Source organism: Methylosinus sp. Ce-a6 (assembly GCF_009811655.1).
In the GTDB taxonomy this organism is placed as follows: domain Bacteria; phylum Pseudomonadota; class Alphaproteobacteria; order Rhizobiales; family Beijerinckiaceae; genus Methylosinus.
This window is the reverse complement of the sequence record NZ_BGJX01000027.1, coordinates 1-47,618: the sequence shown is the minus strand read 5'-3', so window position 1 is coordinate 47,618 and position 47,618 is coordinate 1. Positions and strand designations below refer to the sequence as shown.

44 protein-coding genes and 1 pseudogene are annotated in these 47,618 nt (G+C 67.3%); 18 read left to right on the top strand and 27 right to left on the bottom strand.

Translation table 11 applies throughout. The features are described from left to right. Window positions 1-392, top strand: a 392-nt coding sequence (locus Mspo_RS15180; protein WP_210252812.1) for a hypothetical protein, incomplete at its 5' end; no start/stop codon positions are given. A 268-nt stretch (window positions 393-660) separates the two neighbouring features. Here the strand turns inward: Mspo_RS15180 and mobA are convergent. From mobA to Mspo_RS15165, 3 genes are all read right to left on the bottom strand, one after another. Next, complete coding sequence (gene mobA, locus Mspo_RS15175) at window positions 661-1,284, bottom strand: molybdenum cofactor guanylyltransferase MobA (RefSeq protein ID WP_159731172.1); 624 nt, start codon at window positions 1,282-1,284, stop codon at window positions 661-663. Window positions 1,285-1,307: 23 nt separating this feature from the next. Beyond that, complete coding sequence (locus tag Mspo_RS15170; RefSeq protein WP_159731171.1) at window positions 1,308-2,174, bottom strand: hypothetical protein; 867 nt, start codon at window positions 2,172-2,174, stop codon at window positions 1,308-1,310. Between the two features lie 131 nt (window positions 2,175-2,305). Continuing rightward, a complete protein-coding gene (locus Mspo_RS15165; protein ID WP_159731170.1) occupies window positions 2,306-7,750 on the bottom strand; it encodes a glycosyl transferase family 36 in 5,445 nt (1,814 codons plus the stop codon). Window positions 7,751-8,227: 477 nt separating this feature from the next. Between Mspo_RS15165 and Mspo_RS15160 the strand changes: the two genes are divergently transcribed. Further along, window positions 8,228-8,974: a hypothetical protein gene (locus Mspo_RS15160; protein ID WP_306344968.1), complete on the top strand. Its 747-nt coding sequence runs from the start codon at window positions 8,228-8,230 to the stop codon at window positions 8,972-8,974. Between the two features lie 25 nt (window positions 8,975-8,999). Here the strand turns inward: Mspo_RS15160 and Mspo_RS15155 are convergent, their stop codons facing one another. Then, on the bottom strand, window positions 9,000-9,485 hold the full coding sequence (locus Mspo_RS15155) for an Rrf2 family transcriptional regulator (protein ID WP_159731169.1): 486 nt from the start codon (window positions 9,483-9,485) through the stop codon (window positions 9,000-9,002). Between the two features lie 76 nt (window positions 9,486-9,561). Between Mspo_RS15155 and Mspo_RS15150 the strand changes: the two genes are divergently transcribed. After that, window positions 9,562-9,927 carry a group 1 truncated hemoglobin gene (locus Mspo_RS15150; RefSeq protein ID WP_159731168.1) on the top strand — a complete coding sequence of 122 codons (366 nt, stop codon included), beginning with the start codon at window positions 9,562-9,564 and terminating at the stop codon, window positions 9,925-9,927. A gap of 12 nt (window positions 9,928-9,939) precedes the next feature. Continuing rightward, window positions 9,940-10,896 (top strand): FAD-binding oxidoreductase, encoded by a 957-nt coding sequence (locus Mspo_RS15145; protein WP_159731167.1) that lies wholly within the window; start codon window positions 9,940-9,942, stop codon window positions 10,894-10,896. Between the two features lie 5 nt (window positions 10,897-10,901). Here the strand turns inward: Mspo_RS15145 and Mspo_RS15140 are convergent, their stop codons facing one another. Continuing rightward, entirely contained in the window at window positions 10,902-11,783 is an 882-nt protein-coding gene (locus tag Mspo_RS15140; protein WP_159731166.1) for a metallophosphoesterase, read from the bottom strand. 8 nt (window positions 11,784-11,791) lie between these two features. Then, the gene (mbfA, locus tag Mspo_RS15135; protein WP_159731164.1) at window positions 11,792-12,763 is read right to left on the bottom strand and encodes an iron exporter MbfA; all 972 of its coding nucleotides are present in this window, start codon (window positions 12,761-12,763) and stop codon (window positions 11,792-11,794) included. A gap of 151 nt (window positions 12,764-12,914) precedes the next feature. Between mbfA and Mspo_RS15130 the strand changes: the two genes are divergently transcribed. Next, window positions 12,915-13,388, top strand: coding sequence for an NUDIX domain-containing protein (locus tag Mspo_RS15130; RefSeq protein WP_159731162.1), 474 nt, complete (start codon window positions 12,915-12,917; stop codon window positions 13,386-13,388). Here Mspo_RS15130 and Mspo_RS15125 read toward each other — a convergent pair. Beyond that, entirely contained in the window at window positions 13,379-13,912 is a 534-nt protein-coding gene (locus tag Mspo_RS15125) for a GNAT family N-acetyltransferase (RefSeq protein ID WP_244613470.1), read from the bottom strand. The two genes, Mspo_RS15130 and Mspo_RS15125, sit on opposite strands and share 10 nt — an antisense overlap. Beyond that, window positions 13,909-14,472, bottom strand: coding sequence for a GNAT family N-acetyltransferase (locus tag Mspo_RS15120; RefSeq protein ID WP_159731160.1), 564 nt, complete (start codon window positions 14,470-14,472; stop codon window positions 13,909-13,911). Before Mspo_RS15120 ends, Mspo_RS15125 begins: the two co-directional genes overlap by 4 nt. Window positions 14,473-14,630: 158 nt before the next feature. Between Mspo_RS15120 and Mspo_RS15115 the strand changes: the two genes are divergently transcribed. From Mspo_RS15115 to Mspo_RS15105, 3 genes are all read left to right on the top strand, one after another. Further along, a complete protein-coding gene (locus Mspo_RS15115; RefSeq protein WP_159731158.1) occupies window positions 14,631-15,128 on the top strand; it encodes a GNAT family N-acetyltransferase in 498 nt (165 codons plus the stop codon). Further along, window positions 15,125-16,330 (top strand): cell division protein ZapE, encoded by a 1,206-nt coding sequence (zapE, locus tag Mspo_RS15110; protein WP_244613469.1) that lies wholly within the window; start codon window positions 15,125-15,127, stop codon window positions 16,328-16,330. Before Mspo_RS15115 ends, zapE begins: the two co-directional genes overlap by 4 nt. 218 nt (window positions 16,331-16,548) lie before the next feature. After that, entirely contained in the window at window positions 16,549-18,039 is a 1,491-nt protein-coding gene (locus Mspo_RS15105) for an outer membrane beta-barrel protein (protein WP_159731156.1), read from the top strand. A gap of 373 nt (window positions 18,040-18,412) precedes the next feature. Here the strand turns inward: Mspo_RS15105 and Mspo_RS15100 are convergent, their stop codons facing one another. From Mspo_RS15100 to Mspo_RS15085, 4 genes are read right to left on the bottom strand one after another with little or no spacing between them, the layout of a single operon-like run. Continuing rightward, window positions 18,413-20,494 carry a hypothetical protein gene (locus Mspo_RS15100; RefSeq protein ID WP_159731154.1) on the bottom strand — a complete coding sequence of 694 codons (2,082 nt, stop codon included), beginning with the start codon at window positions 20,492-20,494 and terminating at the stop codon, window positions 18,413-18,415. Beyond that, a complete protein-coding gene (locus Mspo_RS15095) occupies window positions 20,491-23,271 on the bottom strand; it encodes a DUF4159 domain-containing protein (RefSeq protein WP_159731152.1) in 2,781 nt (926 codons plus the stop codon). The genes Mspo_RS15100 and Mspo_RS15095 overlap by 4 nt, the downstream gene beginning before the upstream one ends. After that, window positions 23,271-24,197 (bottom strand): DUF58 domain-containing protein, encoded by a 927-nt coding sequence (locus tag Mspo_RS15090; protein ID WP_159731151.1) that lies wholly within the window; start codon window positions 24,195-24,197, stop codon window positions 23,271-23,273. The genes Mspo_RS15095 and Mspo_RS15090 overlap by 1 nt, the downstream gene beginning before the upstream one ends. 1 nt (window position 24,198) lies before the next feature. Then, entirely contained in the window at window positions 24,199-25,191 is a 993-nt protein-coding gene (locus Mspo_RS15085; protein ID WP_159731149.1) for a MoxR family ATPase, read from the bottom strand. 192 nt (window positions 25,192-25,383) lie between these two features. Between Mspo_RS15085 and Mspo_RS15080 the strand changes: the two genes are divergently transcribed. The 3 genes from Mspo_RS15080 to Mspo_RS15070 all read left to right on the top strand — a co-directional run bounded on the left by Mspo_RS15080 (window position 25,384) and on the right by Mspo_RS15070 (window position 27,288). Further along, window positions 25,384-25,644, top strand: a complete 261-nt coding sequence (locus Mspo_RS15080; protein ID WP_159731147.1) for a DUF6111 family protein — start codon at window positions 25,384-25,386, stop codon at window positions 25,642-25,644. A 1-nt stretch (window position 25,645) separates the two neighbouring features. Beyond that, a complete protein-coding gene (locus Mspo_RS15075; RefSeq protein ID WP_159731145.1) occupies window positions 25,646-26,890 on the top strand; it encodes a CCA tRNA nucleotidyltransferase in 1,245 nt (414 codons plus the stop codon). Window positions 26,891-27,033: 143 nt separating this feature from the next. Next, window positions 27,034-27,288 (top strand): hypothetical protein, encoded by a 255-nt coding sequence (locus Mspo_RS15070; protein ID WP_159731143.1) that lies wholly within the window; start codon window positions 27,034-27,036, stop codon window positions 27,286-27,288. 55 nt (window positions 27,289-27,343) lie between these two features. On the opposite strand, the gene Mspo_RS15065 is transcribed toward Mspo_RS15070, so the two are convergent. Continuing rightward, the gene (locus Mspo_RS15065; RefSeq protein WP_159731141.1) at window positions 27,344-28,003 is read right to left on the bottom strand and encodes a M15 family metallopeptidase; all 660 of its coding nucleotides are present in this window, start codon (window positions 28,001-28,003) and stop codon (window positions 27,344-27,346) included. Window positions 28,004-28,083: 80 nt separating this feature from the next. Here Mspo_RS15065 and Mspo_RS15060 point away from each other — a divergent pair, with 80 nt between their 5' ends. After that, window positions 28,084-28,581, top strand: coding sequence for a GNAT family N-acetyltransferase (locus tag Mspo_RS15060; RefSeq protein WP_159731140.1), 498 nt, complete (start codon window positions 28,084-28,086; stop codon window positions 28,579-28,581). Window positions 28,582-28,585: 4 nt separating this feature from the next. On the opposite strand, the gene Mspo_RS15055 is transcribed toward Mspo_RS15060, so the two are convergent. From Mspo_RS15055 to cckA, 10 genes are all read right to left on the bottom strand, one after another. Then, window positions 28,586-29,776 carry a DNA methyltransferase gene (locus Mspo_RS15055; RefSeq protein ID WP_159731138.1) on the bottom strand — a complete coding sequence of 397 codons (1,191 nt, stop codon included), beginning with the start codon at window positions 29,774-29,776 and terminating at the stop codon, window positions 28,586-28,588. 3 nt (window positions 29,777-29,779) lie between these two features. Next, window positions 29,780-30,076 (bottom strand): HigA family addiction module antitoxin, encoded by a 297-nt coding sequence (locus Mspo_RS15050; protein WP_159731136.1) that lies wholly within the window; start codon window positions 30,074-30,076, stop codon window positions 29,780-29,782. Between the two features lie 97 nt (window positions 30,077-30,173). Then, window positions 30,174-30,458: a type II toxin-antitoxin system RelE/ParE family toxin gene (locus Mspo_RS15045; protein WP_159731134.1), complete on the bottom strand. Its 285-nt coding sequence runs from the start codon at window positions 30,456-30,458 to the stop codon at window positions 30,174-30,176. A gap of 47 nt (window positions 30,459-30,505) precedes the next feature. After that, window positions 30,506-31,633, bottom strand: a complete 1,128-nt coding sequence (gene tgt / locus Mspo_RS15040; RefSeq protein ID WP_159731132.1) for a tRNA guanosine(34) transglycosylase Tgt — start codon at window positions 31,631-31,633, stop codon at window positions 30,506-30,508. 19 nt (window positions 31,634-31,652) lie between these two features. Further along, the gene (locus Mspo_RS15035) at window positions 31,653-31,997 is read right to left on the bottom strand and encodes a hypothetical protein (RefSeq protein ID WP_159731130.1); all 345 of its coding nucleotides are present in this window, start codon (window positions 31,995-31,997) and stop codon (window positions 31,653-31,655) included. Then, window positions 31,994-33,046: a tRNA preQ1(34) S-adenosylmethionine ribosyltransferase-isomerase QueA gene (gene queA, locus Mspo_RS15030; protein WP_159731128.1), complete on the bottom strand. Its 1,053-nt coding sequence runs from the start codon at window positions 33,044-33,046 to the stop codon at window positions 31,994-31,996. Before queA ends, Mspo_RS15035 begins: the two co-directional genes overlap by 4 nt. 226 nt (window positions 33,047-33,272) lie before the next feature. Continuing rightward, window positions 33,273-33,725, bottom strand: coding sequence for a peptidylprolyl isomerase (locus tag Mspo_RS15025; protein ID WP_159731126.1), 453 nt, complete (start codon window positions 33,723-33,725; stop codon window positions 33,273-33,275). A 103-nt stretch (window positions 33,726-33,828) separates the two neighbouring features. Next, window positions 33,829-34,383, bottom strand: coding sequence for a peptidylprolyl isomerase (locus Mspo_RS15020; protein WP_159731124.1), 555 nt, complete (start codon window positions 34,381-34,383; stop codon window positions 33,829-33,831). A gap of 27 nt (window positions 34,384-34,410) precedes the next feature. Next, complete coding sequence (gene coaD / locus Mspo_RS15015) at window positions 34,411-34,911, bottom strand: pantetheine-phosphate adenylyltransferase (RefSeq protein ID WP_159731122.1); 501 nt, start codon at window positions 34,909-34,911, stop codon at window positions 34,411-34,413. Between the two features lie 186 nt (window positions 34,912-35,097). Continuing rightward, window positions 35,098-37,611, bottom strand: coding sequence for a cell cycle histidine kinase CckA (gene cckA / locus Mspo_RS15010; RefSeq protein ID WP_159731120.1), 2,514 nt, complete (start codon window positions 37,609-37,611; stop codon window positions 35,098-35,100). 229 nt (window positions 37,612-37,840) lie between these two features. Here cckA and Mspo_RS15005 point away from each other — a divergent pair, with 229 nt between their 5' ends. After that, window positions 37,841-38,719, top strand: coding sequence for a flagellar biosynthetic protein FliO (locus tag Mspo_RS15005; protein ID WP_159731118.1), 879 nt, complete (start codon window positions 37,841-37,843; stop codon window positions 38,717-38,719). A 95-nt stretch (window positions 38,720-38,814) separates the two neighbouring features. On the opposite strand, the gene dksA is transcribed toward Mspo_RS15005, so the two are convergent. Next, the gene (dksA, locus tag Mspo_RS15000) at window positions 38,815-39,231 is read right to left on the bottom strand and encodes an RNA polymerase-binding protein DksA (RefSeq protein WP_159731116.1); all 417 of its coding nucleotides are present in this window, start codon (window positions 39,229-39,231) and stop codon (window positions 38,815-38,817) included. A gap of 79 nt (window positions 39,232-39,310) precedes the next feature. Then, window positions 39,311-40,531 (bottom strand): NADP-dependent isocitrate dehydrogenase, encoded by a 1,221-nt coding sequence (locus tag Mspo_RS14995; RefSeq protein WP_159731114.1) that lies wholly within the window; start codon window positions 40,529-40,531, stop codon window positions 39,311-39,313. 201 nt (window positions 40,532-40,732) lie between these two features. Here Mspo_RS14995 and Mspo_RS14990 point away from each other — a divergent pair, with 201 nt between their 5' ends. The 4 genes from Mspo_RS14990 (at window position 40,733) to Mspo_RS14975 (ending at window position 46,201) form a co-directional block, all read left to right on the top strand. After that, on the top strand, window positions 40,733-40,978 hold the full coding sequence (locus Mspo_RS14990; protein ID WP_159731112.1) for a type II toxin-antitoxin system ParD family antitoxin: 246 nt from the start codon (window positions 40,733-40,735) through the stop codon (window positions 40,976-40,978). Between the two features lie 36 nt (window positions 40,979-41,014). Next, window positions 41,015-41,842, top strand: coding sequence for an RNA methyltransferase (locus Mspo_RS14985; RefSeq protein WP_159731110.1), 828 nt, complete (start codon window positions 41,015-41,017; stop codon window positions 41,840-41,842). 74 nt (window positions 41,843-41,916) lie between these two features. Continuing rightward, a complete protein-coding gene (locus Mspo_RS14980; RefSeq protein WP_159731108.1) occupies window positions 41,917-45,237 on the top strand; it encodes an error-prone DNA polymerase in 3,321 nt (1,106 codons plus the stop codon). A gap of 49 nt (window positions 45,238-45,286) precedes the next feature. Beyond that, window positions 45,287-46,201 carry an MBL fold metallo-hydrolase gene (locus Mspo_RS14975; RefSeq protein ID WP_159731106.1) on the top strand — a complete coding sequence of 305 codons (915 nt, stop codon included), beginning with the start codon at window positions 45,287-45,289 and terminating at the stop codon, window positions 46,199-46,201. Window positions 46,202-46,250: 49 nt separating this feature from the next. Here the strand turns inward: Mspo_RS14975 and Mspo_RS14970 are convergent, their stop codons facing one another. After that, window positions 46,251-47,087, bottom strand: a complete 837-nt coding sequence (locus tag Mspo_RS14970; RefSeq protein WP_306344967.1) for a DUF1499 domain-containing protein — start codon at window positions 47,085-47,087, stop codon at window positions 46,251-46,253. Window positions 47,088-47,195: 108 nt separating this feature from the next. Here Mspo_RS14970 and Mspo_RS14965 point away from each other — a divergent pair, with 108 nt between their 5' ends. Then, window positions 47,196-47,402, top strand: a complete 207-nt coding sequence (locus tag Mspo_RS14965) for a hypothetical protein (RefSeq protein WP_159731104.1) — start codon at window positions 47,196-47,198, stop codon at window positions 47,400-47,402. 140 nt (window positions 47,403-47,542) lie between these two features. On the opposite strand, the pseudogene Mspo_RS14960 reads toward Mspo_RS14965, so the two are convergent. Then, window positions 47,543-47,618, bottom strand: a pseudogene (locus Mspo_RS14960) (elongation factor Tu); the annotation flags it as partial.

Genomic DNA, 47,618 nt, shown 5'->3' with positions numbered 1-47,618 from the left:
TAAGGAGGCGTAAGGAGCAAGAAAGGCGAAACGGCAAAATGGTCGGGAACCTCGGACGGAACATTCCGATGCCTCAGTGCGCGCCGCAGCGCGTCATCCTGATGGGAATCCGTTCGGCGAAACCCCTTTGGGCCAGCGGTCATGCGCCGCGCGAACAGGCCGGATACATGACCGCTCCCAGCCGAGCCCAAACGCCGATCTTTTTTCTTGCGCAACGGGGGCCGTCCATACATGAGGCGCTTTTTGCGGAACGCAAAAAGCCTCGAAGGATGATCCAGCGCGCCCAGCTTCGACCCTTCGAGACGCCCGCACCCAAGTCGGGCTTGCCCGACTTGGGCATTATTACGCCGATCTCGGGTAAACCCGAGATCGGTGCGGGCTCCTCAGGGTGAGGGGCTGTTGCTTCATCTGCGCATTGATCAACCGGAAATCGTACGAGAGGTTTTTTCCATCGTCGCGAAGAACGCAGCGCGCCGCGATCTAGAGCGTTTCCAGCCGAAGTGGACGCCGGTTCGGCGTCGGAAACGCGTGAAAACAAAAGCTTAGAGTCTTTCTGTGTTTCAATGAAACACGGAAAGACTCTAAGGGCCGCCCCACGGCTCTGGATCGCGTCGCTTCGCTCGCGATGACTGGCGGCGGCGCTATGCGATCGCGATTTGTCTACTGCTGAATTTCGAGGCTCGCCGCTATGCGCTCCGCCTCTTCAATGTCCTCCGGCCGATTGACGTTGAAGAATGGGTCGTAGGGCGCTTCGCTCCATTCGACGCGCGTATTGGCGTGGCGCTCGATGAAGCCCGAGACCTTGCGCAGATCCTCCTTCACCAGCGCATGGCGCAGCGGCTCGCGCAGCGCGACCGGCCACAGCGCCACTGCGTGATGAACGCGCCCGCCCGAGGCGGCGACGGCGATCTCCGCCTTCGCCTCGGCGCGCGCGAGGGAGAGGCGCTGCGCGAGATCCTGCGGCGCGAAAGGCGTGTCCGCCGGAATGCTCAGAACCAGCCGAACGTCCGGGAAATTGGCGGCCACATGGTCGAGGCCGGCGAGCACGCCGGCGAGCGGCCCGGCGAATCCTTCCACCTCGTCCGGCACGATCGGCAGATGGAAATGGGCGAATTGCTCGGGATCGGCATTGGCGTTGAGCGCCAGCCGCACGCATTGCGGCGCGAGCCGGCGCACGACATGCTCGAGAATGGGCGCGCCGCCGACCTCTATCAGCGGCTTGGCGACGCCGCCCATGCGCCGCGCCTGCCCGCCGGCCAGGATAAGTCCGAAACAGCGCGTCATTTTCCCTCGCCCAACGGCCCGTCTCAGAACCTATACCATAGGGCGCCGAGGAGGCCGCGCTCGGCGGATTCGTTGACGCCGCGCACAGCGGCGCGAACGCCGAGCTGCAGGGCGACCTCTCGCGTCACGTCGCAGACCGCGCTCAGCTGGAGCTTCTGCGACGCCATGAAAGGCGCATCGCCGCTCCAGGGCGAAAGAGCGAGGAAGCTCTGGGCGAGGAACAGCACGCCCTCCATCGGCCGCAGGCCGAAGGTCGTCTCGCCGCGGATCTCGTCGCCGCTCCGCCCCGCCGAGCGGAAGCCGAGCTGCGCCTCGCCGAAGCCGGAAATGCCGAACAGCTCCACCGGCCAGCCGAGCTGGAGACGCGCGTCCTCCTGGAGCCGCCGCTTCATGTCGAGATAGATCTGCGCGCCGGGCGTCGCGCCGCGCAGGCTCGCCTGAACCGAGAGGATCGTCGCGCCCCATTCGAGAAGACGCAGGCGCCCGCCGAGCCAGCCGGCGCCGAGCCCTTCGTAGCGCGGGCCGGCGCCGACGCCCGCGGGCAGATAGAGCGGCGCGCCGGCGAGCGCCTCGGCGGTCAGATAGCGCAGCTGCTCGAGCGGGCGCTGCTCGTCGGCGCCGCGAAAACGCATGTAATTCGACTCGGCGACGAAGGTCAGCCCGTCGGCGAGGCCATATTCGAAATAGGCCTGCGTCTCGAATTTCGTGTAGGAAGGCGCCGAGCCGAGCCGGCCGCGCGCGTCATAGGCCTTGTGCGCATCGGCGATGCTCGTCGAGAGAATGACCATCCCCTCGCCCGGCTTTTGCAGAAACGCGCCGGCGCGGCACGCCGTCGTATGATGAATCGACAGCGCCGCGACGATGCAGCAGAAACGCGCACAAGAACGCATGAAAAAAAAGCCGTATCGGCGTCCGATCGAAAAACGCCGTTCGAGGCCGGGACGCTAATGTGGAAAAAATTTCCCGGCAAGCGAAATTGCCGCCGCGCGTCGCTCTATGGTGAAGGCTTCGTCGCGTCGCGTCAGGCGGAGAAGGTCTCCTCGCGCCAACGCACGCTCTCGAGCTGCAAATCGCCTTTGGGCTCGAAAGCGTCGGCGCGCAGGCGCAGCTCGCCGTCGATCATCTCTATGCCGAGCAGCCCGTAAGCGGCCGAGAGCATGCGCGCGGCGGCGCCCGTGTACCAGCTCCAGCCGCCGCGGCCTTCATATCCCTCGCCCTCATAGACGTCGGCCGGCTGCTGATGCGGCGCCAGTCCATAGACGTCCGCCGCCGCCGGCGTCGCGAGGCGCGACAGCGGCGAGATGGAGAACCAAGCCCGCCATGCGCGCTCGAACAGCGCATCGGCTTCGGCGCGCTCGCCGCGGCCTGCGGCCTCCAGCGCGAGGCGCGTCAGCGCGTCGACGAGCCAGGAGACGCCATGCGAATATTGTCCGCCGTTCTCGCGCACGCCCGGCGGATATTCGGCGCTGCGCCCGGGATAAGGGCTCGAATTCTCGTCGAAGAAGGGCGTGACCAGCAGAATGCGATCCGGCCGGCCGAGCTGCGCGAGCGCCGCGTCGAGCGCCGCCTTGCCGCGCGCGAAATCGACGGCGCCCGAGAGGACCGGCCAGGAGGCGGTCATCGCGCTCATCGGCGCGACCTCGCGTCCGTCGTCGGCATAGGCGCGCAGGAAGCGGTCGCCGCGCCAGCAGGAGTCGAGCGCGGCGCGCAACGCCTCGGCGCGCTCGCGATAGCGGGTCGCCCGAGCGGCGTCGCCGCGCGCCTCGTAGAGAGGCGCGATGTCGACGAGAATTCCATGCAGGAAGAAGCCGACCCAGACGCTCTCGCCGCGCCCCTCCGCGCCCAGCAAATTGAGACCGTCGTCCCAATCGCCCGTCCCCATCAGCGGCAGACCATGGGAGCCGAAACGGTCGAGCGAATAATCGATCGCCCGCGCGCAATGGCCGAGCAGCGTGTCCTTGTCGCGCGAGGTCAGCGGCACGCTCGCATGGCCCTCGCGATCCGGCGGGGTGAGATCCGCCTCGAGGAAGGGCTCGATGGCGTCGAGAATGGCGTCGTCGCCCGTCCCTTTCACATAGCGGATGGCGACATAGGGCAGCCAGAGATGCGGGTCGGAGGCGTGGGTGCGGTCGGCGACGCCGCAGCCGCCGTCCGGCGCGTCATGCCACCATTTGACCGCGTCGCCCTCGATGAATTGATGCGCGGCGTGCTTCAAAATCTGCGCGCGGGCGAGCTCGGGCGAAAGATGAATGAGCGGCAGCACGTCCTGCAGCTGGTCGCGATAGCCGGTCGCGCCGGAGCGCTGCGCCGGGCCGGAACGGCCCCAGAGCCGCGAGACGAGCAGCTGATAGGGCAGCCAGTCGTTGACGAGGCGGTCGAACTCCGGCCGATTGGTCTTCACGCGCAAGACGCCGAGGCGCCGGTCCCAGTCTCGTTTCGTCTCCTCGAGCGCGCGCGTCGCATAGGCGGTGTCGCTGGCGAGCGCCGCCAATATTTTGGAGCTCTCGAGCTCCCTCGTCTGGCCGAGCGCGACGACGATCCTCTGCTCGCCCAGCGCGGGAACGTCGATCGCGCCGGAAAAGCTCGCCACCTTGCGCTGATGCTCCGGCGCGCCCGCATCCGGATGGCCGTGCTCGACCATATAGGGAAGCGCCGGATCGCGGCTCTCATGGCCGAGGAAGCGCCGCCGCGACGTCTCGACGAATTCCGCCGGCAAGGAGGTCGCGGCGAAGGCCCAGCCCTGGACGAAATTATTATCGGGGTTGCGGAAGAACAGAGCGCGATTGTTCTCGCCCGTGACCGCCTCGACGCTGCCGAGACTGTCGTTCGGCGTCTCGGCGAGGACGATCTCCATCGCCGGCGTGATCTGCAGCAGCCGCTCGTGATCCTTATGGTTGACGATGCGCAGCAGCTTGATTTCGACCGGCTGGCTCGGCGGAACGAAAACGGTGAGCTCGAGCTCGAGATCGTCGCGGCGCGCGCGATAGATCGCATAGCCGAGGCCATACTCCACCGAATGCTCGGCGTCCCGCCGCCGCAGCGGGACGAAAGTCGCCGAATGCGCGTCCTGGCGGGCGAGATCATAGACGTAGATCGCTTGCCCCGCCGGCGTCATGCGGCCCTCGCCCATGCGGAAGGGCGTGAAGCCGTTGAGCCGCGAATTACCGTGGAAGGAATAGATGTCGCCGTGATTGCCGAGCACGGCGCCCTGGCCGACCGCATTGGCGATCACATGGGCGTAGAGGCGCGGCGTGTCCGGAGGCAGCGTCAGGCTGCGGCCGTCCTTTGCGAAAGCGAAGCGATGCTGCGCGGGAACGGGCGGCGGGATCAGCGCGCGCTTTTGCGCCAGCGCGGCCTCGACCTCTGCGAAATCGACATCGCGGGAGAGATGTTTCGCGATCGTGCGCGTCGCCGCGGCGGTGTCGCGCGCCCAGCCGTCGACGATGACGATCTCCGCCGCGCCGCCGGCCGAAATCTCGAGCTCGGCGCGCAGGCTCGCGATCGGCTCGAAGCCGAACAAAAGACCTTCGTCGCGAGGGTCGCGCGGCGGCTCGCCGTCGGTGAGGCTGTCCGGCGCGCCGGCGGCGCCGAGGCCGTAGAAGCGGGCCTTCACATCCTCATAGCCGATGAGGCGCAGCTTCGTCCCTTCGCCGGCGCCGATCGCATGGAAGCCGACCTCCGGCGAGAGACGCCGATCGACGTCGCGACGCGCGCCGCCCTTCAGCAGGCGGTTCTGCGCGATGACCGCGTTCAGCCCGCCGACGAACCATGTGCCGATGTGAATGGCGTTATAGGCGGCGTCGCGCTGCTCGACGCCGGTCTCGTTCAGCACCCATTCGCGCAGCGTCGCCAGAGTGATCTTGCGCGGGCGCTGCTCGAGGTCGACGAGACGCAATTTGGTGATTTCCACCGCCTCGTCCGGCGCGAGCGCGATCTTCGCCTCTATCGCGAAACCGCCCTGCTCCATGAGAAAATAGAGGAATGTGCAGCCTTCGCTCTCCAGCGAGACCTTCTCGCAGCGCGCGCAGGTCGGCGCGGAGCCGAAGGACCAGAGCTCGCCGCCCTCCTCGCGGAAGAACAGAAAGCGGCCGCGCGGATGGGCGTGATCGTCCGGCCGGCGGGTGAGGTCGATCGGCGGGCCGCCGCGCGCGACGCCCTCGACGCGCATGGCGCCCTGCCCGTCCTCGAACCATTGCGACGAGACGAGGCCGTTGGTGAGCTCGAAGGGCTTGGAGCCGGGCGCGCCGCCGGCGCCGGTGATCCCTTCGAGCGGCAGCTTGCCGGCCTTGGCGAGCTGCATCAGCAGGAAGACGACGAGGGCGATGGAGAGCACGCCCGCATAGGCCATATAGCCGCCGATGAGATAGGAATAGGACGGCGGCCGCAGATGCGACATGCGCTCGGCCGCGTTCCAGGCCTGATCCCATTCCGCGCCGCGCGGAATGTAGAAGGGCAGCAGCAGCGGCGCCCAGGTCCCGAAACGGCGGAGCCCTTCCGGAATGGCGCGGCTCTTCTGCGCCTTGCCGATGAAGCGCGCCGCCTTCTCGTCGGCGACGTCGCCGCCGACGAAGGAGAGATTGACCAAGGTCGCGACGCGCAGCCCCATATGGTCGAACCAGATCAGCACGCGGATCGCGTCATAGGCGAGCAGAGCGGTGAAGATGTCGAGGCTCCAGGCGCGAAAATCCTGGTCCGGCAACGCATGATTCATCCAGATCGCGACGCCGGTGCGGATGAGGCCGTCCTGATTGTACCAGGCCGGATCCGGCGCGGCCTTCAAGAAGGAATAGATGACCGGCGCCATCCACAAGCCCCAGCGCAGCACGCGCACGGCGTTGTCGACCAGCATGTCGAGCCCCTCGAGGCTCGCGAGCTGGCGCAAAGGCGCGAGGCTGCGGCGCACCAGGGCCGTCAGAAAGAAGAGATTGATCGAGAACAAAGGCGCGGCGAACACCCATTGGATGACGCCCGAGAGCGACTCGTCGAAGAAGAGCCGCACGCCGCCGTCGACGAGGCCGAGATTTGTCGCGCCCCATTTGGAGAACAGCGGACGGATGACGTAATCGGAAACCGGCCTGCCGTCCGCCGCGTAGCTCAGCGAGATATAGGCGAAGAACTTCCTGGCGATCGTCGCGAGCTGATCGGCGTCGAGATACCAGGCGATCGCCCCGCCGACGAGGCCGCCGAGCAGCGCGCCCAGCGCATAGACGCGCCAGTTGCGCAAATGCTGGCGGCGCTTCTCGCAAAGAGCGAAGAGATCGAAGCCCATATCGACGCCGGCATAGGCGAGCAGCCCCGCCCCCGCGCCGAAGAGGAATCGCGCGCCCCCGTCTTCGTTCGGCAGGCCGACGAGAAGCGCGAGGCCGACCGCCGCGCCGGCGACGAGGCCGCGCGGGACATTGGCGACGCGCCGATATTCGAGCCGCAAGCGGGCGTAGAAAGGCGCCGTCGAATCCGTGCTCTCGACAATGGCGCGCGCGAGCGGGAAGGTCGCCGCGCCGATCAGAGCGCCGCCGACCGGCCCCATGGCGACGACGAGGCCGAGCGCCGGCGGGAAGGTCACGACCATGCCGGCCACGAGGAGCAGCAGCATGAAGACGAAGCCATAAACCGCGCCTTTGGCGGCGCCGGTCTTCCAATCGCTGAGCACGATCACGGGAAGAGAGGGGGCTCCGCGCAGCATTCCCGCCATGGCCTGGGTGACGAGATAGGTCTCGCCCCAGAGGCCCGCCTGGGCGGCGGCGGCGAGCAGCGAGGCCGCGACGACGGCGATGGGCGCCGGAAGCAAGGCGACGATGGAGGATGAGCCTATGCTCGCGATCTCCGGCGTGACGGCCGCGATCAGCGCGGCGAGGAGCAGCACGCCATGCGGTCGCCATTGCTGCGGCAGATAGCGGCCGAGCGCCAGCGGCGCTCCCACGATGACGGCCTCGTTCAGCAGGAACAGAATGACCCCGCGCGCGGCGATGGCGCGCGCCGTCTCCGGAACCGCGAGGCCGAGGAAGAGGAGCCCGCCCAATTCGCCGATTGTCGGCGAGCCCAAGGCGATCAACAGGCAAAACAGGAAAGGCAAGAAAAACAGCGCCCCGCGCAGCGCGAAACGGGAGCCGGGCAGAATGGCGACGCCGAGGAGATAGAGACCGGCCGCCGAGCTCGCTCCGATCGACGTCAGCGTAAAGAGGCTCCCGAGCGAATCGGGCGCGCGCCAGAGCACGCCATTCGGATCGCAGAGGAAGGCGAGCGCCCCGACGGCGGCGAAATCGAGCGCGAAATCGACGCCCAGCCGGAGGCGCCCGAGCGCCGGCCGCAGCAGGAACAGCGCCGTCGCCGCGAAGAAGCCGGCGACGAGCAGATGCTCCCTGCCCCCGCCCGCTTCGAGCGCGGAAACGCCCCCGCAGACCGCGCCGAATGCGATCCGCCCGGATCGCGCGCCCGTCATCGGCAGGCCGGCGTCGAAAGGCGCCATTTGGGTCTCCAGCTTGCGGCGCGGCCCGCGGCGGGCGGCGGCCTCCTCCTGCGCGCGAATCTGCGGGCGCCCGCTCTCATCGGCCGGAGATTTGCCGGAAGGCGGCGCAAATGTCGACTCTTCCGCGAGCTCGGCCGTCCGCGAAAACGCAGCGACGTCAGCGGAACGGGTCGTCGGGGTCGCTTCGGGCTTTGTGCGGCAAGATGCAAAAAATCGCCGATAGAACAAAATTGCAGTCTTCGACTATTCGTCTCGAATTATCAGTATTATTCCCGATATCTCATTGGCGCCTTCCTAACGAAGGTCATGCTTTACCCGCCTTTGCGATCCAACGAGCAAAGCTCGCCGCCGATAATGGATCGATTCAGGAGGCGAGCGCGCCGGCCGGACTTTCGACCGGCGCGCTTTCTGGTCGAAACTCGGCTGCGACGGGGTATAATGAAATGCGCTATGCGGTCTTTCGTGCGAATGAGTGACATGGACGAGTCCAAGAGGGACAGCCAACCGGCGACGACGGGCGACGCGCCTGCCCCCACGGCGCTCGTCGCCGACAGGCGCGCGGCGAGAGAGCGGATCGGCTCCGGCCAGCGCGCCCTCGCCGAGACCAAGGAGACGCGCGTCGCCAATCTGACCGGGGCGATGCGGCGGGCGCGGCTCGCCAACGCCGAGCGCTCCGGCGTTCTCGCCGATCTCCGCGACGCGGAAATCGCTCGGCTCGAAATATTGCGCGACCATTTGGACCCCGTCCTCGCCCAGGCGCCGAAGGATTGCGATCTCTTCGACGTCGGCGTCTCGCATGGCGACCGGCCGCGGCTCTTCATCGATCACGTCGGCTTCGTCGAAATGGGGCGCGACCGCCGCACCTATCGTTTCTTGCAGGACACGCGCCATGGCCGCATCACCATCGGCGAGAGCGAGAATGTCGCGACCGTCGTCGACGCGATCACCGAATATATCGCCCATCGGCTGATCGAGCGCGAGAAGGCGCTCGCTTTCGATTTCGCCGGCCAGGGCGGCGCCCGCGCCTTTGCCGGGGAGGCGGCGAAGAAGAAGCGAATTGCGGCTTCCTCGGCGAGCCTCCCGGCTCTGCCTCGTCCTGGCGGCCTCGGCGAGAAGCTCTATCGGGCTATTTTGTTCCTGGCGCAGGGAGCCGGCGCGGCGGCGTTCTTCTTTCTGCTCTGGCTGCTCGCCGCCGATCTTCTCGGGCGCGATTGGGTCCGCTGACGCGCGCGGCGCGCAGCGTTCGGCGTCATTTTTTTTCGTGAGCCGAACTTTTCGCGGCGCGCGCAGCCGGCGCGGCGACAGCCGATCCGAGCAGATCGCGGAGGACGCCGGGTCTGTCGACCGCATCCGCCAGCGAGTAGCGATCCAACGTCTGAAACCATGCGCGGAGCGCCTCTCCGAAGATGCGCTGCAGCCCGCAATTGCCGGCGATCAGACAGCGCTCCGGCTCGACGCCCAGGCAATCGACGAGCGCGAAATCGCTCTCCATCTCGCGCATGACCGCGCCGATCGAGATCTGCGCGGGCGCGACACACAGCCGCAGACCGCCGCCGCGTCCGCGCGCGGCTTCGACCCAACCCGCATGCGCGAGATGATTCACCACCTTCTTCAAGTGGTTCTGCGAGACTCCATAGGCCTTCGCGATCTGCGGAATGGAGCCGCCGCTCTCGCCTGCGACAGCGAGGAAAATCAGCGTCCTGAAGCCGAGGTCGCTATGCAGCGTCAACCGCATCACAGTCTCTCCCTTGCCTCCTCCGCAGCTTTCGCCTAAAACAGGTATCGTAAATACCTGTTTTAAGGAGAGGCAAATGTCCACCCTCTATGAACGCCTCGGCGGCGCTCCCGCCGTCGACGCCGCCGTCGACATATTCTACCGCAAGGTCCTGGCCGACGACCGCATCAACGGCTTTTTCGACTCGGTCGATATGGAGAAGCAGGCCGCCAAGCAGAAGGCCTTTCTCACAATGGTGTTCGGCGGTCCGAACGCCTATACCGGCAAGGACATGCGCGAAGGCCACAGGCGTCTCGTCGCGCGCGGCCTCGGCGACGTGCATGTCGACGCCGTCATCGAGCTCCTCGGCGCCACGCTGAAGGAGCTCGGCGTCCGCGACGAGGACATCGCCGAAGTCGCGGCGCTCGCCAATTCCACGCGCGACGACGTCCTCGATCGCTGAAGGGGACGACGCATGGCCTCGCTCACTTTCGACGATCGGCCCGTTCCGATCGCCCCGAACCAGGACGTGCTGTCCGCGCTGCTGGCCGCAGGCGTGGACGCGCCGCACTCCTGCCGGGCCGGAATCTGCCAGACCTGCCTCAGCCGGGCGGAGGGAGAGATACCGGCGGAGGCGCAGCGAGGCTTGTCGAAAGCGCAGAAGGAGCAAGGCTATTTCCTTCCCTGCGTCTGCGTGCCGAAAGGGCCGCTGAAAGTCCTTCGCGCCGGCCCGTCGCTCGAGGCGACCGAGGTCGGCGTCTGCGCGATCGACCGTCTGGCGCCGACGGTCGTTCGCCTGCGTTTGGAGCCCTGCGCTCCATTCGCCTATCGGCCGGGGCAGTTTCTCTCTCTCGAAACGCCGGACGGCTGCGTCCGCAGCTATTCGATCGCCAGCCTTCCGGAAGCGGAGGCGTTTCTGGAATTGCATGTCCGCCTCTTGCCCAACGGCCGCATGGGTGGATTCATCGCCGAACGCTTGTCCGTCGGCGACCGGCTCGCGGTCCGCGGGCCGTTCGGAGCCTGCTACTATGACGAGGCCGACCGCGACCGGCCCCTCGTTCTCGTCGGAGCCGGCACAGGGCTGGCGCCCCTCTGGGGCATTCTGAGAGACGCTTTGTCGCGCGGCCATCGCGGGCCCATCCGCCTCTATCACGGCGCCCGCGAGCGTTCCGGCCTCTATCTGTCCGAGGAACTCGCCGCGCTCGCCCGCGAGCGCGAGCGCTTTTCCTATATCCCTTGCGTTCTCGGCTCTCTCGGCGCCGCCGATGGCGACGTCGAAAAGGCGGTGCTCGAGGGCGAGCCGCAGCCGGACGCCGCCTCCTATTTTCTTTGCGGCGGCGGTGATCTGGTCAATCGCGTGAAACGGGCCCTGTTTCTGCGCGGCGCCCAATTGGCGAGGCTCCGCGCGGACGTCTTCCTGCCCGCCTCCTGACGGGGTCAGAGCGCAAGCGTCCCGATGTCGCCGATCGACTCGCCGCCCTCGACAAGTCCACGCGCGCGGGCGGAGATCGTCACGGCCTCCCCGCTTCGCTCGATCGAGTAGAGATTATAGGCCGCGCGATGCGTTTGGGTGCCGGAGCGCGCCGAGGCCGAGGCCGCGCCGACCACGGGCGCCGGACCGTGGAGCCCCGGCAGACGGTGGACGCTGATCTTGTGATTATGGCCGTGCAGCACGAGCTCCGCGCCATGGCGGGCGATGATCGCCTCGAGTTCGGCGGCGTCGTCGAGGCCGCGCAGCGGCCTCGCGCCGCCGCGGTACGGCGGATGATGCAGCAGCACGACGCGGACGAGCCCCTCGGCCCTCGTCTTGTCGAGGAGCGCCGCGAGCTTCTCGCGCTGCGCCGCGCCGAGCCGCCCCGTGGCGATGAAAGGCGCTGTGGGAACGGCCGAATCGAGCCCGATGAGCGCGACGCCGCCGCGGCGCCTGAGATAGGGAAAGCCCTCGCCCTCCTCCGAAGTCGTCCAGGGCGCGAAAGTGTCGGCGACGCGCGGGACGGCCGCCGGCACATAGGCGTCGTGATTGCCGGGGGTGAAGCTCACATCCTCTGGACGGCCTAGGCTCGCGAGCCAGCGGCGCGCCGCCTCGATCTCGGCGTCGAGGCCGATATTGACGATGTCGCCGGTCATGACGACATGGTCGGGCTTTTGCGCCGCTATGTCCTCGACGATGCGGCCGAGCAGGCCCATGTCATGCGCCTGCGCGCGCTTGTGCAGCCAGTTGGCGTAGCCGGTCAGGCGCTTGCCGGCGAGCTCGCGCAGCGTCGGCCGCGGGATCGGCCCGATATGGGCGTCGGAGAGATGGGCGAGCAGAAATCCCATGCGAATCCTCAGGCTCCGCCGATGAGAACGCCAGCCGCGAGCACGATCGCGCCGCCGAGCACGATCTGGAACACGGCCTGGAGGAAAGGCGTATCCATATATCGCGCGCGGATGAAGGCGATCGCCCAGAGCTCCACGAAGACGACGGCGCCGGCGACCGTCGTCGCGATATTGAAGGCGTTGGGGACCGCTTCCGGCACGAGATAGGGAAGCGTATGGCCGAGGCCGCCGAGCGTCGTCATCAGCCCGCAGACGCCGCCGCGCAGGATCGGCGAGCCGCGGCCGGTGAGCGAGCCATCGTCCGAGAGCGCTTCGGCGAAGCCCATGCTGATCCCGGCGCCGATCGAGGCGGCGAGGCCGACGAGAAACGTCTCCCAATTATTGTGCGTGGCGAAGGCGGCGGCGAAGAGCGGCGCCAGAGTCGAGACGGAGCCGTCCATCAGGCCGGCGAGGCCCGGCTGCACATATTGCAGGATGAAGAACCGCCGATGGGCGATGTCCTCGGCCGTTTTCGCGCCGGGCGTCAAAATCTGCGCGCCGAGGCGCACGGCCAATGTCTCGTGGCCCTGCTCGGCGGCGGCGAGATCGCCGAGGAGCTTGCGCACGCCGACGTCGGTCGCCCGCTCGGCCGCCCGCTGATAGAAGCGCGCGCTCTCATATTCCATCACCTCCGCTTCCTTACGGATCGTCTCGAGCGAGAGATTGCGCGTGAGCCAGATCGGGCGGCGACGCAGAAAGCCTTTCACATCCTCGCGCCGGATCGGCGGCAGATGGGCTCCGAAGCGCTTCTGGTAGAGGTTGAGCAGGGCGTGGCGATGGGCGGCCTCCTGCTCGGCCATTTCCTCGAAAACCCTGGCCGAAGAGGGATAGCGATCGGAAAGATCTTCCGCGAAGCTCAGATAGATGCGGCCGTCCTCTTCCTCGGAGGCGATGGCGACGGCGAGAATCTCGCGTTCCGAGAGCTCGGAAAAGGATTTCAATCTGGCGCTCCTTGCGCTCGGCGGAACAGCGGCGCTAGTAATCTCGAGACGCCCGTAAGTCGCGCCGGCGGCGATTTGGAGCGGTTCTAGAGTGTCGGGACATGGAACGCCAGAGATTTGAATCGGCGGCCGCTCCCACGCGGGCGTCGCGATGAGCGAGGCCGGCTGGCGGACGCTGCTGACGACGCGCCTCGTGGTGCTCGGCGCCATGGCGTTGCGGCCGATGACGCTCGGCGTGCGCGGCCTCGTCGTCGACGCCGACAATCGCGTGCTCCTGGTGCGCCACACCTATATCTCGGGCTTCTATCTGCCGGGCGGCGGCGTCGAGCCGGGCGAGACGCTGGAGCAGGCGCTCGGACGCGAGCTCGCCGAGGAAGGCAATATCGAGCTCGAAGCGCCGGCGGAGCTGCGCGGGATCTATCTCAATCGCCGCATATCGAAGCGCGATCATGTCGCGCTCTTCGTCGCGCGCGCCTTTCGCCAGAGCGCGCCGCGCGCGCCCGACCGCGAGATCGCCGAGGCGGGTTTCTTTCCGATCGACGCGCTTCCCGAGAGCGCGACCACGGCGACCCGCGCCCGCATAGCGGAAGTCATCGGGGGCGCGCCCGTCTCGCCCTATTGGTGAGCGGCGAGCCGGTCGACATCCCGCCAGCCATAGGCCACCTGCGGAACGCCGCGCCAGAATAGCTCGCGGCCAAAGCGCCGGCCGTCCATCGCCTCATAAAAGCGTCGCGCCGGGAGATTGTCGCGCAGCACGAGGAGGCTCGCCCATTTCAGGCCGCTCGCCCGCATCTCCTCGGCCGCCCGCCGCGCGAGGCGACGGCCGAGCCCCTGCCCCTGCGCGGCGCGGCGAAGATAGATCGCGCAAATCTCGCCGCCGCGGCCGAGCCGGCCGCCGAGGATGAGCTCATGCTCGCGCCAATGCGAGAAGCCGACGGCCTCTCCCGCCGGATCGAGCGCCAGAGCGACGCGGCCCGCTCCCGCGCCGAAAACGCCGCGCCAATGGTCGACACGCTCGTCGAGCGCGAGGCTCGCGAAAGTCTCCGCCGGCAGCAGGCCCGCATAAGTCTCGCGCCAGCAGGCGAGATTGAGCGCGGCGATCGTCTGCGCATCGGCGACCGCCGCCGCGCGTATGAGAAAACCGCTCACCAGGGCTTGGCCGGCGGAGGATCGATGAGGAGGCCGAGATCGCGCCAACCATAGGCGACCTCCGGCACGCCGCGCCACGCGCCTTCGACGCTGATCTTGCGGCCGCCGAGCTTCTCGTAGAATCGCCGCGCCGAAAAATTATGCCGCAGCACCCACAGGCTCCCCCATTCGATTCCGCGCGCGCGCAGCGCCTGCGCCATCTCGCGCATAAAACGTCGGCCGCCGCCGAGGCGTTGCGCCTCCTTCAGCAGATAGATCGCCTGAAACTCGCCGGCGAAGCCCCGCTCGCCGAGTATATCGCTCTGCTGCGCGCCGCTCGCGCAGAATCCGACCGCCGCGCCCTCGCCGTTCAGCGCCAGGAACACATTCGGCGGCGGCTGTTGCGGCCCGGCTCCGCCCAAAGTCTCGCGCCATTGCGCGAGGCGCGCCTCCAGAGTGAAGTCGGCGAGGACCTTGGCCGGGACCAGAGCCGAATAGGTCTCCGCCCAGCAAGCGACGTGGAGGGCGGCGATCGTCTCGGCGTCCTCGGGCGTCGCGGGTCTGATCTCGATCGCGCTCATGCCGACGCGCGAGCAAGACTCGGGCCGGCGCGGCCCTCGATTCCGTCGTTTCGGCGTCTCGAGCGTTTCCAGCCGAAGCGGACCCCGGTTCGGCGTCGAGCTCGAGGATCGATCGGGGCGATGCTTTGTCCTTGCCATCCGCCATGTTATGCGCAGCCATGATCGATCTCGTCATTCGCTTCTCGCCGCAGACGCCGGCCGACGCGCCCCAAATCGAAAAGCTCGAGGAGCGGGCGTTCGGTCCGGGACGCTATGCGCGCACGGCCTATCGGCTGCGCGAGGGCGTCGAGCCCGATTTCTCGCTCTCCTTCGTCGCCCATGTCGGCACGCTGCTCGTCGGCGCCAATCGGATGACGCCCATCCTCATCGGCGAGACCCCGGCTCTGCTGCTCGGCCCGCTGACGGTCGAGCCGGCCTTCCGTTCGCAGGGCCTCGGCGAGGCTCTGGTGAAGAAGTCGCTCGACGCCGCTCGGGCGGCCGGCCATGGGCTCGTGCTGCTCGTCGGCGATCTCGACTATTACGCGAGGCTCGGCTTCGCCCGCACGCCGCGCGGCAAGATCGTGATGCCGGGCCCGGTCGATCCCGAGCGCCTGCTCTATTGCGAGCTGCGCGAAGGCGCCTTCGAAGCGGCCAATGGCAGGATGCGCAGACTGTGAGACGCGTCTTCGGGCGGAAGGCGCCCGGCGGTCGGCAACCGCAGTCGGCGAGCTGCATCTCCGCGCCCACGCCGCGGCCGCTCCTCATTCGCTATGAAAATCTCGTCGCGAACGGCGCGCTCGAGCGCGACGGCGCGCAGCTCGCCGCGCTCGAGCGGCTGGAGGCGCTGGCGCGCGAGCTGACGCGCCGTCCGCCGCCGCCCGCGAGCGGCCTCGCCGCGCGGCTCGGCCGACTGCTCGCACGCCGCGCGCCCTGCCGGACGCCGCGCGGCCTCTATATTCACGGCCTCGTCGGGCGCGGCAAGACGACGCTGATGGACCTTTTCTTCGCGGAGCTGGCGCTCGAAGCAAAGCGCCGCGCGCATTTCCACGCCTTCATGGCCGAGGTTCACGCGCGCCTCGCCGCCGCCCGCCGCAGCGCCGCGGCCGATCCGCTCGCCCACGTCGCGCAGGAGATCGCGGGCGAGACGCGCGTGCTCTGCTTCGACGAATTCTGCGTCGCCGACATCGCCGACGCGACCATTCTCTCGCGCCTCTTCACGATGTTGCTCGAGGGCGGCGTCATCGTCGTGGCGACCTCCAATGTCGAGCCGCGCCGGCTCTATGAGGGCGGCCGCAACCGCGACCTCTTCCTGCCCTTCATCGCGCTGATCGAAGAGCGGCTGGACATTCTGCGCCTCGACGCGCGCGCCGACTTCCGCCTCGAGAAGACGCCGCTCGGCGAGACCTTCTTCGCCCCGGCGGACGCGCGCGCCCGCGCCGCGCTCGACGCGCTGTTTCTGCGGCTGACCGGCGTCGCCGAAGGCGCGCCTATGAGGCTGCGCGTCGCCGGCCGCGACCTTACGGTCCCGCAGGCGGCGGGAAGCGTCGCGCGCTTTCATTTCGAGGAGCTCTGCGCGCGTCCGACCGGCGCCGCCGACTATATGGCTCTCGCCGAGGCTTTCGACGCCATCATCCTCGACGAGGTTCCGGCGATGACATTGGAGCGCCGCAATGAGGCCAAGCGCTTCATCACTCTCGTCGACGTGCTCTATGAAAAGAAGACGCGGCTCATCCTCTCCGCGCAGAGCGAAGCGCGCGACCTCTATCGCGCGCCGACGGGACATGAGGCGCAAGAATTCGCCCGCACCGTCTCGCGGCTGATCGAGATGCGGTCACAGGACTATCTGGCCGACCGCGAAGCGGCCGGGGCCGTAGAATAACCGACTCTTTCGGGCCGGCGGAATCGGATAGAGCGTTTCCCGCCGAAGCGGACGCCGGTTCGGCGTCGGAAACGCGTCGAGACAAAAGCCACAAATCTTTCCGTGTTTCATCGAAACACGGAAAGATTTGTGGCCTCGCGCTCGCGGTCGGCGCGATCGACGGCGTTTCTCGTAAGTATGTTTCATTGGATTTTTTCAAAGGAGAGGCGCGCCTCCTTGTGGTCGAAACTCGACGGTCGAGACTTCTGGCCGGCGTCGTCGCGACGACGCTCGCCGCCGCTCCCGCTTCGGCGGAAGACGACGATGATCGCGCGCCCCTCGGTTGGCCGACGTCGCCCGCCGCGTCCAGCGCGCGAACTCCATCGCGCGCGAGCTCGGACAAGAAATCGGATCGGAAAAAACTGCCGCCGTCCTGGCTCGACAGCTTGACGATGACGGGCTTCGTCGAAGGCGGCTCCACCTTCAATTTCGACCATCCCTTCAACAAGCTCAATTGGGGGCATCTCTTCACCGATCGCGCCAATCAGCCGCAATTCAACGCAGCCGTGCTGACCGCGCAGCGCCTTCCCGACCCGAAAGCGACGAAGGAATTCGACATGGGCTTCAAGATTCAGGGCATGGTCGGCTCCGACGCGCGCTACACGCACTTTCTCGGCGAGCTCGATTATGCGATGCATGACCGCACGCAGATCGACGTGCTGCAAGCCTTCGCGACCGCGCATCTTCCCTGGATCCTCGAAAATGGATTCGACGTGAAGATCGGCCAATTCGTCACGCTCGAAGGCGCGGAACTGGTGGACAGCCTGTTCTACAGCCATTCCTATATTTTCAATTTCGGCATTCCGCTCAAGCAGACGGGCGTGATGCTGTCCGCGGATCTCGCTTCTTGGCTCTTTGTCCATGCGAGCGTGATGTCGGGCGAGAGCACGGGCCTGGGATGGCCGGGCGACAATAACAATTCCGCCTCTTTCCAAGCCGGCCTGCGCATAAAGGCCTTCGACGGAAAGCTGACGATTCTCGGCGCGACGCATATAGGTCCGGAAGACCCCAGGCAGCTCGATCCGCTCGGCGTCGGCTGGCCGAACATTCCCTATGAATGCGCCTGCGACCCCAATCGAGCCTTGTCCTACAGCAATGATCTCACCCTCACCTGGAAGGCCACCGACAGGCTCACTCTGAGCACGGACATAAATTACGTTCTCGACGACGGATGGAATGCGCTGTCCGTCACCGGCTTGTCGGACGGCGTGTTGAGCGCGCTCGCCGACATCCATCATTTCGACGCCTCGCTCATTCCCCGCCGCGCGCGCGGCGTCAAAGGCTATGGCGTGGCGCAATACGCCTCCTATAAGCTCGATGATGTGTTCCAACTGAACGGCCGCGTCGAATTCTGGCGCGATCACAATAACTATTACGTCGGCGCCTATCCCGGCTATTTCGATTACATCAATGTCGAACATGGCTTCTACGCGCCTTCGGCGATCTTCCAGCCGGAGGGGCGCGGCACGAGCTATCTGGAGATCACCGCGGGACTGACGATCACGCCGCAAATCCCCAAAGGCCTGCCGATCACCGGCCTGACAATTCGGCCGGAGCTGCGCTACGACGCATCCTTGACCGGCGCGGCGCCTTTCTTCGGCGCGAGCGGCTTCAGGCGGTCGACCGGCATGTTCGCCATCGACGTGATCGCGCCGTTCACGCTGAAGTGAGGAGTAAGCGTTTCGAAGCGACGCCCTTCGAGAACTATTTGAATTCACATGTTTTTCTGAAAATCGCTTCGCACTTTTCGGGAACATGCTCCAGACGGAAAAGCCCGGTCGCCAGGACCGGGCCCTACATTCTCGAACTCGCGAGATCGCTCACCTTCCCGACAACATGCGGGACATCATGATGAAGGCGGCAATCGTAGCAAAAACCATAATCGCAGGAATGAACAAGCCGTCCATCTTTTCCTCCTGTCCATTATAGCCTCGAGGGCCGTCGCTGGCCGCATTCTCGAATTTGATGCCGTCCGCTCAGGATTCAAGCGGGCGTCGAGCCGAGCCGCTCGAGAAGCAACGCGATTTTGCGCCGACGCTCACGCTACCTCCTCCCCTCCCACCCCCACGCCAGCACGATCGCCCCGAGCAGCGCCGCGAGGCCCCACAGCCCCATCGCCAGCGGCGCGATCTCGACGCCCTTCAACGCGCTCGCGCCGGTGCGCTTCACACCGATATAATCGGCGCCGCCGAAGCTCGAGGCCTCGCGCATCTCCACGATCCGCGGCAGAAAAATCGCGCCGCTCGCGTCTTTCGACAATCGCCGCGCCGTGCCGCCGGTCGCGTCAGCGAGCGGCCGCAGCTTCTCCGTCGTGGAGACCACTTCGCGGAACTCGCGCGGATTCTCCGGCCCGACATTGACGAGCGCGGTCAATTCGCCGCTCTGGAAGCGATAGAGCCCCGTCTCCTTCGCCGCATGATGCGCGCGAGAGAGGCCGGGCTCGGCGGGCGCCGGCGTGATTTGCGACGTCGCGCCGGACGGCGTCGTCATCGTCACGGATGCGGCGTCGTCCTTCAGGCTCTGACGCTCGATCGTAATGTCATGGCCATGGGCGCTCGCGCGCAGCGCCTCCTCCTCGAGGTCCGGCTCCTTCATCAGCCAATGGGCGAGGCGGCGCATCAGATCGACATGCGGGCCGCCGCCCTCAAAGCCGCGCGCCCATAGCCACATCTGATCGGTGAGCAGCGCCGCGACGCGCCCCTTGCCCTCGCGCGAGAGCACGAGCAGCGGCTTGTCGTTTGCGCCGGTCAGAATCGAATTGCCCTTCACCACATCCGCATCGACCTGACGGAACCATTCGCCCCAGGCGGGCGGCTCGCTTTTCGCGCCCTCGAGCCCGCGCGTGACCGGATGTTTCTCCCCCTCCTTGCTCACCCGCGCGCGAAAGGCGCGCTCGAAGAGCGAGCCGTCCGGCCGCGCCGGTATGATGCTCTCGAGCGGCGAGTAATAGAGGCCCTGCACGGTCGCGAAATCCGGCCCCGTGGCGACGAGAAAGGCGCCGCCATTGTCGACGTAACGCAGGATATTGTCGAAATAGACGGACGGAAGGATCGTCTGGTTCGAATAGCGGTCGAAGACGATGAGGTCGAATTCGTTGATCTTGCGGCCGAAGAGATCGGCCGTCGGAAAGGCGATCAGCGAGAGCTCATGCGGCGGCGTCCCGTCGAGCTTCTCCGGCGGCCGCAGAATGGTGAAATGCACGAGCTCCACATTGGCGTCGGAGCGCAGCAGATTGCGCCAGCTGCGCTCGCCCGGATGCGGCTCGCCGGAGACGAGCAGAACCTTCAGCCTGTCGCGCACGCCCTCTATGGTGACGACGGCCTTGTTGTCGACCGCCGTCAGCTCGCCGGGCAGCGCCTCGACCTCGAGCTCGACGACATTGGCGCCGCCATGCGCGACGCGCACGGGAATGTCGACGATCTCGCCGGCGCGCGCGACGATGGGCTCGAGCGTCTCGCCGTCGCGGCGCGTCGCGATGACGACGGGCTCCGTCCCGCCGAGATTGCTGTCGACGACGCGCGCGCGAATCGTCTGATCCTTGCCGACAATGCCGAAGCGCGGCGCCTCGACGAGCTCCAAGCGACGGTCGCGCTCGCCCTCATGGCCGGTGACGAGCGCGTGCAGCGGCGCCTTGAAGCCGAGCGCGCCGGCATTGGCCGGAATATCGTGGACGACGCCGTCCGTCACCAGAATAGCCGCGCCGATGCGCTCGCGCGGGACGTCCTTCAGCCCCTCGTCCAGCGCCTCGAACAGTCTGGTTCCATCCGCCTCGCCGCCCGGGCGCGCGGCGTCGATGAAGCGCGGTTCTATGTCGCCGAGCTTTTGCAGCGCCGCTTCGAGCGCCGATTTCGCGGCCTCCAGCTGCGCCATGCGCTCGCCGAAGCTCTGGCTCTCGCTGCGGTCGAGCACGATCGGCACGATCGTCTTCAAAGGCTCGCGCTGCTCGCGCACCAGCGAAGGATCGGCGAGCGCCAGCAGCACCAGCGCCAATGTCGCGAGGCGCAGAGGCGCGCCGCGGCCGCCCGCGCGCAGCGACAAGAGCGCGACGAGGGCCGCCGCGAGAAGGAGCGCGGCGAGCGCCGGCCAGGGCAGGAGCGGCGTGAAGGAAAGGGAGAGCTCGTTCATTGGCCGAGCCGCTCCAACAGGTCGCGAACATGAACCTGATCGGATTTGTAATTGCCGGTCAGCGTATACATCACGAGATTGACGCCGCCGCGGATCGCGAGCTCGCGCTGACGCGCGCCGCCCGGCGTCAGCGTGTAGAGCGGCTGGCCGTTGCGGTCGGCGGCCCAGGCGGCGGCGAGATCATTGGAGGTGATGACGACGGACGACACGCTGTCGGTCGCCCGCACCGGCCGCGTGGAATCGTCCTTGCTATCCCGCGGCAGCGCCTCGACCCAGGTCTTGCCGTTGATCGTGCGGCCGTAGAAGCCGTCGAGAAGATAGAAGGTCTTGGTGATGACGTGATCGCGCGGCGTGACCTCGAGCGGCGGTATGTCGAGATGGCGCGTCAGATCGCGCAGCCATTGCGTCTCCGGCGTCGGCGCTCCGCCCTCATGCGCGGTGAGCGCGTCGCGCGTGTCGAAGACGATGGTGCCGCCCTGCTTGAGATAAACGCCGATCTTGGCGATCGCCTGCGCCGAAGGCAGCGGCGCGCCGGCGACGATCGGCCAATAGAGCATGGGATAGAAGGCGAGCTCGTCGCGCGCGGGATCGACGCCGACGGGCGGTCCGGGCGCGAAGGAGGTGCGCTGATTGAGCGCGCGTGACAGCGCTTCGAGACCGAGCCGGCTCGTCTCGTCGACGCGCGCGTCGCCGGAGACGACATAGGCGAGCCGCGTCGTCAGCGCCGCCTCGCGGTCGCGCGTAGTGGCGATGGAGGGCGCGTCCTTGGCGTGGGTCTGCTCGGGAGCGGCGCCGAGAACAGCGAGCGCGCAGAGCGCGCCGACGACAATGGGCGCGGCGCGGCGCAAGGCGCCGGACATCATGAGCAGGATCAGCCAATCGGCGAGGAGGCCGAGGAAAACGAGCGCCAGCAGGAAGGGGCGAAGATCGATCGGCGCGCCGGCCCGCAGAGGCGCGACGGAGAGCCCCTGCCCCGCAAAATCGAACGCGCGCAATTCGTCGCCCGGACGCAGCGGCTGCACGGCGACGGGCGCGTCGGCCGCGCCGTAGAAGCCCGGCGGATGGTCGCGGCGCGCGCCGCCGTCATAATCGCCGGCGATCGGACGGGCGGAGGGCGGCGGCGCGCCCAAACGTCCGCGCCCGTCCAGCGTGACGAGCGGCGCCAGCGCCGGCGCGTCGTTGCGGGCGCCGTCTTCGGCGCGGCGCGCGGCGGCCTCGCCGCTGTCGGCGGCGATCCGATGCAGCATGTCGACGAAGAGACCGGAGATCGGCAGATTGGACCAGGCGGCGTCGGCGCTCACATGGAACAGCACGACGAGCCCCCTGCCGCGCCGTTCCGCTGTGACGAGCGGCGTGCCGTCGGTGAGCGCCGCCCAGGTCTTGGCCGGCAGGCCCGGCTCGGGCTCGGCCAGCACCTGCCGCGTCACCGTCACCTCGTCGGGGACTGTCAGGCCATAGAAGGGGCTCGACGGCTCGAAGGGCGCGAGCTTCTTCGGCGTGTCCCAGGACATGGCGCCGCCGAGCACGCGGCCGCTGCGCCGCAGCCGCACGGGGGTGAGATCGTCGCCGCCATTGGCGAGGCGCGCGCCGGCGAAGCGCAGCAGCAGGCCGCCCTCCTCGACGAAACGCACGAGCGCCTCATGCGCGTCCTGCGGCAGCACGCCGACATCGGCGAGCGCGACGATATTGGGCTGCTCGGCGATGAGGCCGGGCAGCGGATCGGCGGCGCCCGGCCGCGGCTCGCGCACCTCGGCGAAAGGCGCGAAGGCTTTTTGGAGATAATATTGCGGCTCGAGCAGCGGCTGCGCGAGATCGGCGCTCGTCCCGCTCAGCACGGCGACGCGGCGCACTTTGGAGCGCCCGTCGAGCAGCGCCGCGGCGCCCGCCGAAGCCTCGCCGTCGAGGCGCAGCAGCGCGGCTTCATTGCGCAGCTCGATCGGCAGATCGAAGCGCGCTTTCGCCGTCTCCCCGGATCCGAAATCGAATCGTGACTGCGCCAGCACGCGGCCTTGCGCGTCATAGGCGGAGACCGAGCCGGAGGAGCCGGCCTCCGGGGAAGCCCGCGCAATGTCCACCTCGAGGCCGGCGGCCGTGTTCTGCGGGGAGAGAAGCGCGCGCGGAATGTGAGCGCCGGTCAGTGTGTCGACCTTTGCGCCGGCTGCGGCGGCCGAATTCAGGGCTTTCGCGAAATCTTTCGCTCCGCCCTGCTCCAGCCCGTCGGCGATCCAGACGAGACGCGTATGCGGATGGGCGGCGACGAACTCGGAAAGCCGCGTGGCGGCGGCGGCGCGGTCGGGGATATAGGGCTGCGGCGCCAGCGCCCGCAGGCGCTCGTCGATCTCGCCGCCGTCCTGGAGCGCCGGAGCGGCCTCGGCCTCCGACATGGGCAAGAGCGCGACGGAAGCGCCGGAGCGCGTCGCGTCGGCGGCAATGGCGCGCGCGGCCTCGAGCCTTGCGTCGAAATCGGACGCCGCCGGCCAGCCGTCATCGATCGCGATCAGCAAGGGCGCGCCCGAGAAGGACGCCGTCGCGGTGGGCGTGACGGCGGGGCCGGCCATCGCCAGCACCGCGAGGCCGGCGATCGCGAGGCGCAGCGCCAGGAGCCACCAGGGCGTGCGCGACGGCGTCTCCTCGCGGCGCAGCAGGTCGAACAGCAGGCGGATCGGCGGAAAGACGATTTCCCGCGGGCGCGGCGGCGTCACCCGCAGCAGCAGATAGATCGCCGGCAGGGCGAGGAGTCCGAGAAGCGCGAGCGGCGCGGCGAAGGCGAGCCCCATCAGACGCGCTCCAATCCGGACGTAAGCGCGAAGCTCAACGAGAGCGCCGCCTCCGCCGCCGGCCGGTCGGTGCGGTGAACATGCAACGAGAAGCCGACATTCGCGGCGGCTTTCACGATCTCGTCCCTATGCCGCGCGAGGCGCTCGACATAGGCCTCGCGCCAGGCCTGGGCGCGGCCGGCGTGCAATTGCGCGCCGCTGTCGGTGTCGAGGAAGAGCGTCTCGCCTTCGAAAGGAAATGTCTCCTCGACCGGATCGGCGATCATCAGCAGAGCGCCGGCCGCGCCATTCGCCGCGAGCGTGGTGAGGCGCTCGGCGAGCGCCTGCGGATCGCAGAGGAAATCCGATATGAGGAGCGCCTTCGCGCCGGCAGGCAGAGCCGCGGCCCCGGGCAATTCGCCGCGCGCCGCCGCGCCGGCGGAAAGGAGCGCCTGCGCGAGCCGCTCGATGATGTCCCGCGTCGATATGGGCTGGGTGAGACCGAGCAGCCCCACGCGCTCGCCGCCGCGCATCAGCACGTCGGAGAGGGCGAGGCCGAGCGTCAGCGCGCGGTCGAGCTTGGGCTCGAGCGCCAGCGAGGAGACGAAGGCCATGGAGGGCGAGCAGTCCATCCATAGAAAATAGGAATGGGCGGCCTCCCATTCGCGTTCGCGCACGAAGAGGCGATCATCGCGCGCCGAGCGGCGCCAATCGATGCGATGTGCCGACTCGCCCGCCCCGAAGGACCGGAACTGCCAGAAATTCTCGCCCGTCCCCGCGCGCCTGCGGCCATGCGCGCCATGGACGACGGTCGCCGCCACCTCGCGCGCGCGGATCACGATATCCGGCAGCCGGCTCGCGAGCCCGGCGGCGTCTATGCCCCGCGCGCTCGCCGCGAGCCGCTCGGAGGCCTCGAAGGCGCGGGTCGAAACGGCGGGGCCCGCCACCTCAGCCGATCCTCTCGACGAGCTTTTCGACGAGTCCGGCTATCGTCCTGCCCTGGGCGCGCGCGGCGAAGGTCAGCGCCATGCGGTGGCGCAGAGCCGGCGCGGCGAGCGCGGCCACATCGTCGAGCGAGGGCGAGAGCCGCCCGGAGAGGAGCGCGCGGGCGCGGGTCGCCAGCATCAGCGCCTGCGCCGCGCGCGGGCCCGGGCCCCAGGCGACATGGGCGGCGATCTCGGCGTCGCCCTGCCCCGGCCGGGCGGCGCGCACGAGATCGAGAATGGCGTCGACGACCCTGTCGCCGACCGGCAATTGCCGGACGAGCCGCTGGGCCGCGATCAGCTCCTCGGCGGAAAGCGTCTTTTGCGCCTCGATCACGCGGTCGCCGGTCGTCTCGAGCAAGATGCGCCTTTCGCTGGCGCGATCCGGATAATCCACGTCGATCTGGAGAAGAAATCGGTCGAGCTGCGCCTCTGGCAGAGGATAAGTGCCCTCCTGCTCCAGCGGATTCTGCGTCGCCAGCACATGGAAGGGACGCGGCAGATCGTGGCGCTCGCCGGCGACGCTCACATGATATTCCTGCATCGCCTGCAGAAGCGCCGACTGCGTGCGCGGCGAAGCGCGGTTGATCTCGTCCGCCATCAGCAATTGCGCGAAGATCGGGCCCTTCACGAAGCGGAACACGCGTTTCTTGTCGGCGGTCTCCTCGAGCACTTCCGAGCCCAGAATATCGGCGGGGAGAAGATCGGGCGTGAATTGAACGCGCCGCTCGTCGAGGCCGAGCACTCTTCCCAAGGTTTCGACGAGCTTGGTCTTGGCGAGGCCCGGCACGCCGACCAGAAGCCCATGGCCGCCGGCGAGCAAAGTGACGAGCGCCTGCTCGACCGCCTCCTCCTGGCCGAAGATCACGGTGGAGACCGCCGCGCGGGCGCGGCCGATCTCATCGAGGACACGCTCGGCGGCGGCGACGGGAGCTGTCTCCAACTCTTGCTCGGTCATTGCTTGTCCTTACGATCGGCGACGCCGGCTGGGTCGCATTTTCCCTCTAGGATAAGCCGGAAAGGAGGCTTGTCGATGTTAAAGAATGATTAATTTCAGTCTGCTCGGCGACGAGAACAGGCGCTGCGGCGAATGCGCCCCGCCATGCTATGATCTTCCACCGAAGCGAGACATCACGAAGGCGGATCGAAAATGTGGCGGGTCATCGTTCAACCGGCTCTGCTGTTCGTCACGCCCTTCGTCGTCTACGCGCTCTATGTGCTGACGCGGCGCCGCTGGCCTTTCGTGGCGGCGCTGTGGACGCGCGGCGTCGTCTCGTCGCTGACCATCGCCGGCCTCGCCACGGCCGTCGCCGGCTTCATATTTCTGGCGCTACTGTCGCCGCGCAACGAGGGGACTTATGTGCCGGCTCATATAGAGGACGGCCGGCTCGCGCCCGGCCGCTTTCAGTGACTTGCCGATTCGGCTGCTCGACAATCCCAAGATCGTCCGCCTGTTCGAGGCGTTGCGCGCGACCGGCGGCGAGACGCGCATCGTCGGCGGCGCCGTGCGCGACTCCCTGCTCGGCCGCCCGCCGCATGAGATCGACCTCGCCACCACCGCTCTGCCCGAGGCGGTGACGCAGGCCGCCCGCGCCGCCGGCCTCAAAAGCGTGCCGACAGGGATCGATCACGGCACGATCACAGTGGTCGTCGAAGGGACGCCTTTCGAGGTGACGACGCTGCGCGAGGATGTCGAGACCTTCGGCCGCCACGCCAAGGTGCGCTTCGGCGACGATTTCGAGAAGGACGCGCTGCGGCGCGACTTCACCATCAACGCTTTGTCGCTCTCGCAGGACGGCGAGCTCCACGACTACGCCGGCGGCCTCGCCGATCTCGAGGCGCGGCGCGTGCGCTTCATCGGCGATCCGGCGACGCGCATCGCCGAGGACCATCTGCGCGTCCTGCGCTTCTTCCGCTTTCACGCCGCCTTCGGCGAGGGCCGGCTCGACGCCGCCGGGCTGCACGCCGCGATTATCGCGCGCGCCAGCCTGCGCCGGCTCTCCGGCGAGCGCATCCGCGCCGAGACGCTGAAGCTCCTCGCCGCGCGCCGGGCGGTGGAGGTCGCGCGCGAAATCTCGCAGGCTGGCGTGCTCGAGGTCGTCGTCGGCGCGACTTTTCCGGCGCGGCTCGAGCGGCTCGCGACGATGGAGGCGGCGCTCTCCCGCGCCGCCGATCCACTGCTGCGCCTCGGGGCGCTCTCTATTCTCGTCCCCGAGGACGCCGACAGGCTGCGCGAAAGGCTCAGGCTCTCGAACGCCGAGCATCGCCGCCTCGCCCATGCGGCGCGGCTTCTGGAGGGGCTCCACGGCGCGAAATCGCCGCCGCCGGAGCTCGAGCTGCTACGGCTTCTCTTCGAGCAAGGACGACAGAGCGCGCGCGACGCGCTGGCGCTCGCCCATGCGGAGAGCGCCGCCGCGGCGACGGAGGCCGCATGGCTGCGCGCGGCGCGCTTTCTCGCCGAGGCGCCGGCGCCGGATTTCCCCGTCAAGGCCGCCGACCTTCTGGCGCGGGGCTTGTCGCCCGGCCGCGCGCTCGGCGCCGTGCTGAAGGAATTGCAGGCGCAATGGATCAGAGCCGGCTTTCCGCGCGACCCGGCGACAGTGACGCGGCTCGTCGAGGAGGCGGCGCGCGACGCCCTGCGGCCGCCACCGCCCTGAGCGCGCGAGAGACGCCGCCCGAAACGGCCGCCACCATCGCGGCGCGGCGAGAGGTAAAAAAAAACCACGCGTTTTCCCGTATGGCTTTTCTTTTTGGCGGCTTACGCGCTATCATCCCCGTGTCGGCCGCGGGAGTTTTGCGTATGGGCGTCGAGACCAGACAGCCGAGAGACGTCGCGCGTCGACTCGCCGAACGCGCCCGCATCGTCAAGAGCGCGCGCAGCGACGGCTGGCGCCGCGAGACCTTCACGCTGGAGCGCGGCGAAGCCCGCGCCAAGGCGCGCGAATGGTTCGACCTCTATCCCAAGGCCGCCTATATGACGGAGATCGAGTTCTGGCGAGAGCTCGACGACGGCCGCATCGAATTCACCATCCGCCGCCTGCCCAGCGCCGATTGAATTGTTTCGACGCGTTTCCGGAGCCGAACCGGCGTCCGCTTCGGCTAAAAACGCTCTATTCGATCTCCACGTCGAAGCTCGGCGCCTCGCTCGCGCCGGTGAACGCATAATGCCACCATTCGGTCGGCAGATTGTGGAAGCCATGCCGGCGCATCAGCGCCTCGAGGCGGCGGCGATGCTCCTGCGCCTCGCGGCTGACATCCTTGCTCGCCGTCCAGGAGCGCTCGTCGAAAAAGTCGAAGGGCGTGCCGAAGTCCCAGCCGCGCACGCCGAGATCGACCGCGAGGCCGGTCGAATGCGTCGATTTCTCGGCGATATAGCCGCGCCCGAACAAATCGCGCTTGGTCTCATGCGGATAATATTGCGCCTTCATGCTCTCGTCCGGGCTCTCGGCCCAATCGATGAAGGCGGCCACCGCGCGGCGGGGGCGATAGCAATCATAGAGGATCAGCTCGAATCCTTGCGCTTTCGCCTCCGCCTGCGCGGCGACGAGGGCTCTGGCCGCATCTTCCCGCAGCCAGCATTGCGCGGCCTTGTAGCCGGGCACGGGGCGACCGGTGAAATTGTCCGAGCCGGCGTAGCGCATGTCCTGCACGATCTGCGGCGCGAGATCGGCGAGGCGCACGAAGCCGGGCGGGAGGGAGGCCGCCGCCGCCGAGCAGGCGACGCAGGCGCTCGCGGCGGCGACGATGTCGCGGGTGGATTTGGAGGTCATGGGACGGGCTCGACATTGACGGCGGCGCGGCGTGTCGGCAGTCTTACCGTAGAGACAGGCTTGTTCAAAGGCGGCGAGACATGCTGATCCGAGACGAGACCGCAGCCGATCGCGCCGCAGTGCGGGGCGTTATCGCCGCCGCCTTCGAAGGCCATCCATTCAGCAATGGGCGGGAGGGCGATCTCGTCGACGCGCTGCGCGACGCCGGCGCCCTCACTCTGTCGCTCGTCGCCGAGGACGCCGGCATTCTCGGCCATATCGCCATATCGCCGGTCACGATCGACGGAGCCTCGCTCGATTGGTTCGGGCTCGGGCCGGTCGCCGTCCTGCCCGAACGCCAACGCCGAGGCGTCGGCGCCGCGTTGATCGAGGCCGCCCTATCGAGGCTGCGCGCCCGAGGCGCGGCCGGCTGCGTCGTCTTCGGCGAGCCGAGCTATTATAGCCGCTTCGGATTCGAGAGCCGTTCCGGGCTTCGCTTCGCCGGCGGCCCGCCGGAACTCTTCATGGCCTCGCCTTTCGCACCGACGATCGCGCGCGGCGCGGTCGATTATCATCCGGCCTTCGCGCTCGTCGGCTGAGACGTCAGCGCCTGCGCAGCGTCACCACCCGATTTGTATTGGTGCCTTTGGCGTTGTTGCCGACGCCCCAGCAATTGCTGGTCTTGGTGAAGCTCTGGCTGTTCACCAGCACGAAGAGCCGCTCGAAGGGCAGTCCCTCGGCGGCGCGCCAGACGAGCCGCTCCAGCAGCACCTTGCCGCCGCGCACCTCGCCGACCTCGAAAGCGACATGGCCGCCCGGCGAAACGACGCGCGCGAATTCTTCGAGACAGGCGCGCACCATTCTCTCCCATTCGGCCTCGCTGCGATGGCAGGAGATCCGCACCGCCTCCGTATCTATGCCGGCAAACCAATTGCGCAGCCAATTGTCGCTCGCATAATGCACGACATCGAGAAAGGGCGGCGAGGTGACGACGAGCCGCACTCGAGCATCTTCGACATAAGGGGCGCGCCAGGCTTCGCCGGTGGCGAGCATAGCCTCCGGATGCGACGGCGGCGCGCCGTCGGAAAGCAGCGCGCGCGATTTGCGCGCGATGAGCGCGGCGACGTCGCGCGAAGGCGGCGTCTGCGCGCGCTTGGCGTTGATCCTGGCCTGGGCTTCGATCGAGACGGCCTGGTTCGGCGGCAGCGAATAGACCGAGAAAAAGCCCGGCGAATGGCCGGTCAGCCGATTGATCGCGACCATTCGGATCCAATCGTCGACGTCGTCCGGCTCGGCGCGCGCGAGGAGATGGCGGCGCAGCGCGCAGAGCCGCCGCAACGTCTCGGGATGATAGAAGACGAGCAGATCGTCCCGCTCGATCGCGCCTTTCTCCCAGGGGATTTCAGCGAGGCGCTTCTCGATCGCGGCGATGGACGGCGGCGCGAGGCGCGGCCGCGTCAGCAGAATGGAGAGCGGATTGATGTCCGCGCCGATGGGCCGACGTCCTTGCAGCGCGGCCTCGATCGGCGTCGTGCCGCGGCCCATGAAGGGATCGAACACGGATTCGCCCGGCGCCGTGAGACGCGAGATGAAAAAGCCCGGCAATTGCGGCTTGAAGCAGGCGCGATAGCTGATCTCGTGCAGCGAATGCGCCTGACGCTGCGCCGAGGTCCAGAATTCATTGACGAGATAGCGGACGCCATCCTCCTCGATCCGCCGCGTCGGCGCGCCGAAGGCGTCGAAGGCGAGCAGCTCGTCGCAAAGGGAGGCGCGCTCCAGCGCGCGAATGGCCATGGCTCAGGCGGATCGGCGGTCCGCCAGACGCGGCAGCTTACGCAATGTGGGACCAATTTCCTTCTGGGCGAGCCGCAATTCGTACAACTTCTGGAGGTTCAGCCAAAATTCCCCGCTCGTGCCGAACCAATGGCCGAGGCGCAGCGCCGTATCGGCGGTGACGCCGCGCTGCCCTTTCAATATCGCGGTGATGCGGTTGACCGGCACGTCGATCGAGCGTGCGAGCTCGGCCGCCGAAACATCGAGCTCTTGCAATTCCTGCGCGAGATGCTCGCCCGGATGAATCGGTGTTCTCGCCATTCGAAGGTCTCCTCTCGCTTCCCACGGCCAGCGCTACCGTCTTTTGCTTTGGCGCGTTTCCGACGCCGAACCGGCGTCCACTTCGGCTGGAAACGCTCTAATGGTAGTCGACGATTTCGACGTTCCTCGGCCCCGGTGAGTCTTTCGGCCATTCGAAGCAAATGCGCCATCGGTCGTTTATGCGAATGCTGAACTGGCCCTTTCTGTCGCCTTTCAATGTTTCGAGGCGATTGCCGCCGAGCGCCGCCAAATCTTGCAGATCGGCGGCGGCGGCGAGACGATCGAGACGCAGCTCCGCCTGTCGCGCGAAGCCGGAAAACTCCCTCACTGTCTCGCCACGGGCGAAGCGCTCCGTTCTCTTGTCACGATAACTGACGATCATCGAAACGTACCATGAAATTATGGATTACGTAAGTCGTAATTCGCGACCTATCGCCGTGCTTCCTCTCGCGCCCATCCTTCCTTCGTCTCGTCGATGAAATCCGCGAGCCGCCCCTGCTCTATCGCCTCGCGCAGTCCCGCCATCAGCTCCTGATAATAGGCGACATTGATCTGCGTCAGCAGCATCATGCCGAGGATTTCGCCGGCCTTCACCAGATGATGCAGATAGGCGCGGGAATAATCGCGCGCCGAGGCGCAAGCGGCGCCCGCGTCGAGCGGCGCGGGATCGTCCGCATGGCGCGCGTTGCGCAGATTGACGCGGCCGAAGCGCGTATAGGCGAGGCCATGGCGCCCGGCGCGCGTCGGCATGACACAATCGAACATATCGACGCCGCGCGCCACCGATTGCACGATGTCGTCCGGCGCGCCGACGCCCATCAGATAACGCGGCTTGTCCTCCGACAGATGCGGGATGACTGTGTCGAGCATTGCGAGCATCACATCCTGCGGCTCGCCGACGGCGAGGCCGCCTATGGCGAGGCCGTGGAAATCCATGGAGGCGAGCGCCTTCGCGCTCTCGACGCGCAACGCCTTCGATGCGCCGCCCTGCACGATGCCGAAAATCGCCTTGCCCTTCTGATCGCCGAACGCCTTGCGCGAGCGCTCCGCCCAGCGCAGCGACAGGCGCATGGCGCGCTCGGCCTCCGCCTCCGTGCAAGGCAGGCGCACGCATTCGTCGAATTGCATGTGAATGTCGGAATCGAGCAGGCGCTGAATCTCCATCGAGCGCTCAGGCGTCAGCATATGGCGCGAGCCGTCGATATGAGACTGAAAGGCGACGCCCTCTTCGTCGAGCTTGCGGAGCTTCGCCAGCGACATCACCTGAAAGCCGCCGGAATCGGTCAGGATCGGATGCGGCCAGTTCATGAATTTATGCAGGCCTCCGAGCGCGGCGACGCGTTCCGCGCCTGGCCGCAGCATCAGATGATAGACATTGCCGAGCACGATATCGGCGCCCGTCGCGCGCACGTCCTGCGGGAACATGGCCTTGACCGTCGCCGCCGTGCCGACCGGCATGAAGGCCGGCGTGCGTATGTCGCCGCGCGGCGTCGAGACGAGGCCGCGCCGCGCCGCGCCGTCTTTCGCCAGCAGCCGGAAGGAGAATTGCTCGCTCATGCGTGTCTCCTCGCTCAATTCAGCTCTTGGCGCCGAGAGACGCCACTTTGACGATCTCATAGACGCCGACATCGCGCTCGTTCCAATGCACGGTAAAGCGCTCGCCGACCTTGATCGCGACATTGCGCAGATCGGTGCGCCAGGCTTCCCTCGCGAGCGCGCCGAAATCCATCGCGCCGTCGCGCCGCAGCACGAAAGGCCGGCATTTGTCGCCATTGAGATCGCAAGCGCCGAATGTCTCCCAATGCGAGATCACGCGGCGGCTCTCCGCGTCGATGCGCAGATCGAGCGTCAGCGGACATTCGGTGCGATCGTCGCGCCAAAGCGCGAGAATGCGCACATCGAGAAAGCGGGTCTCGCTCATTGTCGCAGCAACAGGCAAGCGTCGCCGTAGGAATAGAAACGATAGCCCGAGCCTATCGCATGGGCGTAGGCCGCCTTCATGCGCTCGAGGCCGGCGAAGGCGGAGACGAGCATGAACAGGGTCGAGCGCGGCAGATGGAAATTGGTGAGCAGCGCGTCGACGGCGCGAAAGCGATAGCCGGGCGTGATGAAAATCGCCGTCGCGCCGGAAAATTCCTCGAGCTGTCCATCCTCGCGCGCGGCGCTCTCCAGCAGCCGCAGCGCCGTCGTGCCGACCGCGACGATGCGCCCGCCGCGCGCCCGCGTTTCGTTCAGCGCCCGCGCCGTCGCGGCGTCGAGCGCGCCCCATTCGGAATGCATCTCATGCTCGGCGGTGTCGTCCGCCTTCACCGGAAGGAAAGTGCCGGCGCCGACATGCAGCGTCACACGATGCAGCGAAACGCCCATCGCCTGCAGCGCGTCGACCAGACGCGGCGTGAAATGCAGTCCCGCCGTCGGCGCGGCGACCGCTCCGGCGCGGGCGGCGAAAAGGGTTTGATAATCATTTTCGTCGCGCGCGTCGGCGGCGCGTTGTCCCGCGATATAGGGCGGCAGCGGCATTACTCCGGCGGCCTCGACGGCCGCGTCGAGCGCGGCGCCTTCGAGCGAAAAGCCGAGGAGGATTTCGCCATTCTCGCCCTTCTCGAGCGCCTTGGCCTCGAGCGCGCCGTCGGCGCCGAAGCGAACGGTCTCGCCGATCGCGAGCTTCTTCGCCGGCTTGACGAGCGCGCGCCAGCGATCCGCCGCGACGCGCTCTATGAGCGTCGCCTCCATATGAGCGCGCGTTTCGCCGCGGGCGCGAAATCCCGAGAGGCGCGCGTGAATGACGCGCGTGTCATTGACGACGAGCGCGTCTCCGGGCGCGAGAAATTCCGGCAGGTCGCGAATGAAACGATCCTGGAACGCGCCGTCCGGCGGAACGACGAGCAGGCGCGCGCCGTCGCGCGGATCGGCGGGACGCAGCGCGATCTTGTCTCGAGGCAGTTCGAAATCGAAGAGATCGACGCGCATGTGTAATTTTGCGGAGACTGCGTGCGCGACTCCTTCTCCCACTCGTGGGAGAAGGTGGCCCTCGCGTCAGCGAGGGTCGGATGAGGGCCGACGCGGCGCGACAAATGTGGACGACATTCGGACCGGATCGGGGAAAGCCCTCATCCGACCCGGCTTCGCCGGGCCACCTTCTCCCGCAGGCGGGAGAAGGGGTCCGCGCGCTTTCCGGCGTCTCGCTCTGGCAGTCTCAGACCAGCGTCGCCTTGACGATCTTGTCCGGGTCCTGCACCGGCTCGCCGCGCTTGATCTGATCGACATTCTCCATGCCGGAGATCACCTGGCCCCAGACGGTGTATTTCTTGTCGAGGAAGCGGGCGTCGTCGAAGCAGATGAAGAATTGCGAATTGGCCGAATCGGGATGTTGCGCGCGCGCCATGGAGCAGGTTCCGCGCACATGCGGCTCGGCGTTGAACTCCTGCTTCAGATCGGGATATTTGGAGCCGCCCGTGCCTGTGCCATGGGGGCAGCCGGTCTGCGCCATGAATCCGTCGATGACGCGGTGGAAGACGATTCCGTCATAGAAGCCTTCGGAGACGAGCTTCTTGATATGCGCCACATGGTTGGGCGCGAGATCGGGGCGGAGCTTGATGAGAATATCGCCCTTTGTCGTCTCGAGCTTCAGATTTTCGGCTTCGGACATGTCCACTCCTTGATGTCTTGCTTCCCGTCATTGTGAGCGAAGCGAAGCAATCCAGGGGCCGCAGGGCGCGATCTGAACTGCTTCGTCCTTCGCTCGCGGCGGCTCAGCTCGCGTCGCCGGCGAGGCGCAGCTTGATGATCTTGTCGGGGTTCGACACTTTGCCATTGTCGGCCTTGTCGCCCTTCTTGATCTTGTCGACGACGTCCATGCCGGAGACGACCTCGCCGATCACCGTATATTGCTCTTCGAGATAGCGCGCCGGCGCGAGGCAGATGAAAAATTGCGAATTGGCCGAGTCGGGGTTCTGGCTGCGCGCCATGCCCAGCGTGCCGCGCACGAATTTCTCCTTGGAGAATTCGGCGGGAATATTCGGCAGGTCGGATTTGCCCATGCCGGTGCCGGTCGGATCGCCGGTCTGGGCCATGAAGCCGTCGATGACGCGGTGGAAGACGATCCCGTCGTAGAAATGGCGCTTGGCCAGCGTTTCGATCTGCGCCGTATGCTTGGGGGCGATGTCGGGACGCAGCTTGATGACGATGCGGCCGTCCTTGGTGTCGAGGTAGAGCGTATGGGGCGGCGCGTCCTCCGCGCTCGCCGCGCCGGCGAGGGCGGCGGCGGAGAGAGCGGCGAGCGTGAAGCTGCGGCGATCGATAGGCAATCGAGCCTCCCTTTTAATTGTTTCTCGTCAGCGGCCGGAGAGCGCGCGGCGCAGAACCTCGATCGCCTCGGGCGGAACGAAAGGCGAGACATCGCCTCCGAGCGAGGCGATCTGCCGCACGAGCGTCGCGGTGATGTGCCGGACCGCCGGAGACGAGGGGTGAAAAATGGTTCTGATCTCCGGCGCCATGGCGAGATTCATCCCCGCCATCTGCATTTCATAGTCGAAATCGGCGCTGTCGCGCAATCCGCGCAGGATCAGCCCGGCGCCATGGGCGCGGGCCGCCTCCACCGCGAGGCCGGCGAAGGAGACCACCTCGAAACGGCAGGAGCGGGCCTCGTCGAGCCCGGCGCAGACCGTTTCGATGAGCGCGACGCGCTGCTCCAGCGGAACCAGAGGCGTCTTGCCCGGATGCGCGCCAATGGCGATGACGAGGCGGTCGCAAAAGCTCGTCCCGGCGCGGATCACATCCACATGGCCGAGGGTGACGGGATCGAAGGAGCCTGTGTAGAGCGCGGTGCGGATCATAGCGCGGATATAGGCGATTTCCCGTTTCGCGTAACCTCTGCGCGCATCCTTCTCCCACTCGTGGGAGAAGGTGGCCTCGCGAAGCGAGGTCGGATGAGGGCTATCTGAGAGCCGCGGCCGCCCTCATCCGTCGCGCAGTCGCGCGACACCTTCTCCCATAAATGGGAGAAGGAAGGGCGCCGCCCTTTATCCCAGGCTCGCCTTCACCGTCTCGATGAGCTGCTTCAGGCTGAAAGGCTTAGGGAGAAAGCCGAAATCGCCCTCGGGCAGATTCTTGGCGAAAGCCTCCTCCGCATAGCCCGAGACGAAGACGACCTTCGCCGTCACGCCGCGCTTGCGCAATTCCGCGAACATTGCGGGCCCGTCCATCTCCGGCATCACCACATCGGAGACGATGAGGTCTATGCGCTGGCCCTCGCTCTCCACCACTTCCAACGCTTCGAGGCCGGAGCCGGCCTCCAGCACGTTGTAGCCGCGCGAGACGAGCGCCCGCGCCGCGAAAGCGCGGACGGCGTCCTCGTCCTCGACCAGCAATATGGTCCCCTGCCCCGTGTAATCGGCGGCGGGCTTGGCGGCCTCGGGCTTCGCCGCGACCTCGCCTGCCTCGGGAACGTGCCGCGGCAGGAAGATGCGGAAGACAGTGCCGCGCCCGAGCTCGCTCTCGGGAAAGACGAAGCCGCCCGACTGTTTGACGATGCCGAACACCATGGAGAGGCCGAGGCCCGTGCCCTTGCCGACCTCTTTGGTGGTGAAGAAGGGCTCGAAAATCTTGGCCATCACCTCCGGGGCGATGCCCGAGCCATTGTCCTCGACCTCGATCAGCACATAGTCGGCAGGCGTCAGCGAGGCCTCGCCGAAGGCGGCGCATTCATTCGCGGCGACATTGCGGGTGCGCAGCTGAATGCGCCCGCTCGACTCCGGCATGGCGTCGCGGGCGTTCACCACCAGATTGATGATGACCTGCTCCAATTGGTTGATGTCGGCCTTCACGAACCACAGATCGCGGCCGTGCTTCAGATCGACCTCGACCTTCTCGCCGACGAGACGCCGCAGCAGCAATTGCAGCTCGCTGAGCACATCGCCGAGCTGCAGCACCTGCGGGCGCAGCGTCTGGCGACGCGAGAAGGCGAGCAGCTGGCGCGTGAGCCCGGCGGCGCGATTGGCCGTCTGCTTGATCTGGATGATGTCCTGGAAGGACGGATCGGTCGGCCGGTGATTGGCGAGCAGAAGGTCCGAATAGCCGATGATGGCGGTGAGCATATTGTTGAAGTCATGCGCCACGCCGCCGGCGAGCTGGCCGACCGCCTGCATCTTCTGCGACTGGGCGAAGCCCTCCTGCAGCTTGCGATGCTCCGTCGTGTCGAGCGCATAGATCGTCGCGCCCTTCTTGCCGGCGTCCTCGGAAGGCGCGACGAAGAAGCGCGCCGAGCGCGTCGGCATTCCGTCCTCTTCTTCCAATGCGGCGTCGATCGGCGGCACGTCGCCGCGATTGTCCAGCGCGGCGGCGATGGCGTCCTTCAGCGCGGCGCGGTCGCGCTCGACGACGCTCGACAGCACCGGCCAGGCGGAGGCGCCGCTTTTGAGCGCCCGAGGCAGCAGCTTGGCGAAGGCGGCGTTGGAGCGCGTGACCAGGCCTTCCGGGTCGATGGCGGCGATCGCCATGGGCGTCGAATTGAAGAAGCGCGCGAAACGCACCTCGGCGGCGCGCAAATCTTCCTCCGGCTCCTCGCCGGCGGCGCGGTTCAGCACCAGCGTCCGCGACGCTCCCGGCGCGCCGTCCTGGCCGAAGGCGACGCGATGCAGCAGCCGCACCGGCAGCGAACGGCCGTTGCGGCGCTTCAGATCGAGATCGATCTGCGAGGTCCGCACTTCGCCCGAGCCGCCGGTGATGGCGGTGAGCAGCGTCGAGCCGTTGTTGGCGACGATGTCCGCGAGCGAGACGCCGCCCGAGCCGACCTGGGTCAGATCGTAGCCGAGCCAGCCCGCGAGCGTCTTGTTCATATAGGAGATGGCCCCGTCCGGTCCGGCCGAGAAGAAGCCCGCGGGCGCATGATCGAGGAAGTCGATCGCATGCTGGAGCTCCTGAAACACATTCTCCTGGCGTTGACGGTCGGATGTGGCGTCGACGACGGTCCACAAATTCGTGTGGCGCGCGCCGTCGCGATCGAGCGGGCGCACGCGGATGCGATACCAGCCGACCTCGGCGTCGCCGGTGAGCGGCGGCGCGAGGCGCACATCCTCGGCGTGGGCGCGTCCGGCCCGCGCCGCCTGGGCGAGGCGATAGATCGCCTCCGACACTTCGGCGGGCCCCGAGAACAGCCGCTCGACCGTCAGCAGACCGGCGGGATCGCGCGCGCCGCAGAGCTCGAGATAGGCGTCATTCGCATAGACGATCTGCGTGTCGCCCTCGGTGACGAGCAGCCCTTCGGAGAAAGTGTCGGCGATCTGGCGGGCGATGTCGCGCCGCGCCGCCCGGCCGGGGAAACGCAGGAATCCGACCGCATAGGCGAAAGCGCAGAAGACGCCGGCGACGGCGAGAAGCGCCAACAGGCCGACGGCGAATTTCGGCGCGACCGGCGCCGGCAGCAGCGAGGCCACGACGATCGCGCCGACGAGGGCGATGGCGAGGGCCAGAACCAAGCCGACGTTTCCGGGGCGTTCGGTGCGATCGTAAGCGGGAGGCGCCGTCCTGTCGGTCACGGGAATCGTCTCATGGGCTCCCGCGCCCCGGCAGACGCGACGGCGCAGGCAGAATCAGGCGGAACAATGGCCCCGGCCGGGGCGCATGGCAATCTCCTTGCGCATTTTCCGCAAACGCGAATCGTCGAGAATGCGCTATTAACCATTGATTAACCTTTGGGGCGCGCTTGCGTCCAAAGCTGATAGACTGCATTCTCGCGCCGCGCCACGACGAAAGAAAAATCGATTCATGCCGTCCAGCATCACACAGTCGCAGCTCCTGCCGATACTCGCCGCAATAGTCGCGTTCCTGTTCGCGGCGCTGCTGCTCGTCTATATCTACCGGCTCCTGTTCGGACGACGCATCAAGGCGCCCGGGTCGCGCAACCGCCCGCGCCGTCTGGATATCGTCGATACTTTCGACGTCGACGGCGACCGGCAGCTCGTCATCGTGCGGCGCGACAATGTCGAGCATCTGCTGCTCATCGGCGGCCCCAATGATCTGCTGGTCGAAGCCTCGATCAGCCGAGTGGAGGCGCGCGAGCAGCGGCCGCGCGAGAAGGAGGCCGCCGGACCCGGCTGGCCGCTCGGCCCGGTCGCGCCCGCTCCGACTCCGGCCCCCGCGCCAGCGCCGATCTTGCCGCCGATCAGCCCCGCCCCGCCGCCGCCGGAGAGCGAGGCGCCGAAGCCCGAGCCCGCCGCGCCGACCCTCGCTCCGCTGCCGCCCGATCTTTTCGCTCCGCCGCCGGCGAGGCCCGCGCCACCGCCCGCTTCGGAAGCGCCAGCCGCGCGTCCGGGCGCGCCACGCTTCACGCCGCAGCGTCCGCCCTTCACCCCGACGCCACGGCCGCCGCGACCGGCGCCGCCATTCCTCTCGCGCGCCGCCAAGCCCGCCGCGCCGCCTGCCGCAGAGGCTCCGCTTCCTCCTCCGCCCCCCGCGCCCGAGCCGCCGCCTCCGCCGCCCGCTCCCGAGCCTCAACCGCTGGAGACCGTTTCCGTCGAGCCGCCGTCCCCTCCGCCGCCGGAGGAGCCGCCGCCGCCCGCCCCTCCCGCAGCGCCTGTCGATCCGCTCGACTCGCTCGAGGCCGAAATGGCGCGACTGCTCGGCCGGCCCGACGCCAAGCACTGACAAAAGACGCACTGACAAAAGACGACGCCCGCGGATTTACTTTCCGCGGGCGTCGTTCTTTTTTCGATGTGCGGCGGAGGAAAAAATCGACGCCGTCAGTCGTCCCGATAGACGCGCTCACGGCGCTCGTGCCGTTCCTGCGCCTCGATCGAGAGAGTGGCGATCGGCCGCGCGTCGAGCCGCTTCAGCGAGATCGGCTCGCCCGTCTCCTCGCAATAGCCATAGGTGCCGTCCTCGAGCCGCGCCAGAGCGGCGTCTATCTTGGAAATCAGCTTTCTCTGCCGGTCGCGCGCCCTGAGCTCGATCGCCCGATCGGTCTCGGAAGAGGCGCGATCGGCGAGGTCTGGGTGGTTCTCGTTCTCGCTCTGCAGAGTGGCGAGGGTCTCACGGCTCTCCTGCAGTATTTCGTCCTTCCACACGAGCAGCTTGCGCCTGAAATATTCGCGCTGCCGATCGTTCATGAAATCTTCTTGCTCGGACGGTCTGTAGCTCGCGTCTAGATCCACCGCCATCGCCGCGAATCCTCCCTAGCCTGAACGCGGCGTCTATATAGCCGCGCCGCTCGGGTAGCACAATCACTTCGTCGGCGTCTCAATTACCAGCCGTGAGCGCTGCCGCGAGGTTCGAATCGATCTTGTCGAGGAAGCCGGTGGTCGACAGCCATTTCTGATTATGGCCGACGAGCAGCGCGAGATCCTTGGTCATGAAGCCCTGCTCGACCGTCGAGACGCAGACCTGCTCCAAGGTCTGAGAGAAGCGCGCCAGCGCATCATTGCCGTCGAGCTTGGCGCGATGCGCGAGCGCCCGCGTCCAGGCGAAGATGGAGGCGATGGAATTGGTCGAGGTCTCGTGACCCTTCTGATGCTCGCGATAATGGCGCGTCACCGTGCCATGCGCGGCTTCCGCCTCGACGGTCCTGCCGTCCGGCGTCATCAGCACGCTGGTCATCAAGCCGAGCGAGCCGAAGCCCTGCGCCACCGTGTCCGACTGCACGTCGCCGTCGTAATTCTTGCAGGCCCACACATAGCCGCCCGACCATTTGAGCGCCGAGGCGACCATATCGTCGATCAAGCGATGCTCGTAAGTGAGGCCGAGCGCCTGGAACTGCGCCTTGAACTCGGCGTCGAACACGTCCTGGAACAAATCCTTGAAGCGCCCGTCATAGGCTTTGAGAATCGTGTTCTTGGTCGAGAGATAGAGCGGGAACTTGCGGTTCAGCGCGTAATTCATCGAAGCGCGGGCGAATTCGCGGATCGACTCGTCGAGATTGTACATCGCCATGGCGACGCCGGCGCCGGGGAAACGGAACACTTCCTTCTCGATGACGGTCCCGTCGTCGCCCTCGAATTTCATCGTCAGCCGGCCCTTGCCGGGCGTGCGGAAATCGACGGCGCGATATTGATCGCCGAAGGCGTGGCGGCCGATGACGATGGGCTGCGTCCAGCCGGGCACGAGACGCGGGACGTTCTTGGCGATGATCGGCTCGCGGAAGATGACGCCGCCGAGAATATTGCGGATCGTGCCATTGGGAGACTTCCACATCTCCTTGAGGCCGAACTCCTTAACCCGCGCCTCGTCCGGCGTGATGGTGGCGCATTTGACGCCGACGCCATGGGTCTTGATCGCCTCGGCCGCGTCGATCGTCACCTGATCGTTGGTGGCGTCGCGATTCTGGATGGAGAGATCGTAGTAGAGCAGCTCGAGATCGAGATAGGGTTCGATGAGCTTGTCCTTGATATAGGCCCAGATGATCCGCGTCATCTCATCGCCGTCGAGCTCGACGACCGGTTTCTCGACCTTGATCTTGCTCATGAAATGCCTCTCCCGCGTGAGCCGCCGGCCTTATAGCGCGCGCGCCGCGCGAGGCAAAGCAGGCGCCGAGGGCAAATCTGCGCGGTGGAGCCTGTCGGCGCGTCTCGGAACCGGCGCCGGCGGCCTGGGACGTCTTTCGGAGAGCGCCGGCGATGACATATTATGCGCATATCGTGCTATAAACCCGCAAGGAGGCGCGCTATGAACGTATCCGTCGGCAAGCATTGGGAAGAGTTCATCGACTCCCTCGTCAAGCAGGGCCGCTACGCTTCGGCGACCGAGGTGATGCGCGAAGGCCTGCGCCTCGTGGAAGAGCGCGAGGCGAAGCTGAAGGCGCTGCGCGAGACGATCGAGGCCGCGATCGCCGAGGGGGGCGAGCATAGCAGCGAAGACGTGGCAGCTTATCTCGACAGGAGAGCAGCGGAGCTGAAAGCGCGAGGGTACTGATTTGCGCCGTACTGCGCGAGAACGAGCATTGATCCCGTGACCGGCGCCGGAACCGACCACACCAAGCAAAGGCTCGAAGGCGGCCCTGCGATCGTGCTCGTGCGGCCGCAGCTCGCCGTCAATATCGGCATGTGCGCCCGCGCCATGGCCAATTTCGGCCTCTTCGACCTGCGCCTCGTCGCCCCGCGCGAGGGCTGGCCGACGCGCGATCCCGTCTATCGCGAGGGCTGCTACGCCGCCGCCGCCGGCGCCGCGCATCTGCTCGAGTCCGCGAAGCTCTATGAGAGCGTGCGCGAGGCGATCGCCGATCTCTCCTTCGTCTGCGCCGCCACCGCGCGCGGGCGAGGCCAGGTGAAGCCCGTGCTGACGCCCGCCGCCGCAATGTCGGCGACCGCCGACCGCATGGCGGCGGGCGAGCGTCACGGCGTGATGTTCGGGCCCGAGCGCACCGGGCTCGACAATGACGATGTCGCGCTCGCCGACGCGATCCTGACTTTTCCGGTCAATCCCGCCTATGCCTCGCTCAATCTGGCGCAGGCGGTGCTGCTCACCGGCTATGAATGGTTCCGCTCCGCCCATGGCGAGACGCTGCCCTTCGACGTCACCGAGCGCTCGCCGCCGGCGAGCCGCGAGATGACGCTCGCCTTCTTCGATTTTTTGGAGAAGCAGCTCGACGAGCGGCAGTTCTTCCGTCCCGAGACCAAAAAGCCGGTGATGTCGCGCAATCTGCGCAACATGTTCCACCGCATGAACATGACCGAGCAGGATGTGCGCACGCTCTGGGGCGTGGTGGTGCGGCTGGTCGAGGGGCCGCGGCGCGAGCCGAAAAAGGCGAGCCGCCGCAAGCCCGACGAGCCGAGCTGAGCCTGCGCGCGACTCCTTCTCCCACTCGTGGGAGAAGGAGTCCGCGCCGCTCGGTTGCTGATATAATCCCTTTCGTGTCCCGCTACGCCGAACTCGCGACTGCGACCAATTTCACTTTCCTGCGCGGCGCCTCGCATCCGGAGGAGATGGTCGCGCGGGCGATGGCGCTCGGCCATTGCGGCATAGGCATAGCCGACCGCAATTCGCTCGCCGGCGTCGTGCGCGCCTTCTCCTATTTGCGCGAGCATACGGAAGAGGCGCCGGGCTTTCGCCTCGCCATAGGCGCGCGATTGGTCTTCGCCGACGCGACGCCCGATATTCTCTGCTATCCGAAAGATCGCGCCGCCTATGGGCGTCTCTGCCGGCTGCTGACGCGCGGCAATATGCGCGCCGAAAAGGGCGCGTGCCGGCTCTTCCTCGACGATCTCGTCGAATTCGGCGAAGGCCAGCAGCTCGTCCTCATGGAGGGCGCGCCGCTTCCCCCTGCCCTGCTCGACGCCTGCCGCGGCCGGCTGTGGCTCGCGGCGACGGCGCTCTATGGCGTCGACATGCGCGCGGCGCTCGCCCGCCGCATCGCGCTCGCGCGCGAAACCGGCCTGCCGCTCATCGCGGTGAATGACGCGAATATGCACGCGTCCGAGCGCCGCCCGCTGGCCGACGTCCTCGCCTGCGTGCGCGAGAAGACGACGCTCGACAATGCGGGCTATCTGCTTTCCGCCAACGCCGAGCGCTCACTTAAGAGCAGCGAGGAAATGACGCGCCTCTTCGCCGAGGCTCCACGAGCAGTGGAGGAGACGGCGGGCTTTCTCGATGGCCTCTCCTTCCGCCTCGACGAGCTCGCGCATAATTATCCGAGCGAGCTGCGCGAAGGCTTTTCGAGCGAGCAGGAGGCGCTCGCGCATTATGCGCGCGAAGGCGCGAAGCGGCGCTATCCGGACGGCGTGCCGGAGAAGGTCGAGACGCTCTTGCGTCACGAGCTCACTCTCGTCGCGGAGCTCGGCTACGCCGCCTACTTTCTCACTGTGCACGACATCATGCGCTATGCGAAGGACCAGCGCATTCTCGCGCAGGGGCGCGGCTCGGCGGCCAATTCGGTCATTTGCTACTGCCTCGGCGTCACCGAGGTCGATCCGACGAAGCACGATCTTCTCTTCGAGCGCTTCGTCTCCGCCGCGCGCAATGAGCCGCCCGACATAGATGTCGATTTCGAGCATGAGCGGCGCGAAGAGGTGATGCAATATATCTACGCGCGCTATGGCCGCGAGCGCGCCGGGCTCACGGCGACGGTCGTCTCCTATCGCTCGCGCTCGGCCATTCGCGAGGTGGGCAAAGCCTTCGGCCTCTCGGCGGACGCGATCGCGCGTCTCTCCGACAATGTCTGGGGCGCGTCGCGCGGCGGCGTCTGCGAGGAAGGCGTCGCCCGCGCCGGGCTCGACGCGCGCGATCCGCGTCTCGCCAAGGCGCTGGAGCTGACGCGCGAGCTCACCGGCTTCCCGCGCCATCTCTCGCAGCATACGGGCGGCTTCGTCATCACGCGCGATCGGCTGGACGAGATCGTGCCGCTCGCGCCCGCCGCCATGGAGGGCCGCACGACGATCGAATGGGACAAGGACGATCTCGACGCGCTCAGAATATTGAAGATCGACGTGCTGGCGCTCGGCATGCTCACCTGCCTGCGCAAAGGCCTCGCTTTGCTCGCCGAGCGTTATGGAATCGTCCACCGCCTCTCGTCGATCCCGGCGGAAGAAGAATGCGTCTATGACATGATCGCGCGCGCCGACACGATCGGCGTGTTCCAGATCGAGAGCCGCGCGCAAATGTCCATGCTGCCGCGCCTGCGCCCGCGCGAGTTCTACGATCTCGTCATAGAAGTGGCGATCGTGCGGCCCGGCCCCATTCAGGGCGATATGGTGCATCCCTATCTGCGCCGTCGCATGGGCAAGGAGGATATTTCCTTTCCTTCCCGAGAGCTCGAGGAGGTGCTGCGCAAGACGCTCGGCGTGCCTTTGTTCCAGGAGCAGGCGATGCGCATAGCGATCGTCGCCGGCGGCTTCACGCCGGACGAGGCCGACCGGCTGCGCCGCGCCATGGCGACATTCAAGCGCGTCGGCACGATCGGAACCTTTCGCGACAAGATGCTCGCCGGAATGGCGGCGCGCGGCTATGACCGCGATTTCGCCGCGCGCTGCTGGGGACAGATCGAAGGCTTCGGCTCCTATGGCTTTCCGGAGAGCCACGCGGCCTCCTTCGCTCTGCTCGTCTACGCCTCCGCCTGGCTCAAATGCCGCTACCCGGACGTGTTCTGCTGCGCCTTGTTGAACGCGCAGCCCATGGGCTTCTACGCGCCGGCGCAGATCGTGCGCGACGCGCAGGAGCATGGCGTCGGCGTTCATGAAGTCGATGTGAACTTCTCCGATTGGGACTGCGCGCTGGAGGCGCGCGTGGAAACGACGCCGCTGCATCCGCGCCATGCCGCCATGGCGGGCGTCATTCGCGCGACGCGCGACGTGCGGCTCGGCTTCCGCCAGATCGTCGGCCTGAGGGAAGAGGACATGCGCCGTCTCGTGGCGTGGCGTGGCGCGGGCTATGATTCCGTGCGCGACCTCTGGCTGCGCGGCGGGCTCGAGCCGGCGGCGCTCGAGCGGCTCGCGGAAGCCGGCGCCTTCGCCTCGCTCGGCCTGCCGCGCCGCGACGCGCTCTGGGCCGTGCAGGCGCTCAACCGCGCCGGCGACAAGGACGATCTGCCGCTCTTGCGCGCGCTCTCCTTCGCCCCGCAGGAGGCCGATGCGCATCTTCCGCCCATGCCGCTCGGGGCGGAGGTCATCGAGGACTATCGCTTCCTGTCGCTGTCGCTGAAGGCGCATCCCATGTCCTTCCTGCGCGCGCGCCTCGAGGCGAAGGGGATCGCGCCCTGCGCTTCGCTCGGTGGCGGCCCCCTCTATTCTCCCCCTGGAGGCCCCCTCCCCAGCCCTCCCCCGCGAGCGGGAGAGGGAGCAGGCGCCGCGCGTCATGGAGATTACGCACGACGCTCGCCTCCCCTCTCTCGGGCGAGGGCTGGGGAGGGGGCCGCGCGCGAGGGGGCGCGCGTGACGGTCGCCGGCCTCGTGCTGGTGCGGCAGAGGCCGGGCTCGGCGAGCGGCGTCATCTTCATGACGATCGAGGACGAGACGGGGATCGCCAATATCGTCGTCTGGCCGAAACTGTTCGAGCGGCAGCGCCCCCAGGTCATCGGCGCGCGGCTCGTCGCGGTCACGGGACGCGTGCAGAACGAATCCGGCGTCATTCACGTGATCGCCCAAAAGATCGAGGATATGAGCGCCGATCTGCGGCTGCTCGAGAATGCGCGCGGCGCCAAGGCGCGCGAGGCCATGCCGAAGGGGCGAAATTTTCAATGAAGAAACTCATGCCGTCACGCGGCGCCCGCCTGTCAGCGTTTCATTCGCCATGACCGATCGGAACGACAATCTCACCTCCTTCGACGCGCCGCCCGGCGCTCTGCGGCGCCTGTCGCCGCTCGTTCGGCGCATTGTCGCGCCCAATCCCGGCGCCTTCACCTATACGGGCACATGCAGCTACATCGTCGGCGAAGGCGATGTCGGAATCGTCGATCCCGGCCCCGCGGACGCCTCGCACATTGAGGCGCTGCTCGTGGCCATCAAGGGAGAGCGGCTGCGCTATCTCCTCGTCACCCATACGCATCGCGACCATTCGCCGGCCGCGCGCATTCTGAAGGAGAGGACCGGCGCGACGATCGCCGGCTGCGCGCCTTACGCGCCGCCGCCAGATCTCGAATTGACCGGCCCGGGCCTCGACGCCTCGCACGACCGCTCCTACGCTCCGGATATCCTCCTCGCCGACGGCGAGCGGCTCTCCTTCGGCGCCCTCACGATCGAGGCCGTCGCGACGCCGGGGCACACCACGAACCATCTGTGCTTCGCGCTCGCCGAGGAGCGCTCGCTCTTTACCGGCGACCATGTGATGGGCTGGGCGACGACGGTCATCGCCCCGCCGGACGGCTCGATGGGCGACTATTTCGCCTCGCTGGAGAAGCTGCGCGGGCGCGACGATCGCCTCTATTGGCCGGCTCATGGCGGCCCGGTGAAGGAGCCGCAACGCTATTTGCGCGCCCTGCTCCATCATCGCCGGCAGCGCGAGGCGGCGATCCTCGAGCGGCTCGAGGCCGGCGACGAGACGATCGCCGCCATGGTCGCGCGCATCTATGAAGGCTTCGATTCCCATTTGCAGCGGGCGGCGGCGCTCTCCGTCTTCGCCCATCTCGAGGATTTGATCGAGCGCGGCCTCGCGAGAGCGGACGGGCCGCCGAGGCTGGAGGCGCGGTATTTCAGAGTGAGTGAGTAGTGAGTGGTGAGTAGCGAGAAAGCGCGCCCCACTACTGACCACTCACCACTCACTTCTCGTTCAGCCCCGCTTGCAGCTCCTCTGCGAACTGCCGAATGCGTTTCGCATTGGCGCCGAAATCGTGCCGCCCATAGCGCGAGGCGGAGCGCACGTCGATGCGCGTCTGGCCGGCGAGCGGGCGCAGCCGCACGGCTATATCCTCGGAAAATCCCATCACCAGCGTGCGGTCGAGGAAATCGAGATGGCCGACGCCCGAGCGGCCGCCCGGCGGGCGCTGGTCGATGACCCGCCAGCCGCGGCTCGCCGCCGTCTCCAACACGAGCTGATAGGCCTCGTCCGGCTCGAGGTCGACGACGATCGGCTCGACGTCTGGATAGCTGTCGCGCTGCCGCTCGGCCAGGTCCGGGTCGAAAGCCGCCGGCGTGAAGCCGCCGCGCGCCGCGAGGGCGGCGCGGGAGGCGGAGAAGCGCGGCGGATCGGAGGTGTCGGTCGAAACGTCGGAGAGCACGGGCAGGCGCACGGCTTCGAAGGCGAGATAGGCCGGATAGCCGAGCGTCGCCGCGGCGAGAAAAGCCCCGCCCAGCGCCGCCCCCAGTCCGCGCCGGCCCTCCTGCCAGACGACGACGCAAGCGGCGAAAAAAAGCAGAAGCGCGATGAGCGCCACGACGATCGCGCCGCCGAGCACGGCGAGACAGGCCTGCGGCTCGACCGCATTCGTGCGCGCGAGCAGCACGGCGATCGCCGCGACGGGCAGCGAGAAGACCGCGAGGCGTCGGCACCAGACGGCGGCGTTGGAGACGGGCTCTTCCGGAATATGGCGCAGCATGAGGCGATCATAGCATCGATCGCGTCCCGGCTCACGCGTCGCGAGCTGTGGAAGAGACACGGCCGGGCTCCGAGATTTTACGAATAGTTTACCGGAGCAAGGGAGACTTTAAATCAAATGCACGACAATTCTCCAGCGTCCCCCAACCGTCAGTAGAAGAGTCTCGCCATGTCGAATTTCGTCGCCGCCGATTTCAGCGAAACGCAACCCGCCGATCGTCCGCACGATCTGCTCGCCAAGCTCTATCGCGAGATCGGCATCTCCGCCGTCGCCGCAGCGCTCGAGGCGATGACCTATTCGAGCCCGGAACATGTCGAGCATGTCGAGGATGCGCGCCTGCCCGCGATCCTCCTCGACGAGCAGCTCGCGGCCTGAAGACGCGAACCGCCCGAGCGAGCGGCCGTCGCTTCTGATGCGAGCCTGAAGGCTCGCGGTCCAAAACGCGCGCTGGACCGCGAGCCTTCAGGCTCGCAGTCCACTCTTTTCAAAGCGAGCCCGGAGGCTCGCTTTTTCTCTTATTCGATGATCGAGGCGACGACGCCGGCGCCGACGGTGCGGCCGCCTTCGCGAATGGCGAAACGCAGCTTCTCC

What these genes read in the sequence shown, in the direction of transcription:
- mobA (WP_159731172.1), bottom strand. Translation starts at nt 1,284, where the DNA reads ATGACGCGCTGTTTCGGACTTATCCTGGCCGGCGGGCAGGCGCGGCGC.
- Mspo_RS15170 (WP_159731171.1), bottom strand. Translation starts at nt 2,174, where the DNA reads ATGCGTTCTTGTGCGCGTTTCTGCTGCATCGTCGCGGCGCTGTCGATT.
- Mspo_RS15165 (WP_159731170.1), bottom strand. Translation starts at nt 7,750, where the DNA reads ATGGCGCCTTTCGACGCCGGCCTGCCGATGACGGGCGCGCGATCCGGG.
- Mspo_RS15160 (WP_306344968.1), top strand. Translation starts at nt 8,228, where the DNA reads ATGGACGAGTCCAAGAGGGACAGCCAACCGGCGACGACGGGCGACGCG.
- Mspo_RS15155 (WP_159731169.1), bottom strand. Translation starts at nt 9,485, where the DNA reads ATGCGGTTGACGCTGCATAGCGACCTCGGCTTCAGGACGCTGATTTTC.
- Mspo_RS15150 (WP_159731168.1), top strand. Translation starts at nt 9,562, where the DNA reads ATGTCCACCCTCTATGAACGCCTCGGCGGCGCTCCCGCCGTCGACGCC.
- Mspo_RS15145 (WP_159731167.1), top strand. Translation starts at nt 9,940, where the DNA reads ATGGCCTCGCTCACTTTCGACGATCGGCCCGTTCCGATCGCCCCGAAC.
- Mspo_RS15140 (WP_159731166.1), bottom strand. Translation starts at nt 11,783, where the DNA reads ATGGGATTTCTGCTCGCCCATCTCTCCGACGCCCATATCGGGCCGATC.
- Mspo_RS15130 (WP_159731162.1), top strand. Translation starts at nt 12,915, where the DNA reads ATGAGCGAGGCCGGCTGGCGGACGCTGCTGACGACGCGCCTCGTGGTG.
- Mspo_RS15120 (WP_159731160.1), bottom strand. Translation starts at nt 14,472, where the DNA reads ATGAGCGCGATCGAGATCAGACCCGCGACGCCCGAGGACGCCGAGACG.
- Mspo_RS15115 (WP_159731158.1), top strand. Translation starts at nt 14,631, where the DNA reads ATGATCGATCTCGTCATTCGCTTCTCGCCGCAGACGCCGGCCGACGCG.
- Mspo_RS15100 (WP_159731154.1), bottom strand. Translation starts at nt 20,494, where the DNA reads ATGAACGAGCTCTCCCTTTCCTTCACGCCGCTCCTGCCCTGGCCGGCG.
- Mspo_RS15095 (WP_159731152.1), bottom strand. Translation starts at nt 23,271, where the DNA reads ATGGGGCTCGCCTTCGCCGCGCCGCTCGCGCTTCTCGGACTCCTCGCC.
- Mspo_RS15085 (WP_159731149.1), bottom strand. Translation starts at nt 25,191, where the DNA reads ATGACCGAGCAAGAGTTGGAGACAGCTCCCGTCGCCGCCGCCGAGCGT.
- Mspo_RS15080 (WP_159731147.1), top strand. Translation starts at nt 25,384, where the DNA reads ATGTGGCGGGTCATCGTTCAACCGGCTCTGCTGTTCGTCACGCCCTTC.
- Mspo_RS15070 (WP_159731143.1), top strand. Translation starts at nt 27,034, where the DNA reads ATGGGCGTCGAGACCAGACAGCCGAGAGACGTCGCGCGTCGACTCGCC.
- Mspo_RS15065 (WP_159731141.1), bottom strand. Translation starts at nt 28,003, where the DNA reads ATGACCTCCAAATCCACCCGCGACATCGTCGCCGCCGCGAGCGCCTGC.
- Mspo_RS15060 (WP_159731140.1), top strand. Translation starts at nt 28,084, where the DNA reads ATGCTGATCCGAGACGAGACCGCAGCCGATCGCGCCGCAGTGCGGGGC.
- Mspo_RS15055 (WP_159731138.1), bottom strand. Translation starts at nt 29,776, where the DNA reads ATGGCCATTCGCGCGCTGGAGCGCGCCTCCCTTTGCGACGAGCTGCTC.
- Mspo_RS15050 (WP_159731136.1), bottom strand. Translation starts at nt 30,076, where the DNA reads ATGGCGAGAACACCGATTCATCCGGGCGAGCATCTCGCGCAGGAATTG.
- Mspo_RS15045 (WP_159731134.1), bottom strand. Translation starts at nt 30,458, where the DNA reads ATGATCGTCAGTTATCGTGACAAGAGAACGGAGCGCTTCGCCCGTGGC.
- tgt (WP_159731132.1), bottom strand. Translation starts at nt 31,633, where the DNA reads ATGAGCGAGCAATTCTCCTTCCGGCTGCTGGCGAAAGACGGCGCGGCG.
- Mspo_RS15035 (WP_159731130.1), bottom strand. Translation starts at nt 31,997, where the DNA reads ATGAGCGAGACCCGCTTTCTCGATGTGCGCATTCTCGCGCTTTGGCGC.
- queA (WP_159731128.1), bottom strand. Translation starts at nt 33,046, where the DNA reads ATGCGCGTCGATCTCTTCGATTTCGAACTGCCTCGAGACAAGATCGCG.
- Mspo_RS15025 (WP_159731126.1), bottom strand. Translation starts at nt 33,725, where the DNA reads ATGTCCGAAGCCGAAAATCTGAAGCTCGAGACGACAAAGGGCGATATT.
- coaD (WP_159731122.1), bottom strand. Translation starts at nt 34,911, where the DNA reads ATGATCCGCACCGCGCTCTACACAGGCTCCTTCGATCCCGTCACCCTC.
- Mspo_RS15005 (WP_159731118.1), top strand. Translation starts at nt 37,841, where the DNA reads ATGCCGTCCAGCATCACACAGTCGCAGCTCCTGCCGATACTCGCCGCA.
- dksA (WP_159731116.1), bottom strand. Translation starts at nt 39,231, where the DNA reads ATGGCGGTGGATCTAGACGCGAGCTACAGACCGTCCGAGCAAGAAGAT.
- Mspo_RS14995 (WP_159731114.1), bottom strand. Translation starts at nt 40,531, where the DNA reads ATGAGCAAGATCAAGGTCGAGAAACCGGTCGTCGAGCTCGACGGCGAT.
- Mspo_RS14990 (WP_159731112.1), top strand. Translation starts at nt 40,733, where the DNA reads ATGAACGTATCCGTCGGCAAGCATTGGGAAGAGTTCATCGACTCCCTC.
- Mspo_RS14975 (WP_159731106.1), top strand. Translation starts at nt 45,287, where the DNA reads ATGACCGATCGGAACGACAATCTCACCTCCTTCGACGCGCCGCCCGGC.
- Mspo_RS14965 (WP_159731104.1), top strand. Translation starts at nt 47,196, where the DNA reads ATGTCGAATTTCGTCGCCGCCGATTTCAGCGAAACGCAACCCGCCGAT.